The organism is Flavobacterium sp. (assembly GCF_017744675.1).
Classification (GTDB): domain Bacteria; phylum Bacteroidota; class Bacteroidia; order Flavobacteriales; family Flavobacteriaceae; genus Flavobacterium.
The window spans coordinates 57,672-115,342 of sequence record NZ_JAGIAV010000001.1 but is presented as its reverse complement, the minus strand read 5'-3'; the positions used below and the strand labels follow the sequence as shown (position 1 = coordinate 115,342).

The following is a 57,671-nucleotide window of genomic DNA, read 5'->3' as shown; positions in this document are numbered from 1 at the left end:
AAATTGCTTTAGCATGATAAGGCGCTATTTTTTAGCCACTAAGGCGCGAAGGCGCAAAGTTTTTTATTTTTTTTATTTGCCCTTAGGCTTCTCTTTGAAATTTTTTAAAATATTCTCTTCGTGTTTATAAATCTTCTAATACCGCTTTTGATTAGTGGCACATTAAAATTAATTAAATAGCCTAAATCTTTATTGAGTAATTTTAACTGACTTATAATTTGCGCTTCCCAAACTGGATTTATTTGTTCCACTGCTTTTATTTCTATTATTATAGAATCTTCAATTAATAAATCCAATCTTAATCCTTCACTAAATTCAATTCCGTCATAAAAAATCGGAATATCAACTTGGCGTTTTACCTCAAGACCTGCTTTGGTAATTTCATGGGCTAAACAAACTTCATAAACTCTTTCTAATAATCCTGGTCCAAGTTGTTTGTGAACTTTAAAAGCTGCGTTTACAATTATTTTTCCAATTTCTTCAGTCCTTTTAGAGAGCATTTTTTTTGGGTTTTGCCACGAAGGCGCAAAGACGCTAAGTTTATTTTTTTAAACTGGATAAAGACTCAAAAAAAAATCAAAATAATACCACGAAAGCAATAATTCACAAGTATTATTTTAATTATTTATTGAAACTTAAAAAAATCTTTGTGCCTTTGCGCCTTCGTGGCAATAATCTTATTTCTTAAAATTCCGCGCTACCAGGAGTTCTTGGGAAAGGAATTACGTCTCTAATGTTTGTCATTCCTGTTACAAACAATACTAAACGCTCAAATCCTAAACCGAAACCTGCGTGTGTTGCAGAACCAAATCTTCTTGTATCTAAATACCAGTATAATTCTTCTTTGTCAATTCCAAGCGCTTCCATTTTCTGAACCAAAACATCGTAACGCTCTTCTCTTTCAGAACCACCAACGATTTCACCAATTCCAGGGAAAAGGATATCCATCGCACGAACAGTTTCTCTTCCTGGTTCTGTGTTGTCGTTCAAACGCATGTAAAACGCTTTAATGTTTGCGGGGTAATCGAATAAAATTACCGGACATTTAAAGTGTTTTTCTACTAAATAACGTTCGTGCTCTGATTGTAAATCAGCTCCCCATTCGTTGATTAAGTATTGGAATTTTTTCTTTTTATTTGGAGTTGAATCTCTTAAAATGTCAATTGCCTCCGTATAAGAAACACGTTTGAAGTTGTTTTCTAAAACGAAGTTTAGTTTTTCTAACAACGCCATTTCGCTTCTTTCAGCCTGTGGTTTTGATTTTTCTTCCTCAAGAAGTCTTCCTTCTAAGAATTTCAAATCATCTTTACAGTGGTCTAAAGCATATTTAATTACGTACTGAATAAAATCCTCAGCCAAATCCATGTTGTCATCCAAGTCGTTGAAAGCAACTTCAGGCTCGATCATCCAGAATTCTGCCAAGTGACGAGAAGTGTTTGAGTTTTCTGCTCTAAACGTTGGTCCAAAAGTATAAATCTGACCCAAAGCCATTGCAAAAGTTTCTCCTTCTAATTGTCCAGAAACCGTTAAGTTGGTATGTTTTCCAAAGAAATCTTTTTTGAAATCGATGTTTCCTTCTTCATTTTTAGGAAGATTGTCAAGCGGTAAAGATGTTACTTGAAACATTTCTCCAGCACCTTCAGCATCAGCTCCTGTAATAATTGGCGTGTTTACATATACGAAACCTTTATCCTGAAAATATTTGTGAACCGCATAAGACAATACCGAACGCACACGCATAATAGCACCAAAAGCATTTGTACGCACGCGCAAGTGAGCGTTTTCACGTAAAAATTCTAAAGAGTGTTTTTTAGGCTGCATTGGGAATTTCTCCGCATCAGAATCTCCAAGGATTTCCAATTTAGAAACCTGAATTTCATATTTCTGACCAGCACCTTTACTTTCAACCAAAGTTCCAATAACAGAAACTGCAGCTCCAGTCGTGATTCTTTTTAAGGTCTCTTCTGGTGTATTTTCAAAATCAACAACACATTGAATATTATTAATTGTAGAACCGTCATTTAAAGCGATGAACTGATTATTTCTAAAAGTTCTCACCCAACCTTTTGCATTCACTTCCTGTAACGTCGTCGTACTGTTTAATAAGTCTCTAACTTTTGTGTGTTTCATTTTTATATATAATTGATATTAAATAATATTCATTTTGAACAACTGCAAATATAATCGATAATAATTAATTTGTAAAGCTGTTTTGTTTTCCTTTTGTTGTTCGCATAATTGTTCGTGTAAATTATAAGCCACGAATTCACGAATTATTTATGTTTTATTCGTGAATTCGTGGCGGATAACTTAAGAGTATAAAAATTATTTCTCTAAACTCTCCAATTCCTCTTTTCTAGTTTTCTTCTTTTCGAAAGTTAAAACCAGCGATGGTAAAACCACCAAGTTAGCAAACATCGCAAAAACCAAAGTGCAAGAAATTAATCCTCCTAAAGCAATTGTACCGCTGAAACTTGATAAAGTAAAAGTGGCAAAACCTAAAATCAAAACGATAGAAGTATAGAAAGTGCTTACTCCAGTTTCTCTTAAAGCGCTGAAAACAGATTTTTTTACTCTTCCTTTATTTTGAGTCAATTCGTCTTTGTATTTCGCCATAAACTGAATCGCATTATCAACCGAGATTCCGAAAGCGATACTAAATACCAAAATCGTTGATGGTTTTAACGGAATTCCGAAATAACCCATTAATCCAGAAGTAATGCAAAGCGGTAAAATATTTGTAATCAAAGAAGCTAATACCATTTTGAAAGAACGGAATAAATACAACATCAAAAATGCAATAGTTGCAATTGCAAAAAGCAACGATTCGATCAAGTTATGAGCCAAGTATGTTGTTCCTTTCTGGAAAACCAATGCCTTTCCAGTAATCGTAACTTCGAAACGGTCTTTCGGGAAAATTTCGTCAATTTTTTTGCGAAGTTTTTCTTCTACTTTTGCCATTTCGTCTGTTCCGATATCTTTCATGAAAGTTGTGATTCTAGCATATTGTCCAGTTGAATCAACATAAGCTTTCATTAAATTTTCTTTGCTGTTTTTAGTCGCATTTTTAGCATAACTCAAAATAAAAGTCTGCTCTTGCGAAGTAGGCAATTGGTAATATTCTGGGTTTCCGTTGTAGAAAGCCTGTTTAGAATATTTTACCAAATTCACCACAGAAACTGGTTTTGCCAATTCTGGAATTTCAGAAATGGTATTCTGCAATTCGTCCATTTTACGAATGGTCGAAGCCTTCATAACTCCTTTTTTCTTTTTGGTGTCTACCATAATTTCAAGAGGCATTACTCCGTTAAATTCTTTTTCGTAAAATAAAATATCTTTAAAGAAGGAAGCGCTTTTTGGCATTTCACCAATCAAACTTCCTGAAACTTTCATTTGTCTAACTCCATTCAAACTCACAAGAAATAGAACCGCGTAAATACAGTAAACAATTGTTTTCTTGCCTTTAACGATGATTGTAACAGTGTTTAAAAGCGTTGAAATATACGTTTTATCCAAATGATATAAATGTTTTGCTTTTGGCAAAGGCATGAAACTGTAAATGATTGGCACGATAAAAAGTGTCAATGTATAAACAGAAAGCACGTTGATTGAAGTCACCAATCCGAATTCAAAAAGAAGCTCGTTTCCTGTAATCATCAAAGTTGCAAAACCAATTGCAGCAGTTAAATTGGTCATAAAAGTCGAATGTCCAATTTTTGAAATAACGCGCTGTAATGCTTTTGCCTGATTGTTATGGATTTTAATTTCCTGCTGATATTTATTAATCAGGAAAATACAGTTTGTAATTCCGATTACGATAATCAGTGGCGGTATAATTGCTGTTAAAATCGTGATTTTATACCCAAATAATCCAAGTGTTCCAAAAGACCAAGTTACGCCGACAATTAAAATACAGATTGAAATAAACGTAGCTCTATACGAACGGAAAAAGAAAAAGAAAATCAAAGAAACGGTCAGTAAAGATGCTCCAATAAAAAGTCCGATTTCGCCTTTCATGTCATTCGCATTGATCGTTCTGATGTATGGCATTCCAGAAACTTTCAAGTCAATTCCAGTTGTTTTTTCGAATTTATTGATTTTTGGAACCAGATTTTCGAGAATAAAAGTCTTTCTGTTGGCCGTGTTTACTAGATTTTTGTTGATGTAAACCGCAGAACGAATACTTCCGCTTTCTTTATTAAACAAAAGACCTTCGTAAAATGGCAAATTATTAAACAATTCATGTTGAATACCTTTTAAATAAGCAGGATCTAGAACTTTGCTTTGATCAATAAAAGGGGTTAAAACAAATTTTTCGTTTACGGTATCTTTCTCCAGTTTTTTTAAATCGTTTAAAGAAACGACTAAATCAACTTCTTTAGATTTTTTCAAACCGGTCATCAATTCATTCCAAGCTGCATAATTTTTTGGAGTAAAGAATTTAGGGTCTTTAAAACCAATAACGATAAGATTTCCTTCCTCTCCAAACTTGTTTAAGAATTTTTCGTAGTCTTTATTGGCAATATGATCTTTCGGAAGCAAGTTGGCTTCTGTGTAAGTCATAGCAAGATTTTTCCACTGGTAACCAAAGAAAATAGTTAAAGCAGAAAGTATAACCAGAATGGTAATTCGGTTTTTAAGTATAATTCGGGCCAGTTTTTCCCAAAATCCAACTTGAGTAGCGTTTTTCATAACATCATTAAAAATGGATGCAAATGTAGTGAAAAGTGCTCGAAATCATAAATATTCCGTTCTATTTTACTTTAAGTTAACACAAAAAATAGGAACTTTAAAATAGTATAATTTACTTACTTTTTGTCGTTTGGTCATTAGCTTTTGCCATATTTTCAATTACTTTTACAGTAAAAAGGACTGTTATAGTAATTTTACAGTTTAAAAATAGATACATAACAATGCAACAAAATAACACAACAACTTTTATTTTTCTCGCCATTCTTCTGCTTCTGGTTGTTATTATTTGCTTTATGATTTATCAATTAAAGCAAACCAAGAAAGCAAAAGAAGATGCTGAGAAAAGTTTCTATGCTTTAGAATCTAAAGTAAACGATTTGCAGTTGGAAAACTTAGAATCTAAACTCAACCCGCATTTGTTTAAAAATATACTAAATTCGATTCAGTCGCATGCTTATCAAACGTATTTTGCTTTGGATAAACTGGCCAATGTTCTGGATTATATTCTATACGAAAGCAAAAAGAAGTTTGTAACGGCAAAAGAAGAAATTGATTTTGCATTGAATTTAATCGAAATCAATAAAATTAAAATCAGTCCGCTTTTTGAACTGAAAGTCAAAACAAATATTAATCAGGAAGACAAACTGTACGAACAGCCTCTATTGGCGCCTTTAATTTCGATTGATTTAATAGAAAATGCTTTTAAACATGCCGATCTTCAAAGTGCAGATGCTTTTATTTCGGTAGTTTTTGAATTTAAAAACAATGCTTTTTTTATGACGGTTTCAAACAAAATCTCAGATAAAAAAGTGCTGAAAAAAGAACGAAGCGGTATTGGCCATACAACGCTAGAACACCGTCTTCGCATTATTTACAAGAATAATTTCAAACTCGATAGGTTTGTAGAAAACGATATTTATATTGCCCATCTAAAAATTGATTTGCTTGAATACAAAACTGAAATGCTTGCTTCTGGACGATGAACTTCCAGGATTGACTTACCTAAAAATGCTTTGCGAACAGATTCCAGAATTGGAAATCGTGAAAACATGTAATGATCCAGGAAAACTTCTGTCTGATTTTTCGAACCTTGATTTTGATCTGCTGATTTCGGATATTGAAATGCCCGGAATTGATGGACTGCATCTGGCTGAAAAACTGCAGGACAAATTGGTTATTTTTTGCACGGCGTACAAAGAGTATGCTGCCGAAGCGTTTAATATCGATGCGGTCGATTATATTACAAAACCTGTAAAATTGGAGCGTTTGCAAAAAGCAATTGATAAAGCTTTGGAACGTTTCGAAAAATCAAATTCAGATAAAAAATTCATTCAGCTCAATACCGATAAAGGAAAAACGCTGCTTTATTTCAATAAAATTCAATATATAAAAACGGCAGTAAGCGATAGTCGAGACAAAACGGTTTTGCTTACAGATGGAAGCTTTTTGAACTTGAAAAATGTAAAATTCGATACACTTTTAAACGAATTGCCAGATACCGATTTCTGCCGAGTGAATAAAAAAGAAATTGTAGCAGTAAAAGCAATCAAATTTTTTAACCATAACGAAATTGCACTTCATCATTTAGAAGAAAATAATAGAAACACAACGCTGATTTTAAGTGAAACTTATCGCGCCGATTTCTTAAAAAAAGTGAACCTTTAGGAACTTATTACAATTTTTTTCGGACTTGTTACATACGATTGAAATTAACATGTGAATTACTTTTTCACTAAATTCACAGTGCTGATATTTGCGGTAATTAAATCTAACAGAACGAGTTTATGAATAATATAAAGAACTCTTTATTCTATGTAACAGTTATTGGCGGTTTCACAGCGCTAATATATTGGATAATTTCAAAAGGCGCGACATTAGAAGTCGGACGCAATATTGTAAAGAAAAGTGTAGAAAGCAATCATTGGAAAGACTTTCTTCATTCGATGGTCGAAAACCTTCAGCATCCATTGGCCATTTTATTGGCACAGATCGTGACCATCATTTTAGTTGCCCGTTTGTTCGGATGGTTTTTTAGAAAAATAGGACAGCCGTCGGTAATTGGCGAAATGATTGCCGGAATTGTTTTAGGGCCGTCTTTGGTCGGAATGTATTTTCCAGAGTTTTCAGCAGCTTTATTTCCAAAAGAATCTTTAGGTAATTTACAGTTTTTAAGCCAGATCGGTTTAATCCTTTTCATGTTTGTTATCGGAATGGAATTGGATTTGAAAGTGCTAAAAAACAAAGCCCACGATGCTGTTGTAATTAGCCACGCCAGTATTGTAATTCCGTTTGCTTTAGGGCTATCTCTTGCTTATTTTATTTATGGAACTTATGCTCCTTTGGGGGTTGAGTTTTCTTCTTTCGGATTATTTATGGGTATTGCCATGAGTATTACAGCTTTTCCTGTTTTGGCAAGAATTGTTCAAGAACGCGGCATGCAGAAAACCAAATTAGGAACCATTGCAATAACTTGTGCAGCTGCAGACGATATTACGGCTTGGTGTATTTTGGCTGTTGTTATTGCTATTGTAAAAGCGGGTTCTCTTGCTAGTTCTCTTTACGTAATCGGAATGGCAATTTTGTATGTGATCATCATGCTAAAAATCGTTCGTCCGTTCTTGAAAAGAGTTGGAGATTTAAATGCTACACGCGAAAGTTTAAATAAACCGGTTGTTGCCATTTTCTTTATTACACTTTTAATTTCGGCTTATGCATCTGAATTAATTGGAATTCACGCTTTGTTCGGAGCTTTTTTGGCTGGAGCAATTATGCCAGAAAACAATAAGTTCAGAAACATATTTATCGAAAAAGTAGAAGACGTTTCTATTATTGTTTTATTGCCTTTATTCTTTGTATTTACAGGTTTGCGTACACAAATTGGGTTGTTGAATGATCCTGAATTATGGAAAATTACAGGTTTAATCATTTTAGTTGCTGTAGTTGGTAAATTTTTCGGAAGTGCTTTAGCAGCCAAATTTATGGGACAAAACTGGAAAGACAGTTTGGCCATTGGCGCTTTGATGAACACAAGAGGTTTAATGGAGCTGGTAGTTTTAAATATTGGCTACGATCTTGGAGTATTGTCGACAGAAATTTTTACGATGATGGTAATTATGGCATTGGTTACCACTTTTATGACGGGGCCGGCTTTGGACTTTATCGGATTTATTTTTAAAGATAAGATAACAGCCATTCCGCAGGAAATTGGAAGCAAAAGCAAATATAAAATCCTGCTTTCGTTTGCGACTCCAGAAAAAGGTAAAAAGTTGCTTAAAATTGCCAATAGCCTGGTAAAAAAACAAACAGACAATTCGATTGTAACAGCAATGCATCTTTCTTTAAGTACAGAAGTGCACTCTTTTGATATAAAAGAGCATGAGAAGAAAATGTTGCTTCCGGTTATCGAAGAATCGCATACTCTTAATCAGGATATGGTGAGTTTGTTTAAAGTTTCGAACGACATTGATTCGGATATTGTTGATACAGCAAATCAGGGCGAATACGACTTACTGCTAGTTGGTTTAGGACAATCTATTTTTGACGGAACTTTACTTGGAAAAATACTTGGTTTTACAACTAGAATTGTAAATCCAGATCGTCTGATTGACAAGTTTACCGGTAAGGAAGGATTGTTTGAAAATTCTCCTTTTGACGAAAGAACCCGCCATATTATTGCAAAATCTAGAATGCCTGTCGGAATTTTTATTGATAAAGATCTCCAAGAAGTCAATCAGGTCTTGATGCCTGTTTTTAGTAAAGATGATGCTTTTCTGATTGATTATGCCAAAAAACTAATCAACAATAACGGTTCTCAGATTACAGTTTTGGATGCTGGCGGAGAAGTGAAAAACACGAGAGAAATTCAGGAAACTATTCGTTCTATCGAGCAGATTGCTCCAAACCATATCATGATTATGCATGATAAAACACTAAAGAAAGAATTTTTAGAAAGTCAGGATTTAATGATAATCAGTTTAGACAGCTGGAAAAAACTGATAGAATCACAAAGCATTTGGCTTAATAATTCGCCTTCAGTTTTGATTCTTAAACCATAAAGTTTTTAAATTCCAAAATTTTAAAATCCCAAATTCCAAACCTTATTGGAAGTTGGGATTTTTTTTGCCACGAATTCACGAATTTATCTGCTTAAACTAGGCGAAAATTTCACTGATGAATTTCATGAATTTTCACAAAGTTAATCTCCCTGAATTTGTGCAATTTATTGGACAAGAACCGCGCAAAAAAATCATTAAAATTCGTGAATTCGTGGCGGAAAAAAGAAATTTCCCAGTCTTTAAGATTGGAATTTGGAATTTTAAAAATTTGGAATTTAACTTTTATAATCCCAAATCAAGCATATAAGAAATCTTAACCGCGATATTGTCTTCAAACCTCGTTAACTGATTTGGTCCATATCTGTAAAATCCGCCTAAACCGAAACCTTTAAAAATTCGATTTAGTTCTATTCCTGATTCAAAGTAACCTTTATCTAAAGTTTTGTATGCCGGGCCAACATGCTGTTCTGGATTTTCCATGCTTCCCCAAGCCATTCTAGTTACTAAAACCAATGATGGGCGAACTTTTCTCATGATTCTAATTCGGTCAAAACCATGTTTAATTTGAAACATTACGTATTGGCTTGAGAAGAATTCATTAAAAAACATGGTTTCAAAAGCATTTCTTCCTGCAAAAGTAATACGCTGAAAGACAGTTTCCTTTGTTAAATTATTAGGCGCTGTGTTGTACAAATGTGTAATTGGGACGTCTCCCATTGCCAAACCTCCCTGTAAAAGCAAACTTGTTTTCTGGCGGTTTAGATATTGTTTTTCATATTCGGCTTTAAAATCTATTTTGCTAAAAGTAAAATCATTATCAAAAACATTCGGCAATGACTGCGTATATTGAAAAGTAAACCTCGGAAACTTTTTATCGCTTTCATTTCTTCCTGTTGGAGTTTGCATGTAATTGCTGAAAGGTGCCCAAACAATAGAAAGCATTGCCGTGGTCATGATATAATTCGAATACAATTTTCCGTCTAGATTAAAAAGATAATCAAATTTTGGCTCAATGTAATTTCGTGAAAGTTCCAAAATAGCTTCGGTTTTCGGAATTAATTTGCTCTGAACATTAGCGCGCCAACCTTTGTATTCATAAAAAGTGCTAATGTTTATCGGACGCGGATCGTAAATTTTGAAAACGCGTTTATCAACAGAAAAAACAGTACTCGCAATTTCTCGTACATCGTCAGTATAATAGCCATTAAACCAAGTATTGGTATGTTTGTCTAACAAGACGCCTCCACCAGCACTGTATTTAAAAACCCCATCTTTTGTTCCGTAAGCGGTGTAGCCTTCAAGACGGAAATTTTTAGACAGGCGGTCATTTGTAATTCCGCCAACGCCAAGACGAAAACCTTCGTAATTATTGTAACTGATTATTTTTTTTAAATCTAAGTCAATCGGGCCAATTGGGTAGAAACCATTAATGATTTTTCGGCCAATTCCTAAACGTTTTTCAATACGATTTCGAATAGAAAGGCTATCCAACAATAAATAGGTTTTTTGGCTTTTTAAATCAAGATTTTCCTTTCGATAAGCTTCCCAGAAACTTTCGGGTTTTTTCGCCGCATCGTCTTTAATTTCGATATAAAGCGAAGGGTTTTTTATAGGAGTATTGGTGTTTACCCGAATGTCAAAACTATTACTTTCGGAAAGCAGATAGGTAAAATCTGAAGCGACTTTTTTTCTGCGTTCGAAATTCTCCTCAACATCTCCGTCAAACTGAATCGTTCCGCCCAAAATTCGAATATCATCATCATTTTTTCCTTTTACGATTTTAAAAGTAGTATTGCTCTGAAACCATATTTTTTCTTTCGGAATATATTCAAATTCATGAATGCCGCTAATGTCCAGAACACCTTTAATTCGCATTACGGCTTTCGCGACAGCAAAATTTTCTTTATCGATATATAAAACTCCTTCCAACCCAGAAGCCCTGTGTTTTGATTTGTTTTTAAAATAAATCATATAAGCGTCACGACCTTTAATGCTTACGGTATCTAACAGCTTGTAATTGTAGCTTGAAGGAGCATTTTTAGAAATTGGGTTTTCGTATTTGGTTTCAAACAATTCGTATTTAGGATCGTAAATTGAAATAGATTGAAGATTAAAAGCTAAAACTTCATAAATTGGCTGTTTGAAACCCGCAATTTTTGTTCCCAAAACGGTTTCTTTTAGCTTGTTATTTCCAAACTGATATTGAGAAACTTTCTCAGTCTGAAACAAGTGTTGTTTGCTTACAATTTCTTTAAACTTATAATCGGAAGAATCGATATTAATGATTCTTTTGTTTAAATCTTTATACGCCGCCGAAGTGTCGATGCGTCCGTCAATCGAATCAGGATTGGCAGTTACAATAAGTTTGTTATAGGTTTTGTATTCAAAATTATTGAGCTTTTTCTGCGGATCGTTTGCCGATTTATTTGCGATAACTTTTTTAATTATGGTTAAGGCAGGGTTTTCATTAGAAACAACAACTTCTTTTAAATTATCAGTTTGCTGTAAAAGCGCTACAGAATAAAATGTTTTGTTATTGATTAAAGCAATTGTTTTAGCCTGGAAACCGATGTAAGAAACAGTTAATGATGTAGCAGAACTGCTAATTTTAAAAATAAATTTTCCATCAACATCTGTAATGGTATTATTGTTTTCTGAGGTGGTAATGGTGGCAAACGGAAGAGGTTTGTTGTTTGAATCGGTTACGATTCCGTTTATTTGAATTTGCGCCTGAAGGGAAAGCGTAAAAAACAAAGTCAAAAAACAAAATAGCTTCATACTGAGTGATATAGTTTCAAAAACGAAAAGGATTTAATTTTCGTATGCAAAAATAGCAATAAAAAAATCCGTCTAGTACAATAAACCAAACGGATTTTTTATTTTATTTCAATCTCAGGTTACACCTTCATGATTTCGGCTTCTTTTGCAGCCAATAACTCATCGATTTTTTTGATGTAAGAGTTGGTTAAGTTTTGAACTTCTTCTTCTGCAGATTTACAGATATCTTCTGAAGTTCCTTCTTTTTCTAATTTTTTGATGTCAGTATTAGCATCTTTACGAGAATTACGAATACCAATTTTAGCATCTTCTGCCTCAGATTTTGCTTGTTTTGCTAAATCGCGGCGACGCTCTTCTGTTAATGGCGGTACGCTAATAATTACCATATCACCATTATTCATTGGGTTAAAACCAATGTTGGCAATCAAGATTGCTTTTTCAATTGCTTGCAGCATATTTTTTTCAAATGGCTGTAATGTAATTGTTCTAGCATCTGGAACACTGATTTTAGATACTTGAGAAAGCGGTGTTGCAGATCCGTAATAATCTACAAAAACACCTCCAAGCATAGCTGGAGAAGCTTTCCCTGCACGAATGTTAAGAAATTCTTTCTCTAAGTGTGCAATAGTACCGTTCATTGATTCCTCAGTACTTTCTAAAATAAAGTCTATTTCTTCAGTCATTTTGTTTAGATTTTTAGATTCTTAGAAGATTAGATTTTTAGACTTTAAAAATGATTTCTTCTAATTTACTAACTAATATTATTTTGTTTTTAGATTGTCTTAATGGATTGTAAAGAAATTTTAAAATTCTAACAATCTAAGCTAGTCTAGATATTTACTACAGTTCCAATGTTTTCGCCTGCGCAGATTTTCAAAAGGTTTCCAATTTTATTCATATCAAAAACTACGATTGGCAATTTGTTTTCTTGGCTTAATGTAAATGCAGTGGTATCCATTACGTTTAGGCCTTTTTTGATTACATCGTCAAACGAGATAAAATCAAATTTCACTGCAGCAGCATTTTTCTCTGGATCAGAATCGTAAACACCATCAACGCGAGTTCCTTTAAGGATAACATCTGCATTGATTTCGATACCTCTTAAAACGGCTGCCGTATCAGTTGTAAAATATGGATTTCCAGTTCCGGCACCAAAAATTACAATTCTACCTTTTTCAAGGTGGCGGTCAGCTCTTCTTTTAATATAAGGTTCTGCAATAGATTCCATTTTCAAAGCCGTCTGCAGACGCGTTTTCATTCCTTTATCTTCAAGAGCGCCTTGCAAAGCCATTCCGTTAATAACAGTAGCAAGCATTCCCATATAGTCACCTTGCACTCTGTCCATTCCTGAGCTTGCTCCGGCAACGCCTCTAAAAATATTTCCTCCTCCAATAACAATAGCAATTTCTACTCCTTTGTCGTGAATCTGCTTGATTTCATCTGCATATTCGCCTAATCTTTTCGGGTCAATACCGTATTGTAAATCACCCATTAGGGCTTCGCCGCTAAGTTTTAGAAGAATTCTTTTATATTTCATGTGTGTGTTGCGTTAATTTGTGCAAATATAGACATATTCTGATTTTTAAAAATAATGTTTGCAAAAAATTAATTCTTGATGCCATTTAAGCTTTAAAACGGCTTTTTGGCTATTTAATTTTAAATCTGATAAATGTCATTTCGCAGTTTTTCTAAAATTCGTATTTTTATTGTATCCTAAAAATGAAACAAATATGAAAAGCATCGTAGCCAAAGCATTATTCAATAGCCATTCTTATGCTGAATATAGAAAATTAGTAACTGATTTATTGACTGAGGGAAAATCAACAGGAAATGAACAATCTGAAAGTCTTACCAATTATTCGAGATTGAATGAAGCGAGAATGAATAGGCTCGAGAAAACGATAACTATTTCAGAAGCTGTTGCAGATAAACTCCAAAATTTAGATAATCATTATATCTGGCTGGTACTTTCGGAAGGCTGGTGTGGAGATGCAGCACAGATTCTTCCCATTTTAAATAAAATGGCTTTGGCATCTCATAAGAAAATCGACTTAAGAATTGCGTTGCGCGACGAAAACGACGATTTAATGAGCCATTATTTGACCAACGGCGGAAGAGCAATTCCTAAAATAATCGTTATTTGTAAAGAAGCTGGAATTGTACGTGCCGATTGGGGACCAAGACCAAAAGGAGCGACCGAATTAATGGATAAACATAAAAGAGAGGTTGGCGCTATCGATGAAAAAATAAAAACCGACCTGCAGTTATGGTATTTGGCAGATAAAGGAATTTCGGTTCAGGAAGAATTGGTCGAAATTATGGAAAATATTAAGTATAATCGCCTTTAATCGGATTAATGTGTTGATAAACAGGTGATTTGTTAATAAAATTGTCTTAAAGTCTTTTCGACTTCAAAAGAATTTTGTAACTTAGTGATGTTAACCCACTTCTATTATAACTTTCTGATTTACTCTTTTTATTGGTGTTTATTTAATGTTTCACAATTAAAAAATACACTATTATGAAAAAGTTATTCGAAAGATTTTATGATTTCTTTTCTAAGTTTTTGTTTGGAGGGAAAAATGTGCCTCACTATTAAATCAAGATGAGTATGGAGTAAAATTACTTTTCTTAAGAGCTTTGGCACATTACTTTTTCAACAATGTAATGTGCTTTTTTTTATTTTGTTATTTAAAGCTTTCTTCAAACAGAGTAATATCGATTGCATTTTTTACATCGTAATCGCCAATTTTAGTTCGGCGCAAAACGGTTAAATGCGAACCAGAATTCATTGCTTTTCCAAAATCGTAAGCTAGAGAACGAATGTAAGTTCCTTTAGAACAAACCACTCTAAAATCTACTTCTGGCAATTCAATTCTTGTAATTTCAAATTCGTGAATAGTTGTTTTTCTGCTTTCAATTTCGATAGATTCTCCTGCGCGTGCATGCTCGTACAAACGAACGCCATCTTTTTTTATAGCAGAAAAAATAGGCGGTTTTTGGTCGATTTCTCCTAAAAACTGTTTTACCGTCTCATGAATCAAATCTTCATTGATGTGATCGGTTGGGAAAGTCTGATCGATTTCAGTTTCTAAATCGTATGATGGAGTAGTGGCTCCAATATAAAATGTACCCGTATATTCTTTTGCCTGACCTTGAAGTTCTGCAATTCTTTTTGTAAATTTTCCTGTGCAGATTAATAAAAGTCCAGTCGCTAAAGGATCTAAAGTTCCAGCATGGCCAATTTTGAACTTTTTAGGAAGTCCGACTTTATTAATTAAAAGGTATTTTAGTTTATTGACTGCTTGAAATGAGCTCCATTTTAAAGGTTTGTCAATCAATAAAACTTGTCCTTCTAAATATTCTTCAGGTGTCATTATATAATAGTAAGCGGATGAATGAAAAAGTGAATCAATAATAAAATGATTCCTGCGATAATTCGGTAGTAGCCAAAAACTTTAAATCCATTTTTAGTCAAAAATCCGATGAATGTTTTGATGGCCAAAAGTGCGACCGCAAAAGCAACAATATTTCCGATAACCAGCATGTTTACTTGGTCATGAGACAATTCGAATCCAGCTTTGTAATAGTCGTAGCATTTTTTTGCCGTTGCGCCCAACATCGTTGGAACCGCTAAGAAAAATGAAAATTCTGCAGCAGAAGTTCTAGTCAGCTTTTGAGCCATACCTCCAACGATACTTGCACCGCTTCGAGAAACTCCAGGAATCATAGCCAAACATTGAAATAATCCAATTTTTAGCGCTTTTGCATAAGTGATTTCAGTTGAAACTTCTGGATCGTTTGGTTTGTTGAACCATTCGTCTACTTTCAATAAAATGATTCCTCCAATTAAAAGAGAAATGGCAACAGTGACTGGATTCTCCAACAAATCGTCGATAAAATCACTTAATAATAATCCGAAAACAACAGCAGGAATAAAAGCAACTAGAAGTTTAAAGTAAAAATCAAAAGTTTGAAAGAAACGTTTGAAGTATAAAATTACAACAGAAAGTATCGCGCCAAGCTGAATTACGATGGTAAAAAGTTTAGTGAAATCGTCGTGAGCGATTCCGAAAAATGAAGAGGCGATAATCATGTGACCTGTTGAAGAAACAGGCAAAAACTCTGTAATACCTTCAATAATGGCAAGAACAATAGCTTGTAATGTGTTCATTTAGAATTTTAGATTTCAGATTTTAGATTTCAGATTGCCCTTCGACTTCGCTCAGGGTGACAAATGATCTTAAATCTATTTATTTTGATTTTTTAAATATAGAATAAATCGTGATTCCGAAGCCGATTAAAACAGTTGTTGGAGCTAAACGAATGCGTCTAAAGCTGAAAATATCTTCGTTAAAAACATTCGGATCTTTACTTCCTCCACCAGACATTAAGATAAATCCAAGTGCTATTACCGCAATTCCGATTAAAAGAATTTTATAATTGATGCCGTCAAAAAGGAATTCCTGTTTTTGAACTTGTTGTTCTTCTTTGTTGTTTTTCATTTTTATCTTTTGTTAAACCAGCAAAGCTGAGTTTGTTTATTTGTAACCTGGGCAAAAGCGAAGGCTTTATAATCTAAAATCTAAAGTCTGCAATCTAAAATCAAAAATTAATAAAGATCGTCAGTTCTTAAATTCAAGAAACGTTGTGTTGCAAAGTGCGTACTTACCCAAGTAATTAAAACGCCTAATCCGAAAACGGCAACCAAAACCAAACCGGTTAAGAGTTTGTCTTCTAAGATTCCTAAACCAGGGAAATTAGTATCTACATATAGTAAAAGTGCTATTAACGCAATAATTGCCAAACCAGCACCAAGCATTCCAAGTTTTACGCTTCGCATTACAAACGGTTTGCGGATAAATGCTTTTGTAGCGCCAACCATCTGCATGGTTTTGATAATAAAACGATTAGAATGTATAGATAAACGCAGCGAGCTATTGATTAATAAGACCGCAATTACAGTTAAGAAACCGCTGATAATTAAAATCCACATACTCACTTTTCTGATATTGTCATTTACTAGATTTACCAATTGTTTGTCGTAAACAATATCTGAAATCATAGCATTTTTGCGGAAACGGCTTTCGATTTTTACGATACTGTCTCTTTCTACATAATCTGCTTTTAAGTGAATGTCGTACGAATTCAATAACGGATTTTCTCCCAAAAAGGTCAAGAAATCCTCTCCGATAATATCAGTATGTTCTTTTGCCGCTTTTTCTTTGCTTACATAAACGAAAGATTTAGCAAAAGGCGCTCTTTTAAGTTCGGTGTTAAATGCTTTGATAATACTATCGTTTGCTTCATTTTTAAAGAAAACCGTCATTGCGATTTTTTCTTTAAAGTCGTCAGCCAACTGTTTAGAATTAATAATGAATAAACCTAGTACTCCCAAAAGGAATAAAACCAAGAATACACTTAATACTACCGAAAAATAAGAGGAAATTAACCTGCGCTTTTGAAATTTATCAAAGTTAGAACTCATAGTCTGCTTAAATTATGTGGTAAAAATAATAAAGAATTTCTTTATTTAAAGTTAATAACAAACTTTTATACTATAAATGTACGATTCGTTATCGAATAAAAGTTTTTATTTAACCGTAAAGTGTGCAAGGTTTTTTAGATCTGTAACTTTAGAATAGCGTAAAGTTCGCAAAGATTTTAATGTTTGCTTTTTTACTTTCGTAATGTCAAATGCTGCTAGAGTTTAAATTCCATAGGAATGTTTGATATTGTAGCAACGGATTTTAATCCGTTGAATTAAGATCGGCATATTTATATGCGCCGAACCTATGGTTCTTTAGATTGTATGGTTAATATGTGGTCGGATTAAAATCCGACGCTACAATATTTTGCGAGCCCATGGCTCTTTTTTAAATGAATAAAAACGCGAAGTTCGCAAAGCTTTATCAAAAAAAGTTTTGCGAACTTCGCATTTGTCAGCATTTTTGTTTAGAAAAACCTGCGTGCTTTGCGGTTAAAGGTTAAAATTCAAATTTTGTGTTTCCTTTTTAGCAAAATCTTTAATTCGCTTTTCTACTTCATAAAAAACTTCAATGGCTCTTTCTCCAGCTTCGGTTAATTTGGCCCCGCCTCCGCCTTTTCCGCCAAGCAATTTTTCTACTAATGGTTTTTCTGCGTGTTGATTCATTTCTTCAACCAATTGCCAAGCTTGTCTGTATGCCATTTTCATTTCTTTGGCAGCATTGGTAATCGATCCCGTTTTCTTGATGTTTTCAAGAAGCCAGATTTTTCCAATGCCAAGAAATGCTCCTTCAGCTTCTTCAATCCAAACTCGGACTTCGACATTATATTTCTTGTTTTCTGCCATTTATATTTCAATAAATAAGTATTAGATCCTTACAATAATACGTATTTTTACGTAATCGTGAATACGTAATTAGTTATTTTATTTGTTTGTCAGTGAAATAGCTTTGGTACAATGCGCAATAAATGTAAATTTGCGGCTTAAAACTTAGAACCTTAGTTACTCAGTAACTTAGCAACTCAAAAATAAAAATGAAATACAATCCAAACGAAATAGACGCCAAATGGCAGAAGTATTGGGCAGAAAATGAAACTTTTGCTGCTAAAAACAATTCTGAAAAACCGAAGCATTATGTTTTAGACATGTTTCCTTATCCGTCGGGAGCAGGACTGCACGTTGGGCATCCGCTGGGGTATATTGCTTCAGATGTTTATTCTCGTTTCAAAAGACATCAAGGATTCAATGTTTTGCATCCGATGGGATACGATAGTTTCGGATTGCCAGCAGAGCAATATGCAATTCAAACAGGTCAGCGTCCAGAAGATACAACTCGCGTAAACATTGACGGTGGAGTAGATAAAGAAGGAAAACAAATTGCTGGTTACAGAAAACAATTGGATAAAATTGGTTTTTCTTTTGACTGGGGGCGTGAAGTTCGTACTTCAAATCCAGATTATTACAAACATACACAATGGATTTTTATTCAATTGTTCAATTCTTGGTACAATAAAAATTCAGATAAAGCCGAAGATATTGCAACATTAATTTCTGTTTTTGAAAAAGAAGGAAATGCGAATGTGAAAGCAGTTTCTGATGATAATATTGCCGTTTTCTCTGCAGACGAGTGGAACGCACTTTCAGCAGACGAACAAGAAAAAATCCTTTTGCAATATAGATTGACTTATTTAGCAGAAACAGAAGTTAACTGGTGTCCTGGTTTAGGAACTGTTTTGGCAAATGACGAAATTGTAAACGGAGTTTCTGAGCGTGGAGGATTTCCTGTTATCCGTAAAAAAATGACACAATGGAGCATGCGTATTTCTGCTTATGCTGAGCGTTTGCTTGACGGTTTAAATACGATTGACTGGAGCGAATCTATTAAAGAATCGCAAAGAAACTGGATCGGAAAATCGGTTGGTGCGATGGTTACTTTCAATGTGAAAAATCACGATGAAGTAATTGACGTTTTTACTACTCGTCCTGATACTATTTTTGGAGTTACTTTTATGACTTTAGCACCAGAGCATGATTTGGTGGCTAAAATTACAACTCCAGAACAAAAAGCCGAAGTTGAAGCGTATATTGAAAAAACGTCTAAACGTTCTGAGCGCGAGCGTATGGCTGATGTAAAAACGATTTCAGGTGCATTTACAGGAGCTTATGCGGAACATCCGTTCACAAAAGAACCAATTCCGGTTTGGATTGGCGATTATGTTTTGGCAGGTTACGGAACAGGAGCGGTTATGGCGGTTCCTTGTGGCGATGAGAGAGATTATGCTTTTGCTAATTTCTTTAAAGGTCAAAACGGAATGCAGGAAATTAAAAACATTTTCGCCAATGTTGATATTTCTGAAGCGGCTTACGGATCTAAAGATAACGTTGAAATAGCAAATTCTGATTTCTTAAACGGATTAAATTATAAAGAGGGAACTAAAAAAGCGATCGAAAAATTGGAAGAAATTGGTCAGGGAACTGGAAAAACCAATTACCGTTTGCGTGATGCTGTTTTCTCTCGTCAGCGTTATTGGGGTGAGCCATTCCCGGTTTATTATGTGAATGGACTTCCAAAAATGATCGATTCTCAACACTTGCCAATTATTTTGCCAGAAGTAGAGAAATATTTACCAACTGAAGACGGATTGCCACCATTAGGGAATGCTGCAGTTTGGGCTTGGGACAGTGTTCAGAATTCAGTGGTTAGTACTCAGTTGATTGACAATGTCACTATTTTTCCTTTAGAGTTAAACACTATGCCAGGTTGGGCGGGAAGTTCATGGTATTGGATGCGTTACATGGATGCACACAATGAAAATGAGTTTGCAAGTAAAGAAGCTTTAGCTTATTGGGAAAGTGTAGATTTATACATTGGAGGAAGCGAACACGCAACAGGTCACTTATTGTATTCTCGTTTCTGGAACAAATTCTTAAAAGATAAAGGTTTGGCTCCAACCGAAGAACCATTCAAAAAGCTGATCAATCAGGGAATGATTTTAGGAACGACTGCTTATGTTTACAGATTAGAAGGAACCAATACTTTTGTGTCTAAAAATAAGATCGCAGATCAAAAAGTACAGCCAATTCGTGTTGATGTTAATTTCGTAAATTCTTCGGATGAATTAAATATCGAAAAGTTCAAAGCTTGGAGAGAAGATTTCAATACAGCTGAATTTATTTTTGATGAAAACGGAAAATACATTGTAGGACGTGAGGTTGAAAAAATGTCGAAATCATACTATAATGTTGTAACTCCAGATGATATTTGCGCAGAATATGGTGCTGATACATTACGTTTGTACGAAATGTTCTTAGGGCCATTAGAGCAGGCAAAACCTTGGAATACTGCTGGAATTTCTGGGGTATTTGGTTTCCTTAAAAAATTATGGAGATTGTATTTTGATGACAATGGTTTAATCGTAAACAACGACGAACCAACAAAAGACAACTTGAAATCGTTGCATAAAACCATCAAAAAAGTAGCTGATGATATTGAGAATTTCTCTTTCAATACTTCGGTTTCTCAGTTTATGATTTGTGTTAACGAATTGTCTTCTCAAAATTGTCATTCAAGAGCGATTTTAGAACCATTAGCCATTTTGGTTTCGCCTTACGCACCGCATATTGCTGAAGAATTATGGTCGCAATTAGGACATACAACTTCAATTTCTGATGTTGCGTTCCCAATTTTTGAAGAAAAACATTTGGTTGAAACCAACAAAGAATATCCAGTTTCTTTCAACGGAAAAATGCGTTTCACAATCGAATTGCCTTTGGATTTAACCGCAGCGCAAATCGAAGAAATCGTAATGAAAGACGAAAGAACACAAAAACACTTAGACGGAAGAACTCCAAATAAAGTGATTATTGTTCCTGGGAAAATCATTAATTTGGTAGGATAACCAAATTAATTTTCAATATAAAAATTCCAAATTCCAATTTTACGATTGGGATTTGGGATTTTTTTTATGTTTTTTTTTGCCACGAATTCATGAATTTTTATTCTCAAAGATTGTCAAAAATAATTCGTGAATTCGTGGCGGAAAATTACCCGAATCAGTTTGGAATTTGGAATTTTAATATTGGAATTTCCCTTTCAATCATTGGGATTTAGAATTTTTTTATTGAAATTTTAAAAAAAGTTGTAACATTTTAATAGTTGCCGTATCAAAAGCATGGATCCGATTTAATTAACAACTTAAAAACTATTAAAAATGAAAAAGTATATCATCTTAATTATCGCATTCTTATTTTCAGCTTTATGCTTAAATGTTTTTGGACAAACAAAACAATTTCCGTTTGAAATTTTAAAAACCGGAAACGGAGATCAATCTATTATATTTATTCCTGGCTTTGCTTCTTCTGGCGATGTTTGGAACGAAACCAGAGCCACATTCGAAAATCAATTTACTTGTTATACACTTACAATGGCTGGTTTTGCCGGTAGAAAACCACAGCCAAATGCTTCTTTTGAAAACTGGAAAAACGGAATTGCTAATTATATTAAAGACAATCAAATTGAAAAACCAATTTTAATTGGCCACAGTATGGGTGGTGCGCTGGCACTTGCCATTGCAGCAGATTATCCAGATTTGGTTAGCAAGATTGTGGTTGTAGATGCGCTTCCTTGTTTGGCGGCTTTAAACGATCCTGCTTTTAAATCTAAAATGAATAACGATTGTTCTTCGACTGTAAATCAAATGACAGGAATGAGCAACGATGAGTTTTACGATATGCAGAAAAAGACCATGCCAAGACTTTTGGCCGATACATCAAAACTAGATATGGTAGTAGATTGGAGCGTAAAATCGGATCGAAATACTTTTGGGCAAATGTATTGTGATTTTTTCAATATTGATTTAAGAGAAAAAATCGCACAGATTAAATGTCCGTCATTAATTTTATTAGAATCTTATTTTATAAATTTAAAACCAGCTATCGAGGGTCAGTATAAAAATTTAAAAACGGCTAATTTTCAATATGCTACAAGCGGTCTGCATTTTATTATGTATGATGACACTGCTTGGTATTTAGGTCAATTAAGCACTTTTTTAAAATCGTAAGAATGGAATTTGAACAAATCTACAAAACGTATTGGGATCGAATTTTCAGGCTTTGCATGGGTTTCGTGAACGATTACGATGCAGCGCAAGATTTAGCTCAGGAAACTTTTATAATTGTTTGGCAAAAACTGGAAACCTTTAGAAACGAATCGTCTATTGGAACGTGGATTTTTAGAATTGCTTCTAATAATTGTCTGAGACAGATTGAAAAACAAAAGCGTTTCCCGAAATCAGAACTTCCCATTCATCTTTCAGAAGAAAAACAAAATTCTATAGAACCTCAGATTCAATTCTTGTATAAGTGTATTGCTGAGCTTCCGGAAACCGATCGTATCATTATTTCATTAGAATTAGAAGATATCAAGCAAAATGAAATTGCTAAAATCGTCGGACTTTCGGAAGCCAATGTTAGAGTGAAAATTCACAGAATTAAAGAAAAACTGACTCAAAAATTTAAAGACAATGATCAACGATAATAATATAGATTTTAAAGATTTATGGAAAAAACAATCCGTAAGTCAGCCAGATATGAGTGATTTGCTGGTGCGATTAAGTAAGTTTAAAAAAACAGCTTTGCGCTGTTTATGGTTGACCAATATTATGCTTCTAGCCACAAGTGCTATTATAATTTTTATCTGGATACATTTTCAGCCTCAGTTTATTTCGACTAAAATCGGAATTATTCTAATAATCTTGGCTATGGCGGTTTATATGTTTGTCTATAATAAATTACTGAACGATTATAAAAACATCGATGCTACGCAAACCAATCAGGAATATTTGCAGAAACTGATTCTGATAAAAAAGAAACAGCAATTTTTGCAAACCAAAATGATGACTTTTTACTTTATTGCACTTACGCTTGGCGTTTGTTTGTATATGTATGAATATGCCGGCAGAATGAGTGTTTTAGGAGCAAGTTTAACCTACGGAATAACCTTGTTTTGGATGTTGTTCAATTGGTTTTACATTCGTCCAAAACAAGCTAAAAAGCAGCAGGATAAAATAAATGGACTTATCGAAAAGTTTGAAGAAGTTAATCATCAATTAGAGGAATAAAAAAAAGCTTCGTGCAATACGAAGCTTTTTTTACCAAAAACCCAAAATTTAAATTCTAAATTTTATCAATTATTGTCCAAAAACAAAAGGCGTAAGTGATAATACAATTATTCCGTCATTATTTGCTTTTGCAGTTAATTCATTTTCTAATTTTCCTCCGATATACATTTTACCAGTTAATGTTTGTCCAGCAACACCGCCATATCCACTTGCGCTTAAAGATGCACCTATAGATTTTGCTTCTGCTGTAAATTCTTTAGTCCAAGGAAGTTTAGTAATGTCTTCATTCAGTACATTGCCTCCTTTTTCAAAGAAAGTAGTAGAAAGAGTTCCTGTGTAATTTCCAGTTATTTCATATTTAACTTCTCTTGAGTTGTTTCCTGAGCCTTTATCATCATCACTGCTGCAAGAAACCGCTGTAAAAGCAAGAGTCAATACAATTGCTAAAGTTTTCAATATTGATTTCATAATATATTTTTTTAATTAATATTCAGATTATAACAAAATTAGACCCTTAGCTTCGGGCGGTCAATACCTGATAAAATGTATTTTTTATTACCTGATATCAGGTAAAAGCAAGCTGTTTCTTTTTGAAAGTCGTTAAGCTTTAATAACTTTGAGTAAATGCCACACTTATGAAGAAACTTTACGCCTTTTTATTTTTTTTATTTTTTACCGCAATTTCCAATTCACAAGTAATTCTTTCATTAGATGACGATAGCGTTTATATCGATAGTATTGTTAAAATCACAAAAAACACAAAATCCGATAGTGTCAAATGTTTGAATAGTTTTAGGCTTTCAAAACTGTTTTTGATGGCACAGGATGCTAAAAAATCTAAAGAATATCTGGAACAGGCCAATCGGTTGAAAGTAAACTATCCTTTTTTAAAAGATGCTTCTGTTTTTTATAATGCTTACAGTTTTATAGAAAAAGGCGATATAGAAGGTTTTGAAAAGACGTTACTTGAGGCAAACGACAAACTCAAAAAATATCATAATAAAGAAGCTTATAAACTTCGTGCCGTTATACTTCAGAACTATGGCATTATGCAGCAGCGCAAGAATAACGAAAATGCTTATATGAAGTTGCTGGTTAATGAAGCAATTCCGATTGCTAAAAAAAGTGGCGATTATGAATTAATAAGTGCTCTCAATAAGGCAGTTGCCATTATTTTTATGAATAATGACGAACGCAAAAAAGCCGCCGAATATCTAGATCAAGCTCAGAAATATATTGAAAGCGCCACGAAAAAATCGGCAACTTTAGCAGAGTCTAAGATGGAAACGTATATCATAAATGCAGAGAATCTAGTTGAGCTTAAGCATTTTTATGATGCCAAAGAAATTCTGGATAAAGCCTATTCGACTTTAGAAAAATATCCGTCATCAAATTTAAACGATTCCTATTTTTATTCGGAAGGGATTTATTATGCCAAACAAAATAGGCATACTGAAGCCTTAGCGAGTTTTGAAAAAGGAATTAAATCGGCAGAAAGCCATCAGAACGCTATTGCGGTAAATCGTTTAAAATTTGCTGAATATGAAGTGCTTTTTAAACTTAAAAATTACGCTAAAGCCAAAAGTAATTTAGAGTATTTGGTAGAAAATACTCCCTTTATTGTAGATAAGAAAAACTATTATAAGGAATTGTCAAAAGTATATGATGCTACTAAAGAATATCCGAAAGCTTATTTTTATTCAAACAAATACAATGTTATTAATGATAGTTTGAACGATGCCAAGCTGAAAAACGAAATTGTAGAGCTTGAAGCAAAATATAAAAAAGTGGAAAGCGAAAAGAAAATTGGTTTGCTGCAGTCTGAAAATGAAAAAGCAGTATTGCAGGTAAATAACAATCGTTTGAATATGATGCTTTTTGCGGTGCTTTCTTTTGTTTTGTTTCTGACGGTTTTGTTTTTATGGAGTTGGAATAATTATCAGAAAAAGATAAGTTTTCAAAAAGAAGTCAATCATAAGCAAGAACTTGAAGCATTAGAAAATCAGCAGAAATTATCGATTTCCAATGCTTTGATTGAAGGTGAAGAAATTGAACGCAAAAGAATTGCAAGAGATCTGCACGACGGACTTGGAAGTATGCTGTCTGGGCTTAAAATGCATTTGAATCTCGCTGAACGCGAAAACAAGGAAAACGAACCGAATATAAATGCAATGCTCAACGATTCTATAAAAGAGCTGCGCAATATCTCTCAGAATTTAATGCCTGAAAGCTTAGTGAAATTGGGACTTGAGCACGCTCTTCGAGATTTATGCGCTTCGCATTCTACACCAGAAACGGCAATCGAATTTCAGTATCTGAATAAAAAAACAACTTTGCCACAGCATTTTAAAATCATGATTTTCAGAATTATTCAGGAACTTTTAAATAATGCGTTAAAATATGCCAAAGCCTCTCAAATTCTAGTTTCCTGTTCGCTAAATAAAGATGTATTTTTTATTACGGTAGAGGACAATGGAATTGGTTTTAATGTTGAAGATGCAGAAAAGAAAGACGGAATGGGCTTGCGTAATATTAAAAATCGCGTGGCTTTTTTAAACGGAAAAATAGAAATAGATTCTGTTCTTGATAAAGGAACTTCAACTTATATAGAATTAAAACTATAACCCAATCGTGATTATGAAGTATAAAACGGTAATAGTAGACGACCATCCTATTGTGATTTCTGGAATTGCAGGTTTGCTTTCAGATTTAGAAAATATAGAAATTGTGGAAAAATTCGGGTCGGGAGTGGCACTTTTGGATTATATCGAAGATCATAATGTCGATCTAATTTTAATGGATATTTTTCTTCCGATTATAAATGGAGTTGATTTGTGTAAAATAATCAAGCAAAAATACCCGAAAATAGTGATTTTGGGTATGAGCAGCCAATCTGAGAGAAGTTTGGTGATGCAGTTTATTCAGAACGGCGGAAACGGTTATATTCTTAAAAATGCCTCTTTTGATGAGTTTAAAGAATGTATCTATAAAGCCATTGATGGCGAAATTGTTTTTAGTGAAGAAGTAAAAACCATAATCAGCCAGCCTTTGTCTGAAGATTTAGAAAGAATTCCAGGTTTAAGCCGAAGAGAACGCGATATTGCCTTGTTGCTTTCTCAAGGAAAATCGACTCAGGAAATAGCCGACGATTTATTTTTAAGCTTTTTAACCGTTCAAACGCACCGACGCAACATTCTTCAGAAATACAAAATGAAAAATGTGGCAGAGCTAATTGCGTTCCTGCTCAAAAACAACATGCTGAATTAAGTCAAAAATGGTATAAAAATGTCAAAATGGCATTTTGTTAAAATGGTTCGCATTTTGCAGTTTGTTTTGTAAATTTAAAAATCAATCTTAAAACAGAAAGAAATGGGATCAGGATATTTAATTATTGCTGGAGCTATAATGTTGTTCAGCTGGCTGGTAAGTTCGCAGCTGAAGAGTAAATTTGAATTGTATTCGAAATTGCAGTTGAGAAACGGAATGAGCGGCCGTGAAATCGCCGAAAAAATGCTTGCCGATAACGGAATCACAGATGTTCGCGTTATCTCAACTCCAGGTCAGTTAACAGATCATTATAATCCATCAGATAAAACAGTAAATTTAAGTGAGGCGGTTTACAACCATCGCAATGCAGCCGCGGCGGCTGTTGCGGCGCACGAGTGCGGTCACGCTGTACAGCATGCAATTGGTTACGAATGGCTTACAATGCGTTCTAAACTAGTGCCAATTGTAAGTGTTGCTTCCAATTATGTACAATGGATATTGCTTGCAGGAATTTTAATGATTAGAGTTTTTCCTGGATTATTATTAGTCGGAATTGTGATTTTTGCAGCAACGACTTTATTTTCGATTATTACGCTTCCAGTAGAATACGATGCGAGTAACCGCGCTTTGGCTTGGTTAGAAAACAAACATATGCTTACGCAAGAAGAACAAGCAGGAGCAAAAGATGCTTTAAAATGGGCAGCAAGAACTTATGTAGTAGCAGCAATTGGTTCTATTGCAACGTTGCTGTACTATATATCAATTTATTCTGGAAGCAGGAGGAATTAATTAGTTAATTGAGATAATTAGGCAATTAGATAATTTATAGCAAACCCGACAGATTTTTAAAATCTGTCGGGTTTTTTGTTTCTTAGGAATTATCTAATTATCAAATTGCCGGATTTTCTAATTGAATAAATTATCTAATTACCAAATTGGCACATTATCTAATTCTAAAGCTGAATCTGTCTATCAATCTGCTGATCTAACGAAATAAAAGTTTCTGTTCTAGAAACTCCTTCAATAGCTTGAATTTTGGTATTCAGAAGTTGCATTAAGTGTTCGTTATCGCGGCAGATGATTTTAATTAGAACCGACCAGTTTCCTGTTGTATAATGACATTCTAAAACTTCGGGTATTTTTCTGAGTTCTTTTACGGCTTCTGAGTTTCTCGAAGCTTTGTCTAGATAAACCCCAACAAAAGCCATGGTGTTGTAACCCAAAACTTTTGGATTTACCGTAAATTTAGATCCGGAAATAACTCCAGACTGTTCGAGTTTTTTTAGTCTCTGGTGAATTGCGGCTCCAGAAATTCCGATTTTATTAGCGATTTGCAGGATTGGTTTTCGGGCATCGTCCATTAAATAGCGAAGTATTTCCTTGTCGATTCCGTCAATTTCAATTAAAAGGGAGTTGATTTTCATAACTTATAATTTGAAACTATTTTTGAGATTTGGGTTATCAATAGAAATCAAATGTAGTTAAATTGCTGTAGAAAAGAAAATTCCAATTTTTTAAATTCCAAATTCAAAAAAAAAATACAAATCTCAAATTCCAAATTCCAAACTCGAAGCGATTAATTTTAAACCCAAAAATAATTCTCGTAAAAAAGAAAAATTCCAAACTCCAAGTGATTAGTTTGGAATTTGGAATTTTAAAAATTTTATATTTTATAAATAAGGTTATTTTCCTTTGTTGGCTTCTGCTACGTATTTTTCTAAAGCCATTGTCATAGAAGGAGTTTCAGGAGTTGGAGCAAGAATATCAATTCTTAAACCATGATCTAAAGCTTCTTTTTGAGTTGTGCTTCCGAATACGGCAATTCTGGTGTTGTTTTGTTTAAAATCTGGGAAATTCTTAAACAATGATTTAATTCCTGTTGGGCTGAAAAAAGCTAAAACGTCATAATAAACATCTGCTAAATCAGATAAATCACTCATTACAGTTCTGTAAAAAATAGCTTGTGCCCAATCTACTTTTAGACTGTTTAATGTAACAGGAGCATCTGCGTTTAATTGGTCAGATGCAGGAAGCAAGAACTTCTCATCTTTATACTTCTTAATTAGCGGAGATAAATCTGCAAAATCCTTTGCTCCAACGTAAATTTTACGTTTTCTGTACACAACATACTTTTGAAGGTAAAATGCAACAGCCTCAGATTGACAAAAATACTTCAATCCTTCAGGAACTTTGTAACGCATTTCATCGGCAACTCTAAAAAAATGATCTACAGCATTTCGACTTGTTAAAATGATCGCAGTGTAATGATTAAGATCGATTTTTTGTAATCGAATCTCTTTTGCGCTAACCCCTTCTACATGAATAAATGGTCTGAAATCAATTTTTATTTTGTGTTTTTGTTGGAGCTCAAAGTAAGGAGAATTCTCCACTTTAGGTTCAGGCTGTGACACCAAAATTGTTTTCACTTTCATATTATAAATATTTTCTAAGCACTCCCTTTTGTAATCCAATAATAAAGAAAATAATAAGGGGCTATTTCAAGAGCGCAAAGATACAAAATAAAATAAAATAACTTGCCGATAATTACGTTTTGATACGTTTTAATTGAAATAAAGTAAGAGTATACGCTAATACACAGTGAAATACCTATGATTGCTAGTGGTACAATTTTTGGAATATTGCTGTAATAAAACAAAACAGCATTGATTGGAAGGATTAAAACGCCAATATACGTTCTATAAGTTACTTTTTGTAGGTTAAAAAGTTCTACAAAATCGTCGATATTGAATGAAGTAGCTACAATTTTTTCGATTAAATACTTTCCTAAAATGAAATAAAGTAGAAAAGTTGCGATTTGAATAAACAAAACCCAGTCGGTTTTTGAGGCATAACCAAAAATATTCATGGTAAGCAGAATAAAAAAAGCAAACGATACAATCTGCACAAAAAATAACCCAACCGTAAAGCTGTTTTTCATGTGGCTGTTATCGCGATAAATTTTAGCGTATTTATCAGAAAAAATAAGTTTACTAAATTCACTAAATCTTGTTTCGTACGCAGATTTTGTCATGGCAACAACGGCAAAGGTCAATACAAACAAAAGTGTTGCCCAGTCTTTGTTTTCAATTATTCGAGGATGAAGTTGTTCAATCATAGCGATACAAAATTAGTAATTTTTTGATGCAATACTTTTATTATATATTTATTATGAATCAAATGCTATAAAAAGTTTACTTTTGCGGTGAAATTACCGAGAAAAAATGAATGATAGCATTGTCATAATTCCCACATATAACGAAATCGAAAATATAGAAAGTATAGTAAGAGCTGTGCTTTCGCAGCATAAACCTTTTCATCTGCTCATTATTGATGATAATTCTCCAGACCATACTGCTAAAAAAGTGATCGCTTTACAGGAAGAATTTCCTGGAAAATTATTTTTAGAGCAAAGAACAAAAAAATCAGGATTGGGAACTGCATATGTTCATGGCTTTAAGTGGGCTTTGGAGCGCGACTATCAATTTATCTTTGAAATGGATGCCGACTTTTCGCATAATCCGAATGACTTAGAAAAATTATATGATGCTTGCCATTTTGGTGGAGCAGATTTAGCTATCGGATCTCGTTATGTGACTGGAGTAAATGTGGTAAACTGGCCTTTAAGCCGAGTTCTGATGTCTTATTTCGCTTCTGTTTACGTAAAATTTATTACCGGGATGAAAATTCATGACGCGACTGCAGGTTTTGTTTGTTATAAAAGAGAGGTTTTAGAAAAAATCAATCTCAACAAAATAAAATTTGTTGGATACGCGTTTCAAATCGAGATGAAGTACAGAACTTATTGTGCCAAATTTCAAATTACCGAAGTCCCAATTATTTTTACAGACCGAACAAAAGGAGTTTCTAAAATGAGCAACGCTATTATTAAAGAAGCTATACTTGGAGTGATTTCGCTTAGATTAAGAAAATTAGTCAATTCATTATAAACCAACCGAAATGAACAGGATTCTAATAAAAAATGCCAAAATTGTAAACGAAGGGACAATTTTTGAAGGGGATGTTTTAATTGAAAACGATCTGATTGTTGAAATTGCCGACAGCATTTCATTAAAAACTTCAGATTGTATCGTAATTGATGCTGAAGGAAATTATTTAATGCCGGGCGCGATAGACGACCAAGTGCATTTTAGAGAACCGGGTTTAACACATAAAGGCGATATCGAATCGGAATCTCGTGCTGCCGTTGCGGGCGGAATTACTTCTTTTATCGAACAGCCAAATACAGTTCCAAATGCGGTTACTCAGGAAATATTAGAAGATAAATATCAAATTGCGTCTCAAAAATCATTTGCGAATTATTCGTTTATGATGGGAGCAACCAACGATAATTTGGAGGAAGTTTTAAAAACAAATCCAAAAAACGTTGCTGGAATCAAGATTTTCTTAGGTTCATCAACTGGAAATATGTTGGTTGATAATGAAGCTGTTTTAGAAAAGATTTTCTCTAGCACGCCAATGTTAATCGCAGTTCACTGTGAAGACGAAACTACGATTAAAAATAATCTTGCTGCTTTTAAAGAGCAATATGGAGACGATGTTCCAGTAACCGCACATAATTTAATTAGAAGTGCTGAAGCTTGTTATATTTCTTCGTCAAAAGCAGTGGCCTTAGCAAAACGTACTGGAGCTAGATTGCATATTTTCCATCTTTCTACTGCGAAAGAAATGGAATTGTTTACGAACAAAATTCCGTTGGAAGATAAAAAAATCACAGCTGAGGTTTGTGTGCACCACCTTTGGTTTACTGATGAAGATTATAAAACAAAAGGAAATTTCATTAAATGGAATCCTGCCGTTAAAACTGCCGAAGATCGTGCAGAACTTTGGAAAGCATTAAATGATGGAAGAATTGATGTAATTGCAACAGATCACGCACCTCATACGAAAGAAGAAAAAATGCAATCTTATTTGAATGCGCCTTCTGGAGGTCCGCTAGTACAGCATGCAGTTGTAGCAATGTTTGAAGCGCATCATCAAGGAAAAATTACGGTGGAGAAAATCGTGGAGAAAATGTGCCACAATCCCGCTAAGATTTTCAAAATCGAAAAAAGAGGTTTTATTAGAGAAGGTTATCATGCCGATTTAGTAATCGTAAATCCAAGCTTGCCTTGGAGTGTGAAACCAGAAAATATATTGTACAAATGCGGATGGTCTCCTTTTGAAGGATATACTTTCAAATCGAGAATTACACATACTTTTGTAAACGGAGAATTGGTTTACAACAACTTCAAAGTAAAAGATACTAGAGCAGGTAAAAGATTATTGTTTGACAGATAAAAAGCAGCTATGAAGAATTTTATAGTAATAATATTGGTTTTGTTTCTTTCTATAAGCTGTAAAAACAATGTCGTAAAACAGCCAGCTAAACTTATCGAGAAAGATAAAATGGTTGATATTATGTATGATTTGTCTCTTTTGGAGGCAATGAGATATCAAAAACCATTGTCTTTAGATTCGATAGAAAATGATCCGACGAAGTTTATAATGAAGAAATACAAAGTAGACAGTCTTCAATTTGCTCAAAATAACATGTATTATGCTTCTGATTATGATGGCTACAAAGAAATGTTTGATGAGGTAAATAAAAGAATTGCTGTAAATCAGAGAGCAGCAGATTCTTTGGCTAAAATTGATGAGAAAAAAGCGGCGAAGGAAAATAAAAACAAGCCTAAAGAAGCTCTAAAAGATTCGGTTAAAAAAACAATTCCAAAGATCAATATCGATTCTCTAAGAATGGCACAGAGAAAACATAGAAGAGAGTTATAATTTTGAACTTTCTTTAATATATTGATGAATATCAGTAAAAACCGTTCCTAGAGCGGTTTTTATTTTTTCATTACTATACAAATTCTTTGAATAGGAAGCTTTTGCTGTTGCTTTTGTAATGCTTCTTTTTCTAAAAAATAAAGTAGAAAATACTCCATCTGCAATCCACAATATGTTCATCAGGAAAGGCTTGGCGTGAAGGTGTGGTCTTTTTACTTTTAAGGTATCGGCAACCGTGTCTAGAAGATCTTTAAAAACAATATTATCTGCGATAAGGGCGAAACGTTCGTTTTTTATTTCACTTTTCATCAATTCGTAACTTGTTTTTACCACATCATCAACAGAGATGAAACCAGTACTTCCGAGTGTGTAGAACGATAGACCTTTAGAAACTTTTCGATAGATTTCGCTGCTGCCTTCGCTAAAAATATCCATCATTTTCGGCGGACCTAAAATAACTCCAGGATTTACAATAATAACATCTAAACCTTCTTGATGTCCGCGCCAAACTTCCATTTCGGCACCATATTTAGAAATGGCGTAATCGCTATGCGGTTTCTCAGGATTCCAATCTGTTTCTTCGGTAATTTGCGTTTCGTGAGGAGCAATATCTCCTAAAGCAGCGATCGAACTGATATAGCAAAACTTTTCAATTTTTTTATCGATGGAGAAATTGACCATATTGGCAGTTCCTTCGATATTGGTTTTTCTAAGGATTTCTTCGTTTTTTGGTTCAAACGAAATAAAAGCAGCACAGTGATATACTTGTTTGATGTCGATAAAAGCAGTTTCAAGTGAAGGTATATCTAGAATATCGGCTTCAAGCCAATTAATCTTTTCAAACAAATGGGGTTTTTTATATAAATCAAAAACCGATTTTGTTTTCTGTATATTGTTTTGGGTTCTGTAAATTGCCCGAACATTTTCTCCATTTTCGATTAAATGAAGCAATAAATGTGCGCCTACTAAACCTGTTCCTCCAGTTACTAATATCATGTTGTAAAGATAAGTTTTTGCTTTAAAGGTGCAAAGGTGCAGAGAGACAAAGTTGCAAAGGTTTTTTTGTTTTTTTGCCACTAAGGCGCGAAGGCGCAAAGTTTTTGTTTTTTTAATCTTTGTGTCTTTGCGCCTTAGTGGCAGAAGTTTTTTGCCATTGCCATTCACATTGATTACATTTGCGCAAATTATTTAAAAAAATGAAGAATCTAGTTGAAGAATTAAAATGGCGCGGGTTATATCATGATAGTATGCCTGGAACGGAAGAACAATTGCTAAAAGAAGCAACCACTGCCTATATCGGTTTTGATCCAACGGCAGATTCACTGCACATCGGAAGTATGGTTCAGATTATTTTATTGGTTCACTTAAAGAATTTCGGACATAGACCGATAGCTTTAGTTGGTGGAGCAACAGGAATGATTGGTGACCCTTCTGGTAAATCTGATGAAAGAAACTTGCTTGACGAAGAAGCTTTGGCTAAAAACGTAGCTGGAATCAAAAGCGTTTTGTCTCGTTTCTTAGATTTTAATTCAACCGAAGCAAATGCACCTGTAATGGTGAATAACTACGATTGGATGAAAGAATTCTCTTTTATCGATTTTGCACGTGAAGTTGGAAAAAGAATCACTGTAAATTATATGATGGCTAAAGATTCTGTAAAAAAGAGATTTAGCGGAGAAGGTGAAGGAATGTCTTTTACAGAGTTTACATATCAATTAATTCAAGGTTACGATTTTTATCATTTATATAAAAACAATAATTGCATTCTGCAAATGGGTGGTTCTGACCAATGGGGTAATATTACCACAGGAACGGAATTAGTGCGCAGAATGGGAGGTGAAAATGCTAAAGCTTACGCCTTAACAACGCCTTTGATCACAAAAGCAGACGGATCTAAATTCGGAAAATCTGAAGGTGGAAATGTTTGGTTAGATGCTGATAAAACTTCTGTTTACAAATTCTACCAATTTTGGGTAAACACTACAGATGTAGATGCTGAGAAATATATTAAAATCTTTACTTTCTTAGATAAAGATACTATAGATGCCTTAATTGAAGAGCACAAAACGGCTCCGCATTTAAGAGTTTTACAAAAGAAATTAGCAGAAGAAATTACTGTTTTTGTTCACAATAGAGAAGAGTTAGAGAAAGCAATTCAAGCTTCAAATATTTTATTTGGAAATTCAACAGCAGAAGACTTGAAAAAATTGGATGAAGCGACTTTCTTAGAAGTTTTTGACGGAGTTCCGCAAGCTGAAATCGCAAAAGCAGATTTAGAAAGCGGATTGGATATTATTACGGTTCTAAACGAAAAAACGGGTTTTTTTAAATCAAACGGAGAGGCGAGAAGAGCTTTAACAGCAAACTCAATTTCTGTAAACAGAGAAAAGATAAAAGAAGATTTCGTTTTAACGGCAAATGATTTAATCAATAATCAATTTGTTTTATTGCAAAGCGGAAGGAGAAATTACTTTGTGATAAGAGTTGTTTAACTGTTTAATCGATTTTACAAATCTTTTGCAATAAATATATAAATCCCAATGTTCGAAAGAATATTGGGATTTTTTTATTGAAAAAAACATTCCGTAGGAATGTCTCGTCGGTAGTAGAATTAAAATTTGTTTTGCAGTTATACGTTCCGTAGGAACGTTTGAACAATGCAGTGAATTTAAGATTCGATATGATCGATTAAACGATTAACCAAATCAACGATTAACCGAATTAACGGTTAAACAAAAATGCGATTAAACGATTAACCAAATCAACGGTTAAACAATTTTAAAGAACCATCAAATTGCAGCCACGAATATCAGAATTGTCAAAACGTCCCAACACTTCAAAAGAATTGTTGGAATATTTTTTACCTAAATCTTGTGTGGCGATAAAAGAGCAGGAATTAATATTAGCTAAATCAATTACGTTAATTCCGCCAGTTTTTCCATCATTTACGTATGTTAAGGCATCTTCTGGGTCGCGAATTAAAATATGCATCCAAGAAGGACATTCGAAAATACCTTCGCCAAGAGAATAGGCTTGCGCCAAAAGCTCGGTCATTCCGTATTCTGAATGAATCGATGAAACACCAAAACCTTTACATAAAATGTCGTGCAATTCTTCGCGAATCATTTCTTTGCGTTTTCCTTTCATTCCTCCCGTTTCCATAATGATGGTATTTTGAAGATTGAATTGGTGTTTTTCGATCAAATCTAATAAAGCGTACGTAACTCCAATTAAGATTACATTTTGACCTGCTTCATCCAATTCCAGAAGTTTTTTGATTAGGTCATCATGATTGTGCAAATAAAACCCACTTTCAGGCTGATTGGACAGTTTTATCAAATCTTCTACCATGTATATTAACGAAGAACCTTCGCGTTCTAAATAAGACGGTAAAAGGGCTAAAACAACGTAATCTTCGATGTTGCCATAAAATTGAGAAAAGCCTTTGCGGTAACTTTCCTCATATAGGGAAATATCGGTCACTAAATGCCTGCTTGTAATCATTCCAGTTGTACCGCTGCTGGTAAAAGTTACTTGCGCCGGATCGGTATTAGAAACGACATCATGACTTTTGAAAAATTGTATGGGTAGAAAAGGAATTTGCTTCAGTGATTTTACCTGCTGAGGATTAACCTTTAAAAAATCACAAAAATCGCGATAGACTTTGTTGTTCTCGTGCTGAAAACGAAACACTTTTAGTGCTATTTTTTCAAATTGTTTCTGACTTGAAATGGTAAAGATATCGCTGGCTGTGATCAAAATGTTTTTTTTGCAAAGATATTTATTTTTTAGTTTTCTGTCGTAGTTTTCAGTGGCAGTTTCTAAACTGAGAACTGCGACAGAGTACTGTAAACTAAAAAAAGCTCCAAAGGAGCTTTTTTTATCTTATAATGAGTTTTCGGGTTGCTGATGCATTTTGTTCGCTTATTTTGATGATATAAACACCTGGAGGTAGTTCTGAAACGCTTAGTTCTCGTGAAACCAAATGCGCTTGCAAAACTTTTTTTCCTAAAATGTCAAACACAATAATTTCTTTCTCTAAATCGTTTTTAGAAGAGATATAGACTTTTCCATTTGTCACTGGATTAGGATACAAGCTTAGCCCCTCAATAGAAGTAGATTCCTGAGGTTTTGGTAATTGCTTGCTGTCTTGCGCTGAAACGCTTACAGTGAAGAAAAATGCCAATAAGAAAGTAATATAAAAGTAGTTTTTTGCCATCGCATGTATTTGATTACCGTAAATATACAAAAAAAAATACAAAAAGTAGGCCAAAAAAAAACATCCTAAATATTTAGGATGTTTTTAACAATTTATGTTCGAAGTAAATTATTTGATTAAGCTAGCGCCATCAACTGAAGCCCAAGCTCCCGCTGCTAATGAAGCTCCAGTAGCTGTAGTGCTTGTTGTGAAAGTTCCAGCTGGGAAAGCTACTGTAAAACCAGCAGCACCTGCAACAGGGATTACATTTGTTGTGTTAGAAATTTTTACATTTAAAATTTTGATTTTAGATGTATTTACTTGGTGAGTGTTAGTTGCTGCATCTAAGATGCTAACTACAGAACCTTGGTAAGTTGTAGATCCAGTTGTGAAGTTTCCATAACCATCAACAATGATGTTGCTGAATTCTCCGTTTCCTTCTCTTTTGAATTGGAAAGCATCAACTTGGTTGTCTCCAACTTCAGGAACGTTTCCAGCTTCTCTTTTTAAAGTAATGTTAGAAACTTTTGGTCCAAAAGCATTGTCATTTGCAGATGCTTCGATTTCCATTCCGTAGTTTCCTTTTCCAGTTTGGTAAGCATACCAGTTTGTATTAGCAGTACCTTGCCATCCATCTTGCCAGTCAAAAGCATCATCATAATTACCATAAGAAATTGCATTTGTCATACTTACAGTTCCTCCGAAGAATTCGAATCCATCATCAGCACCTTTGTAAGCTACTAAGTGGTCTAAAGTTGTTCCTGAACCTACAGAGTAGAATGTGAAAGCGTTGTTTTCTTTTTGTCCGTCAGCTAATTTAGATCCAGCGTATTCAACTCTAACGTAGTTTAATGAACCTCCATTGTGAGTTGGATTTGTTCCTCCATAAGAGATATTATTTCCATCTTCAGAAGTAGAAGAAGTTCCTCCTCCAGCAACTTTTGCAGGTGCATCACCGTACATGATGATACCTCCCCAAGAACCAGGAATTTTAGATTTCTCTGTAAATACAACTGGTTTATCAGCAGTTCCGTTGATGATTAGTTTTCCTCCGTTTAAAACAACTAAAGCGTTGTCTCCGGTAGCTTTATCTATAGTGATTGTAGATCCTGCATCAAAAGTTACAGTTACACCAGAATTAATTTTCACAATTCCTTTTAAAGTGTAGTTACCGTAAGCATAAGTTTTGTTTGCAGTGATAGGACCTGTAATTTCGCCTGTAGCAGGTGGTGTAACAGGAGTTGTGTCGTCGCTGCTTGAGCAAGAATTAAAAAATAAACCTGTAGCAAGTGCTAGAGCAAGAATTTTAGTTTTCATAGTTTTTGTGTTGTATTATTCATTTTTATTTTTGTCAAAATTATGAGGTTAATCTTTTTAGGGTGTTATCTGAGTATTACATTACAGTTATTAAAAATTGACTAAAACGTGAAGAAAATGTTAAGGGAATCTATGCAAATTGCAGCTAAAAAAAAGCCCCAGAATTTCTGGGGCTATTGATTGTATATATTGTTGGTATTAGAAAGTGTAACCAAGTTTTACTGAGAATCCCACTCCTTTTTTATAGCTGTTTGCTAATAATGATGGTTCATCAACTTTTACGGTTCCGTTGTTTCCAAATTCTAATTGTCTTGCTGGATTTAATAAATTGTCTGCTGTAAATTTCACGTCAAAATGCTCTGAGAGTTTGCTTCCCCAAACAAAGTCTAACTGAGATACAGGCAATTCATAAGTGTTGTCCTGACCGTTTGTTCCTACTGCATAGATTCTTTTTCCAAATACTCCATAAACAAGTGACATAGTATTTGTCCAATCTTTGCCTAAATTAAATTCATATTTCAAATCAGAATTTACTAACCAGTCTGATGCACCTTGCAATGATCTTGTTTGATGTGTTTCGATAGAGTTTTTGATAGTAACAACTCCATCCTCATCCTGAGATTCGTAAGTTTTAGCAACGTTTACTTTTGTCGACATTAAAGAAGCGTTCAATCCGAAAGAGAAATGCTCTAGTTTGTCACTAATTCTGTTTAGTCCTAAAAGGAATTCAACTTCTGCCCCAAATAAGGTAGCATTGTCTGAATTTAAGAAAGTAGTTACAGTTCCAGAAGTTGCGTTTGCGATAAATGTTCTTTCAATTGGATTATCAATATATTTTCCAAAAATCCCAAAAGTTACCATTTCTTTTGCAGTTGGAAATAATTCGTATTTTAAATCAACATTATAATTATCACTATTTTTTAATAATGAGTTACCTTGTGTAGAAGTATTATCAGCATTGATGTATGAAATTGGGAAAGATTCCATTACAACTGGCTTTGTATATGTTTTACTTGCCGCGAAACGAATATTAGATGTTTCTGTCATTAAGTATTTCAAGTTTACAGAAGGCAAAACGTAAAGGTTGTTGTATGTTTTCTTTTTGAATGGATCATCAAAAGAACCTAAAGTTCTGAAATAAGTTTCTTTGATAGTGTTTTCGACTCTCACACCTCCATTAAGCTCGAACTTATCGGCAAATTTCCAGAATAAGTTTGCATATCCTGCATTTGCACTTTCGTTAAGCTTCACTTTGTAAGTTGTGTTTGAGCTTTCGGCAAAAGAAACTGCATTATTATTGATGTCGGTAGTAATTTTAGAATCTATATTGTTGATATCATCTGATGAAAAAGTGCCACCGTAACTTGCTACAAAACGATAAGAAGATTCCATTTTAGAAGCATTTCCGTTATAGCCAACGGTCAATTTATTTTGTTTGTCTTTTCCAAATTTCAAATTATATTCTAATAACCCAGAAACATATACATTTCCGTCTACAGACAAATACTGACGTAAGAAGTTATTACCACCGTATGAAGTGTTGATTTGGTTATCTGCTTCTTGAGTACCAGTGTAGAATTTTCTATCTGGCTGACCATATTTTGTATTTGCATAAGATACACCTCCTTTTAAAGTTTGGTTTTTATCTTCTGTCAAATTGTATTCGCCTAATAATTGGGCATTCAAATAGTCCGTTTTGTCCAATTGATTGGTACGGATAAAGTTGTTGTTAACACCATTATTGCTTAAAACTCCATATTGATCTAAGATCGAGTTTAATGTTGTTTTTAGGTATAAAGTGTTAAATGACAGTTTGTATCGTTCAGCTGAATAATTTACACCAACTAAAGCAGAAGTGCTGGTTTTGAAACGGTATTCAGTATTGATGAAGTCGTTGTTATATTTATCACCAAGTGTTTGTAGTGTTCTGTTAACACCTTCTCTAACAGCAAAGCTATTATCAAAATTAAGAGATAATAAATAGGAAACGTTGCGATTGTTGCTCAAGTCAAATTTTTCTGCGTGTAGAAAATTAAAACTTGAGTTAAGAGGGCTTTTGCTTTTGCTTACATTAAAACCTTTATCTCCGCTTACAGAATTCAATGCCTGATCTTTTGAGAAAGTTGTTCTTCCAGCAGTTTCACCTAAGAAACTTGGTAGTTCTCTTTCTTTTCCATTAAATCCGAAGAAACCTGCAGCTGTATCTGCATCTCCAGAAAGCAAGAAATCCTTAAAGCTGTTTCCAGTTGTATATCCTGCCCCAATATTTATTTTAGTAACGTTTTTTGTAGGTTTCGAAGTCTGAATATTAAAAGTTCCTCCAGCAAAATCTCCATAAATATTTGGATTAAACGTTTTGTAAACATCAATTACGCCCACAATATTTGTTGGGAACAAGTCTAAGGGAACGATTTTTGAATATGGGCTATTAGAAGGAGCAGCCAGATCATTGATCAATAAGTTGTTGTAACGATCTTCAAGACCGCGTACAAATATTCCTCTTGAACCTACTTTTGTGATTCCGGTTACTTTTGTCAAACCTTCTTCAACATCACTTACACCTTTTCTTGACATTTCCTGTGCACCAATACTTTGTTTGATTACCACAGCATTTTTTTGATCTAAAAGCAAAGCGGTTTCTTTTTCCTTATTTGCTGTAGATTTTACCACTACATCTTTAAGAGTATAACTTCCTGATGAAAGTCCTTTATTAATGGTTAGAGTTTCGCCTGCTTTTACAGCAACTGGAGCTTCTATAGATTCATATCCTAGGAAACTAAAGATTAAAGTATAACTTCCAGGATTTACGCTTAAGGAATATTTCCCGTCTACGTCGGTATTTACGCTAATATTTGTACCTTTAACTAAAACATTAGCAAATGGCAGCGCTTCGTTGTTCATATCTTTGTCAGTTAGAACTCCAGAAATCGTACCTTTGTTTTGTGCGATCGAGATCGTACAGATAAATAATGCAATAAAGAGAAATCTTAAATTGAATTTCATTTTTTCAGTGTTGTGTTTGTGTCTTAATTATTTTTGTGCAAAGAAAGAACCGCTCTGTGAAGTCCATGTTACCGACTTGTTATGTTTTTGTGTTGTTAAGATTATCAAATTGTTATGAGATTAAATTACGGTTAACACCATTTTTTAAAGGTTCTTTTGTTAGTATATTTACCCTGTGAAATAAGAAATATCGAATGTTTAATGAAGAAGTTTCGATATAAAAATCTCAATTTTTGCTATTTATGAAAAAAACACAAACTAAGATTTTATTAGTTGACGACGAACCAGATATCTTAGAAATCGTTGGCTATAACCTTGCTCAGGAAGGCTATCAGATTGTTACAGCTTCAAATGGAAAAGATGCTATAGCAAAAGCACAGAAAGAGCTGCCAGAATTGATCATTATGGACGTGATGATGGCAGAAATGGACGGAATGGAGGCTTGCGAGCATATTAGAAAAATTCCAGAATTAAATAATGTTATCATAACATTCCTTACAGCAAGAAGTGAAGATTATTCTCAAGTGGCTGGTTTTGACGCCGGTGCTGACGATTATATTACTAAACCAATAAAACCAAAATTATTGGTCTCTAAAGTAAAGGCGCTGTTAAGAAGATTAAAAGAACAAGAAGTTGTTACAGATACTTTGAATGTAGGCGGAATCGAGATTAACCGTGAGGAATATAAAATCATAAAAGGCAATGTAGAAATTGCTTTGCCAAGAAAAGAATTCGAATTATTTTATCTATTGGCTTCAAAACCAGGAAAAGTTTTTAAAAGAGACGAAATCTTGGATAAAGTTTGGGGTAACGAAGTAGTTGTTGGAGGAAGAACCATCGATGTTCATATCAGAAAACTGCGCGAGAAAATAGGAGAAGATCTTTTTAAAACCATAAAAGGAGTCGGTTATAAATTTGAAGTTTAATAACTCACTATAAAGTTGAACCATATAAGTGATATAAGTTCATTTAATTATGGTTTGCTTTCAAAATAAAAAAGCTCATTTTTGTTAAAGTATTAACTTTGATAAAGATGGGCTTTTCAAAATTATTAGTTGTTCCAAAAAAAAAGCTATTTTTAAATGAACTTATATCACTTATATGGTGGGAAAAGAGTTTTAATGGTTTATTATTTTAAATATTTCAATGAAAATCAATTTTAAAAAAACATACAAATTTGCTATTAAATCAGCATTGTATATCAGTCTATTCGCGGCAGGTTTTGTGCTTATACTGATGTCTTTGTTTTATAAAAACCAGCTAAAACATCAAGTAGCATTTGGAATAATTTTCATTATTGCCATCTATATCTTCTCTTTTTTGGTTTTGCAATATCGTGTAGAGCGTTTTATTTATAGAAGAGTAAAGAAAATTTACGATGAGGTTTCGTTATTAGAATCGACTACATTAATTAATCAGCCGATTAATACCGATATGGAAACGCTTTCGCGTGAAGTAAAGAAGTTTGCGACTGATAAAAAGCTCGAAATCGAAATGCTCGAAATTCGAGAACAATATAGAAGAGAGTTTTTAGGAAACGTTTCGCACGAACTAAAAACACCCTTATTTACCGTTCAAGGTTACGTTTCTACTTTATTAGATGGGGCAATGGATGATAAAAATATTAGAAAAAAATATTTAAAACGTGCCGAAAAAGGAGTAGAGCGATTAATCTACATTGTAGAAGACCTCGATATGATTACCAAATTAGAATCGGGAGATTTAGATTTGAATATGACTGATTTTGATATTGTTGAATTGATCGAGAATGTTTTTGAATTGTTGGAAATGAAAGCCGACAAAAAGAAAATCAAATTGGCGTTTGAAAGCAAAAACGTGAAGTCGGTTATGATTAGAGGAGACCAAGATCGAATTCAGCAAGTGCTAGAAAATTTGATTGTAAACTCTATCAAATACGGAAAAGAAGGCGGTCTAACAGAAGTTGGCGTTGTTAACCTTACCAAGAAAAAAGTCTTAATTCGAATTAGCGATAATGGAGAAGGGGTTGAAAAACAAAATATTCCAAGGCTTTTTGAACGTTTTTACCGAGTGGATAAAAGTGGAACAAGATCTGAAGGAGGTTCTGGTTTAGGATTGGCGATTGTAAAGCATATTATTGAAGCTCATAAAGAGAAAGTTTATGTAGAAAGTGAGTTCGGAATTGGCTCTGAGTTCTCTTTTACGCTTGAAAAAGCAAATAAATCGGTAAAAGCTGAGGTTAAATAAATGTAATCTCAAATGAGCTAAAAGCCCTAGAATAAGGGTGTTTAACGATAAATCAACATACGGATTTGCGCCGTAACATTAAATTTTTATTATAGTAACATCTGGTTAATGATTTCTTAACATAGGTGCTCCATCTTTGCATCCTGAAATTAAGGGAATTACAGAACTAATGATAAAAAGAAAACTATTAGCCGTTTTATTACTGCTAACCTGTGCAGCCAATGCGCAAGAAACAAATAAACAAGAACTGAATAAACAGGATGTAAAAAACGAAGTAATGCGTATTTTAGATTCTATAAACAAAGCAAAACTTCCAGAAACAAAATCTGGTGGAGGTGTTGAAGAACATTGGTATGACAGAATCTCTTTGAGAGGTTATGCACAAATCAGATATAATGGTTTGCTTTCTACAAATGATAAAGTTTCTTGCGAGCAATGCGATAGATCTTGGGGAACAACTTCTACAGCTCCAGATGCAAAATCAAACAACGGACTTTTTATTCGTCGTGCCCGTTTAGTGTTTTCGGGGCAAGTACATCCAAATGTATTTTTCTATTTTCAACCCGATTTTGCGAGTTCGCCAATAAGCGGAGTTAATAACTTTGTACAGATTCGTGACTTATATTTTGATCTTTCTTTCGATAAGAAAAAAGAATATCGCGTGCGTGTCGGACAGAGTAAAATTCCGTACGGATTTGAAAACATGCAATCAAGTTCGCAGCGTTTAACTTTAGATCGTGCAGACGCCATCAACTCTTCAATCTTAAACGAACGTGATTTAGGAATCTTCTTTTACTGGGCTCCAGCTGAAATCAGAAAACGTTTTGAAATGTTGGTTAAAGACGGTTACAAAGGTTCTGGAGATTTTGGGGTATTTGCTTTTGGGGTTTACAATGGTCAGATCGCAAACAAGCTAGACGGAAACAGAGATTTAAATGTTGTTGCCAGAGTTACGTATCCTTTTGTTATTGGAAGCCAAATTATAGAACCGGGAATTCAAGCTTACACAGGTAAGTGGGCATTTACAGGAGAAGTTTCTCCTGGAGTTATTGTCAACGATCCGCAATATGTAAAAGATCAGAGAGTTGGAGCGACTTTCGTTTTGTATCCAAAACCATTCGGAATCCAAACAGAATACAACATCGGAACAGGACCTCGATACAATCCAGCTACTAATAGAATTGATCAAACCGATTTGAATGGAGGTTACGTTTTGTTAAACTATAAATGGGATTTAAAAAAGCAGCGTATTTATCCTTTCGCCAAATTCCAATATTATGACGGAGGAAAAAAATACGAAAAAGACGCTAGAAGTTATGTCGTGAGAGACTACGAATTTGGTATCGAATGGCAGCCAATCAAAGCATTCGAATTTACAGCTGAATATGTTGTAGCAGATAGAACCTTTGAAGATAGTGCGCTTCCTGTAAATAGACAGCAAGGAAATGTACTTAGAATGCAAGTCCAATTTAACTTCTAAAAATCAGGACGCAGATTAGACAGATTCGCTTTCGCGAAGACGCGGAAAAAAACTGATTTTTATATAAAATTTTGAATTGCCTCCAGCTTTAGCTGGAGGTTTTTTAATTTTATCAAAAAGGCTTTAGCCGAACTGGTTTAGGTCTTTCTTATTTTTATAATGACCCGCTTCATCCGCGTTTTTGCGAAAGCAAATCAGTTTCATCCGCGTTCAATCACGCAGTTTTGTCTTCAAAAACCTTAAATAACAAATCCCAGTCGATGTTGTTTTCAAAATGGGATAATCCTTTAAATGTCTCTACTTTGGATAAATCTTCAATGGTAAAGTCATCTTGCATGGCATACGGTACAAGATTTTCTTCTTGAAGTTTAATCGCCAGATATTCCTGCTCATACTGGCCAGGAGTCGGAATAAAAAAAGCTTTTTTACCCAGTTTTGCCAAGTCCATCACAGTCGTATAACCCGAACGGCAAAGAACAAATTCACTTTCGTTAAAAGTCTGTTCCAGCTGTTTAGAATTCATGAAATTATAATACGTCACATTTCCAGCCTGCCACTTTTCTTGCGATTTTTCTACTTTCCCCTGTACAAAAACCACCTTTCCAGGAAAATTTGCTGCTTCTTTCTGCAGTTTTTCATCCAAGAAAGTACGCTGAGGTTCTGGTCCAGACAATATAATCATCAAATCATATATTTTCGGAGTATCCTTTTTCTTCATGCGGCTCAACGGACCAATATATTTTAGATTTAGTTCATTCGATTTTAAATGGCCTAAATCTCCTGTTAGATTTATTGTTCCATTTGTATCAGGAACCCAGCACTCATTATATTTTTTAATAAAATATTGATGGCACTTGCTCGTAAACCAAGTCGTGTTTCCTGTCATGACATTCAATTGGTGCGTAATGAAAACAGAAGGCACTTTTTTGCTGATTACGCCCAATCTGTTGTCTGAGATAATACCGTCAATGCCATGTTTTTTAATCCAATGATTGACCATTTTTTTCTCATCCAAAATAGCAGTGATCATTTTAGGAAGATTTTTAATCAGCTTCCATTTAAAGTTTTTGCCATTCTTTGCATATTCAATATGATAAGAAGGCAATTCTAGAGTCTGTATATAAGGAAATTCTTTTCGTAATAAAGCCAATGCAACTCCATCAGATGCAATGATCGGAATATAATTATTCTCCTGAAGAGCCTTGATAATAGGAATGCATCGAGTGGCATGTCCAAGTCCCCAATTTAATGGAGCGATTAAAATAGTTTTATTCGCAGAATAATCTATGCTCATTTTTAACACGTTTTAAAAACGAAGATAGAAAAATATGTTTTTTATGTTATTTCGAAGGTATTACTAAATTATTAACTATAATTTAAGCTTCTAAGTTTCTGAGATTCTAAGATGCTAAGTTCACAGATTTTCTGTTTAGAAAACAAGAAAGCCGAACTATAAGTTCGGCTTAATTTGTTAATCTTAGAAACTTAGCACCTCAGTAGCTTAGCATCTCAGAATCTTAATCTTGAATATACGTTTTATTACCATTTTTGTTAATATAGTATTTACCGCCTCTTGGTCCAGTATATACTTTTTTGCCATTGTATTCGCCAGTAACTTTATCTGGTACAGAAGGCGCTTTTTCGTTTGTTTCTTTTAAAGTTTTAGTTGCTGATTTCTTAGCTGCTGTGGCATCTTTCTTAGTAGCGTCAGCTTTTGCTGTTGTGGTTTTGGCATCGGCTTTGGCTTTGTCGGCAGAACTCTTTGCTTTGTCAGCAGTTTTTTTTGTTTTGTCAGCAGTGCTTTTTGCTTTATCAGACTCTACAGTAGCTTTTTTTGCATCAGCTTTAGCTTTTGTAGCCTCTTTGTCGGCAGTCTTTTTTGCTGCGTCAGCAGTTTCTTTCTTTGCTTTAGACGAGGCAGCTTTTGCGTCATCTGCCGCTTTTTTAGATTTTGTAGCTTCTTTTTTGGCATCAGCCGAAGCTTTGTCTGCAGTCGTTTTTGCTTTTTTTGCTGAAGCTTCTGTTTTACTTTTCGTCGTTTTTGCAGTTGTTTCTTGTGCATAAAAATTAGAAGAGAAAACAACCATCAAACAGAACAATACTAATTTTTTCATAAGGTTATACGTTTAAATTTTAATTAAAATTACGCAATTTATTGTCATCTTTTTCGCAACCCATTAAAAATATGCGCGAAGCTGGACATTTCCCGTATGAACGGTCGATCCAGTCTCGCTTTTGCGTCCTTGGTAATTTAAATTAACATCCAAAAACGACGTAATGTTCTTCTGTAGAAGCAGTTTCCAAACCAAATTTGAACCTGCTTGAAGTCCTTCCAACATCTGAAAACCTACCGATGAAAATTCATTTCCGTCAAATTTATTCTGATAAAAAGAAAATTCTCCATTTACCGTTACCTTCTTTTCGCCAGCATAAGAAAAAGAAGTTCCGATTCTGTTTTGGTCTAAAGTTTCGAAATTTCCAATTTGGTTTTTCTTGTTTTGAAGTTCATAGAAGAAATCCAACTTGGTGTTTTTAGAAAACAAATAACTCACTTTTGGCGCCAATTGCCAGCCTTCAATATCATAATTTTTCTCTGTAAAATCTTTAGAAACCAAATCCGTTTTTATGGTTTTGGTAAAGAAATTAAACAGCCAGCTTTTTTGATACAAATGGGTATACTGAATTTGATGCGAATAATTCTGCACATTTTGCGACCCAATAGAAAGCAGACTTTTTCCTTTATTTATCAAATAAGAATAGGTAACCGAATGTTTTTGCTTTCCTCGATTGTAAAACAAACTATTTCTAAAACTCGAATTCAACCCTAAAATATTCTCTTCTGATGAATTAAACGGATTAAGTTCTAGTTTTTCGCCCTCGCTTTTCACCTTTCGATCCATTATAAAAGAAGTCTGATTGTAGAAATAAGATAGCAGTTTTTTGAAACCTTTTTCATTCTGCCATTGCAGCGGATTCAAGGTCAAAGATTGCGAAAACTTGTTTTGATTGGTTTTAATGTAAACCTGATTCGGCAGAAAAACTCTCACGTATCGCGCCTGATCTTGGTAAACGGCAACTTCAAATTCTTCTAGTTCCTGAATACCATTTCCGTTATAATCGTTCCAAGTGTACACTCCTTGTCCAGTTGGCACTTCTACGTATGTAAATTCTTGTTGGGCAATAGTTCCAGAACTGGTTTCGTAAGCGGTTCCAATCTGCATTAATTGATTAAAAAAACGGTCGTTGTATAAAACTCTCGAATTTAAAGAAGGTTCATTTTGTCTCGAATTATCCGTAAAATCCAAATTTCGATAACTTGCATAAACGGCCAAATCGGTTTTTTTGGTCTGAATTAATTTTGATCTTAAATAATAGGTTTGTGAATTGTTTACGTGTTGCAACAATCCGTTTTGCAAACTATCGTTGCGCCTTTGCAGAAAACCAACTTCCACAAAAACTTTGGTGCTGTCGCCTCGCCCGGTAAAGACCCCATATTCTGAAAATCTTTGGCTTAAGGCCGAAAACTGATTGGTAACTTTATCTTTTTGTTGATTGTCTTCTAACTGCATGCTGCCGCCAATCCAGTTTTTGCCAAAATGATATTTGGTTCTGGTTTGATTTCTAATGAATTTTGAAGTCGATGTTGTTGCATCAGAATTAAGGAAACTTCCGTTGTTTTCAATTGTCCAATTCTTTAGTTTAAATAATGCATTGGTCGTATGTCTGGCGCCAGAATAGCTTTCGCTAAAATCTAATTTTTCGAATTGATATGTTAGCAAACCAATATTGGAAGTTTTATTTTTCGAAAATAAATCAAAGTTTAAGCCTGTAACTAAAAGGCTCTGATTGCCGAAAAGTGTTCCCGTTAAATTCCAATCGCGATTAAACTCAATATTATACAAACGCTCAACCGATTTAAAATTCTGTTGCACGTATTGATAGTTTGCGAAAGCATCTAAACTCCAACTTCTAGAAAAAAGACGTTTTTTAAGATTGGTTTTAAAAGCTATGCCTTCATTATTAGAATCATCAATAGTAGAAAATAAATTCTGGTCATTATTGCTGACCGCCAATTCAAAGTCAACCAATGTTTTCTCATTCGGATTGTATTTTCCTAAAAATGTAGCGACCTGAAGTTTTATTGGCGCAACCAACTGAACAATCGGTTCGTAGTTTCCTTGCAGAACGCCATTTATTGGTTCAACATATTGATAAATACGCTCAACTGAATTGTTGTTCTGAATAATGTAATTTCCAGAATTTGCTCCAACTTGACTAAATCTGACATTATATAAAACATCAGACGGATTATTGGAGTATTCGTAAGCTTCAACCGAATTGACGAGTATTTTTTTATACAAAATTTTATTCGCGGCATAAGTATCTTCATAAGCAGAAGGCGCTTTCATCAAATTGACATCATCGCCTGCTTGGCTTAAAATCTGAACTTGTTCTGGAGAAAGATTCTGCTGCAAGGGCTGATTTTTCATATCATTTTCAGAATATAAATAACCGCCAAAACTCCAATTTTTGTTCTCGTGCGTCGCGCCTGCGTAAGTCACTAATCGGTTGTAATTTCTTTCGGAATATTGGTACTCGACATTGATACGCATTTCTGAAGTGATGGTGAAAAGCGAAGTAAAAACAATTTCTCCTGCATTATAGTCAATTACATAATCGTTGTTTTCCCCACGTTTCAGCAAAACGCCATTTACGTAAACACGTTCTGAACCTGAAATTACGAGAACATACAATTCGCCATTTTGACCTTTCAGTTTGTACGGACCTTGATTTCCTTCTTGACCTGTAAAAGTACTTTTGGCGTATTGGCCTTTTACAAAAGCAACCGAAGCGAAAACATTGGTTTTGCTAGTTTCTGTATCAAAATCGAAGTTTGCTGAAAGTCCTTGAACTTTTTTATTGAAGCTTAAAAATTGTGTTTTCCTGTTTTCTAAAAAGACATCGCCGGCGCGAATGTTCCAATCGTTGCTAAAAAGTTCGATGAAAATATTATCAAACTGATCGAGTTTCTGCGAATAACCGCCATCTTGCAGCGGAATATTATTATCCTGCAGCGAAGCTCTCAAACTTACTTTGTCTGAAAGTTTTCCTGTAATCTGCAAATCTAAATTGGAGTTCAAAACCGTACTCTGATTATTACCAACTGTAACGCCTCGAGTAATGCTTCCAGAAGTTTCGAGACCGTCAAAAGGAGTTACTTTTTTAGCATTGGAGCTGTTGTCGATTCGATAGAGTTTGTCTGTCCCGACATCGCCGCTTACAATTTGATCCGATTTGTAAAGACTGTATTCTTTGGTTAAAAAATCAGGATAATTAAGATAATTGACAATTAAGGTATCTGAAACCGATGGGTATTTTTCATTAAAAAGCAAATATCCTTTTTGAAAATCTACCTTGTAAAAAGTCGAATCGATGGGCTCGTTTTTAGTATTCAGAATTTGGAAAAATCCAGAATTGATGCACATTTTTTCAAGCCGAATAGTATCTTTTGAAACGATTACTTTTTTGGTTTTGTACAGCGATTCGGTTTCCTGAGCCTGAAGCGCAGAAAACCAGAAGAAAACCGTCAAAAACAGTAATTTTTTCAACATAAATACTTTAACTCTAAAAAGTCAAAAGTAGTATTTATAATCAAGAAATTACGACGCTTTTCTTTATTGAAAAACGAAGCTGTTTTCTCTTGATTTTCTGCGTTTTAAAACTTTAAATTAAAAATAATTGAATAAAAATTCTCTTAATAAGCCAATCTTTTTTTTAGCTTTGTTTAGGATATAACGAACTTACATTATGGATACTAGCAAAGAACTTTTATTCTTTTTTAGTGCTTTAGGAGCTTTCAACGGAATTATTCTCGGGGTTTATTTCTTCTTTTTTACTAAGAAAAAACATCTGACGAATTATTTTCTGGGTGCGCTTTTGTTTGCGCTAAGTATCCGAATTGCAAAATCTGTTTTTGTTTATTTTCATCCAGAACTGCCAAAAATGTATCTCCAGTTTGGACTAACAGCTTGTTTCTTTATTGGACCTTGTTTGTATTATTTCGTCAAATCGGCAGTTGATGAAGTTCAGATTATGCCAAGATCATGGAAGTTTATGTTGGCATTTTGGGGAACTTTAATTGTGGTGGTCGGGGCTTTATATCCGTACGAAATATATCCAAAACTTTGGGGAGGCATTTTTATAAGAATCATCTATTTGCAATGGTTTGTTTATATTGTGTTTGCGGGTTATAAACTTCGTACAGTTCTCCAGAAAGTCCTCGGCAGAAAAGAAAAAACGACTCCAGCCGAAATATGGTTCTCGATGCTCTACTTTGGAAATTTTCTGTTGTTTCTATTTTATTTCTTGGCGATTATGGGAGCGTCGGCAGCAACTTATATAAGTGGCGCAGTGGTTTTTTCGTTCATTTTATACTTAGGAATTTCCATTCTTTTGTATCGAAAAAAAACAGACGATTTGTTTTTATTGAACGGAAAGATTTCGAATAAAAAAATAGATTCGGCAGAAGCTGTAATATGGTCTGAAAAATTAGAAAATGCGATGTATGAAAAGAGTCTGTATAAAAATCCGAACTTGACACTTCAAGATTTGTCTCAAGAAATTAATATTTCGAGCCACCAACTGTCGCAGTTTTTGAATAATAACTTAGGAAAGAATTTTACCAGTTTTGTAAACGAATTTAGAATCAACGAAGCTTGCAAAATTATTGCTTCTACCGATAAATTAACGCTAGAATCTATTGGCTACGATGTGGGATTTAATTCCAAATCGACCTTCTTTGCGGCATTCAAAAAACATACGGGAACAACGCCACTAAACTATCAAATCCAAGCTTTGCAGTCTTAACATGAATATTGGAAAAGAAATATTGTTCTTTTTCGGTGCTTTAGGCGCTTTCAACGGATTTCTTTTAAGTCTGTATTTTTTCTTTTTTACTAAGAAAAAATTCTGGACCAATTATTTTTTGGGTGCCATACTGTTGGCATTAAGTACCCGAATTGTGGTCACTGTTTTTGTATATTTTAATCGAGATTTGGCTAAAATTTATCTTCAAATTGGTCTTTCAGCGTGTTTGCTAATTGGGCCATTTCTCTATTATACTTTAAAATCAGGAATGGAGAAATTTAATGTTAATGCTATAAAATGGAAATTGCATCTGGTAAGTTGGTTTATAGCAATTGTACTAATCGGTCTTTTATTTCCTTATGAAAAATACCCTGTTTTATGGAATGATTATTTTGTAGTTGCTATTTTCTTTCAATGGTTTACTTATAGTTTTGTTTCTGGTTTTGAAAGCAGATTTCTACTTCAGAAAATAACTAGTGATTATCAAAATTCAAGTGCGTCAGAAAAATGGTTTGGCGCAATTTTTCTAGGTAATGCTTTGATTTTTCTGTCTTATTTTCTTGGTTTTTCGCGAGTGCCTTTTGTTTCCTGCATAATTGGGGCAATAGCTTTTACTTTTATTTTATACCTGATCATTTTAATTTTGCTGCACAGAAAACAAGCGAATGATTTATTTGTAATTGATATTCAAAAAGAGAATAAATTAAACAAAAAAGAAGTCGAAATTTTATCTCAAAATCTGAAAAAAATAATGTATGAAAAAGCATTGTATAAAAATCCGAATTTAAGTTTAAGAGATTTATCTCAAGAAATTAATATTTCAAGTCATAAATTATCACAGTTTCTTAATAATAATCTAGGAAAGAATTTTACCAGTTTTGTAAATGAATTTCGAATTGAAGAAGCCTGTGAAATAATTACTTCAAACGATAAGCTAACTCTAGAATCTGTTGGCTACGATGTGGGATTTAATTCCAAATCGACCTTCTTTGTGGCATTCAAAAAACATACAGGAACAACGCCACTAAACTATCAAATCCAAGCTTTGCAATCTTAAAACAGAGTGTGAATTTATAAATCCGTACTCCTGATTTCGCTTTCGACGACCTTATAATCTGATTAAGAACTGACATTTGTTTCATCAAAGTCAAACTTAATCGTTAAAATTTATGAGGTTTTTAATTTTCATTTTTATTTATTGTCTGATTTTTTCATCAATCGAAATAAAAGCGCAATCTGTCAAAAATCGGGATAAATCCCATGTTGAAGAGGATAAACTATTAGAAAAAACAACATTCTCAGAGTCTGCTACAGATTCCATAATCAAGAAGCAAGATCATAATCAGTTAAATGAAGTCGTTATTAAAAGTCAGCCTTCATTAGTAAAATATGGCACAAACGGAAATATCGATGTCAATGTAAATGGAACGGTTCTGGCAACGAGCAGTTCGGTAAGCGAATTATTGTCGAGAGTGCCCAATGTTGTGGTTGCCGACGGAGAAATTAGTGTTCTCGGAAAAGGTGAGGCGATTATTTATCTCAACGGAATTTTGATTAATTACGAAAGATTTGCAGCAATTCCAGTTTCGCAGATTCAGAAAATTGAAGTCATTTCTAATCCTTCTTCCAGATATGACGCCGAGGGAAAAGCCGTTATTAATATTATTACCAAACAAAATCTAGAAGGCGGTATGACGGGAACGGCCAATCAGCATGTGTCGGTTTCCAAATTTGGCGGAACGAGTTACAATACGCTTTTAGATTTTAGCTATTCTAAAGGTAAATTTTCTTTTATAACCAATTACGGTTTGCAGTTAGGAAGAAACCGCGAGTTATTGTACACGACAAGAACGCGCCCAAATCCTGATGAGTACATGAAATCAGAACTGACAACCGACTGGAAAAGAAGATTTAATAATTATTCTAATTTTGGAATTGGACTTCAATATAGTTTTTCTCCAGATAATTATATTTCGTTGGCGTACAGTGGTAATGTAAATGATTTAGGAGGAACGGTGGAAAGCCGAAATTCAATTGATGATAATTCTGGAAGCAGTTTTTATGCAACCGATATTGATAAAAATGATGTTTTGCTGAATCAGTTTGTCAATTTAAATTACAATATGATAACCGATACAAAAGGTTCGACACTATTTATTGGTTCGCAATATTCCAATTACAATCAGACTATTAGAGATTTTATTGAAGAAAATAGCGTAGTCGAAGAAATAAATGAGGAGAGGTATTTAAAAAATAATGTCGGAAGCCGAATTAACATCATCGCTGTGCAAGCTGATTATTCGAAGAAAATAGATGAAAAGACAAAAGTGGAAATAGGAGCCAAGTTCAGCCACGCCACCATAAAATCGGAGACAGATTTCTTGATTGCCAATGTCGATGATACGGATTATGAATTGGATGACGACCTTTCTAGCGATTTTGAATACAATGAAAAAATTGCTGCAGCTTATTTAAATTACGTAGGATCGTTAAATGAAAAAGTCAATTTCTCGCTTGGAGCAAGAGCTGAAAATACAAGTTACAATCTGTTTACAAATGCCAACGGAATTCAGAAATTTGAAAAATCGTATGGCAATTTTTTCCCTAACCTACTTGTAAATTTTAATTTTTCGGAAGATTGGAAAGGGCATTTCTCGTATGTTTCTAGAATATCGAGGCCAAGATACCAGGCTTTAAATCCGTATGTGATTTATCAGGATTCCTTCACCACAATAGAAGGAAATCCAAATCTGCTTCCAGAAAAAACACATGCTTTCGAAATAGGTGCGATGTACAAAAAGTTTGATTTTAAGATTGGATATACCTATAAGATTGATCCAATTTCTGCGGCTGCTTTACGTGGAGACACGCCAAATAGTTATGTTTTGAGAGCTTTAAATCTGGAAAAAGGACACGCTTTTTTTACCTCACTTTCGCGATCTTTTAATCTCAAATGGTGGAATTCGACTAACACTATCAGTATGAGTTTAACCAAATCGGTAGACAATTTTTATGCCTATGAATTTAGTCCAGTAACGCCACAGGTTTATCTATATTCCAATAATACCTTTACGATTCCGAAACTTTTTAAATTGCAGCTTTTGGCTTGGTATTTAGGAGAAAGAGGCTATGGTTTAGGAAGCGATAACAGCCGTTCGACTGTAACGTTAGGAATAGAAAGAAACTTTTTTAAAGATGCTTTAAAACTCAATTTTTCAGCCAATGATATTTTTCACAAGTTTATGGTTTCTGGAGATTACAATGTGGGGCAAACCCAAATTTATTACCACAGAACCTATACGAGCAATTATTTTAAACTCACAGCGACTTACAGCTTTGGAGATTCAAAAAAGACCACTTATAAAAAATCTGAAATTGAACAGTCGGAGAATAATAGGGCGAGATGATATTTATCTGCCGAGTTTCATTAAAAGCAACAATAAATAATTGAGGATCTGTATTTTTTATAGTTGATATAATTTAATGCATGTTTAAATAGATGTATTATTATGTTTTTCTTTTTTTATTTCTGCTCTATAGCTTAAAAAGACGGTAATAAAGGTTAAGGCAGGACCAATCGAAGACCTGAAATCTGAAAATGATATATCTTTTGGACTTTCTCTTTGAAAAAGTGAGTATAAATTAAAACCAATAAATACTATAATTAGAATTAAAAGAAGCAAGATTAAGTTTTTGCGAGCCATCGTGTAATTATTTATCAATAAATTATCTTTTTATACTTTCACCTAGAATCATTAAAACAAGAATAAGAACAACACAAAGAAAAACAGAATTTGGGTTGGCAAAATTAATTGTCCAGCCCAATTCTTTTATTTTTTTGGGAGGAAACATTCTTTTGTCCTCTGCGTTATAATAGAAAATTCCCCAAATCCAGTTTTTGGGGTCTTGGTTCCAATTGTCTTTTTCTTCTTCGGATGGTTCTTGATTGTAAGACATTTTTTAAAGATATAAATTTTAGAATATATAATAAAAGAAGGGGATCTATTTTGCGTTTTTGTATTGCATCAAAGAAGTATAAATTATAAAGTCAAATTATATTCTCCTTTGTTGTAACTGCCAGTTTAATGTATGAATATTGCTATAGGAAAAAATGAATTAGGGTCTTGGATAATCTCAAATTTAGTAGATGAATTTACTTTAAAATCTTGAAAATATGTCTCCACTGAATAAAACTCCCAATAGCTAATAATAGCATAGCTAAAGTGTTAAATAAAAAATAGAAGTCATTAGTTTCTAGATATCTATAAATATGGTAGCCCGTTAGCCCACACGCTGTAAATAAAATAACAAAGTATAGCCATTTTTTTAATTGTAAATTCATTTTTTTAAGTTTTATATTATTCTTCTAACATCATTAAATGTTCAATCATTTTGATCTATTTTCAATTGCTTAAGCTATTAAAATCTTTGTAGTAATTCTGGTTTTTTCATGTCATCTAATAATTTAATATCTTTTCAAATTTATACTATTTAGGGAAAAACTCTTAGTCTAAAATCGGTTATTAAAAACCTAAATTCGAATAATTGTAAAATAATTCTTATGTTTATATTTGTTTCTAAAATGTTAATTATGAATAAAATTGTAGGAGATAATCTAAAAGCTTTGAGGAAATCAAAAAATATGTCACAAGAAGAGGCAGCAGATCATTTACAAATTTCACAATCGGCATATGCTCGGATGGAACGCGGGGAGAGTACATCTTGGGCTATCCATTTTAATAAAATATGTCAGATTTTTGAAATAACTCCAGAAGAATTGGTGAGAAAGGGATTAGGAGATTCTGTATATGACAGTTTGATGAATACAGAAAGGCAAACAGAAATTGCAATGCTTGGTGTGTATAGAAAAATTATACAAAAATACGAGTTGCAAATTCAAGATTTGAAAACAATTATAAGGCACATTAATAAAGGTAAAAACTAAAATAATAGTGGAGTTAGTTTTTCCTTCTTTTCAATTGTGTATAGGTTATAAGTATTCCAACGGTAGATAAAAACGGGCCAATTACTAATCTAAAATCCGAATAAGAAATGTCTTGCTTGTCTTTGGTAAGCAACGGACTTAAAGATATACCGATGTATAATATGCCAAGAATAATAAAAACGAGTAAAAAAGTCTTTTTGGTCATTTTAAATATATTTTGAATATAGCTTTTCAAAAAATGGAGAAGTAAATATAAGCAAAAAAGAAATAAGTAAAGAAAATTCTCTCGAAATAAAAAAGGCTCCACTTAACTAAGTGAAGCCTTTTCAATAATTTTTGAATTAGATAATTACCTTTTATAAAGCAATATTAGTTTAATTCTTTAGTCACAATCTGCATCGTTTCACGGCTAACTTGTTTCAATAAAACTTCTTTATTAGCTTCGACTGTTTGAGCTGCTTCTTCAGTAAAGTGACGGATCGTATATAAGGTTACATTTTCGCTGTATTCTACTTTGAATTTTTTAGAAAGAATGGCATTCAATTCTGGGAAATTTCCAAATTTATCTTCTACGCAAACAGAGAAACTAATCGCAGAATTCTGAATTAAGTTTACTTTGATTTTAAATTCATGGAATAATCCGAAAATCTCGCTGATGTTTTCTTCCATAATGAAAGAGAAATCAATAGAAGAAAGCGAAATTAAAAGCTGTTCTCTTTTTACAATAAAACAAGGATATTGTGGTTCTAAATCAACACCTTTAGAAACGCAAGTTCCTTTTAATAAAGGATTCACAAATGATTTTACGTACAAAGGAATTTCTTTTTTCTGTAAAGGCTGTAATGTTTTTGGGTGAATAACGGTTGCACCGTAAAATGCCAATTCGATTGCTTCACGATATGAAATTTGGTTTAATAAACTTGCATTTTCAAAATAACGCGGATCGGCATTCATAACTCCAGGAACGTCTTTCCAGATTGTTACGCTTTCCGCATTTAAGCAATAAGCAAAAATACCAGCAGTATAATCAGAACCTTCGCGGCCAAGCGTTGTCGTAAAGTTGTTTTCGTCTGCACCTAAGAAACCTTGCGTAATGTTTAATTGTTTTCTTGGTACATTTTTGCTGATGTTTTGCTGAGTTGTTTCCCAATCAACTTCTGCATCTCTGTAGTTTGCATTGGTTTTAATGAAATTACGAACATCAAGCCATTGCGTCTGAATTCCCATGAAATTCATGAAGTGGCTTAAGATATTAGTCGAAATCAACTCTCCAAAACTTACAACCTGATCGTAAACAAAGTTATAATTAGGAGATTTGTTATGCGCTAAGAAATATTCTAATTCATCAAATTGCGCATTTACAGCAGCGAAAACTGCATGATTTTCATCTTCAAACAAATCCAATAAGATTTGATTGTGGTATTTTTTGATTTCCTGAACAGAAGAATT

The 57,671-nt window shown here is 33.8% G+C and carries 49 protein-coding genes (2 of these 49 cut by a window edge); 22 read left to right on the top strand and 27 right to left on the bottom strand.

The window, feature by feature from the left end; genetic code table 11:
* From rpoN to J7574_RS00490, 4 genes are all read right to left on the bottom strand, one after another.
* Positions 1 to 15: the start of an RNA polymerase factor sigma-54 gene (gene rpoN, locus J7574_RS00505; RefSeq protein ID WP_290962826.1), read on the bottom strand. Its footprint begins 1,446 nt before the window's first position; the window shows 15 of its 1,461 coding nt (coding positions 1-15); its start codon is at positions 13 to 15; its stop codon lies off the left edge, out of view.
* Positions 16 to 104: 89 nt separating this feature from the next.
* Positions 105 to 500, bottom strand: coding sequence for a GxxExxY protein (locus J7574_RS00500; RefSeq protein ID WP_290962824.1), 396 nt, complete (start codon positions 498 to 500; stop codon positions 105 to 107).
* 184 nt (positions 501 to 684) lie between these two features.
* Positions 685 to 2,130 (bottom strand): asparagine--tRNA ligase, encoded by a 1,446-nt coding sequence (asnS, locus tag J7574_RS00495; RefSeq protein WP_290962822.1) that lies wholly within the window; start codon positions 2,128 to 2,130, stop codon positions 685 to 687.
* A gap of 195 nt (positions 2,131 to 2,325) precedes the next feature.
* The gene (locus tag J7574_RS00490) at positions 2,326 to 4,692 is read right to left on the bottom strand and encodes an MMPL family transporter (RefSeq protein WP_290962820.1); all 2,367 of its coding nucleotides are present in this window, start codon (positions 4,690 to 4,692) and stop codon (positions 2,326 to 2,328) included.
* A 221-nt stretch (positions 4,693 to 4,913) separates the two neighbouring features.
* Between J7574_RS00490 and J7574_RS00485 the strand changes: the two genes are divergently transcribed.
* The 3 genes from J7574_RS00485 to J7574_RS00475 all read left to right on the top strand — a co-directional run bounded on the left by J7574_RS00485 (position 4,914) and on the right by J7574_RS00475 (position 8,747).
* Positions 4,914 to 5,675, top strand: coding sequence for a sensor histidine kinase (locus tag J7574_RS00485; protein WP_290962818.1), 762 nt, complete (start codon positions 4,914 to 4,916; stop codon positions 5,673 to 5,675).
* Positions 5,638 to 6,357 (top strand): LytTR family DNA-binding domain-containing protein, encoded by a 720-nt coding sequence (locus J7574_RS00480; RefSeq protein WP_290962816.1) that lies wholly within the window; start codon positions 5,638 to 5,640, stop codon positions 6,355 to 6,357. Before J7574_RS00485 ends, J7574_RS00480 begins: the two co-directional genes overlap by 38 nt.
* A gap of 119 nt (positions 6,358 to 6,476) precedes the next feature.
* Positions 6,477 to 8,747 carry a cation:proton antiporter gene (locus tag J7574_RS00475; RefSeq protein ID WP_290962814.1) on the top strand — a complete coding sequence of 757 codons (2,271 nt, stop codon included), beginning with the start codon at positions 6,477 to 6,479 and terminating at the stop codon, positions 8,745 to 8,747.
* 282 nt (positions 8,748 to 9,029) lie between these two features.
* Here the strand turns inward: J7574_RS00475 and J7574_RS00470 are convergent, their stop codons facing one another.
* From J7574_RS00470 to pyrH, 3 genes are all read right to left on the bottom strand, one after another.
* Positions 9,030 to 11,525, bottom strand: coding sequence for a DUF5686 family protein (locus J7574_RS00470; protein ID WP_290962812.1), 2,496 nt, complete (start codon positions 11,523 to 11,525; stop codon positions 9,030 to 9,032).
* 119 nt (positions 11,526 to 11,644) lie between these two features.
* Positions 11,645 to 12,208: a ribosome recycling factor gene (frr, locus tag J7574_RS00465; protein ID WP_263524612.1), complete on the bottom strand. Its 564-nt coding sequence runs from the start codon at positions 12,206 to 12,208 to the stop codon at positions 11,645 to 11,647.
* Between the two features lie 146 nt (positions 12,209 to 12,354).
* The gene (gene pyrH, locus J7574_RS00460; RefSeq protein WP_290962808.1) at positions 12,355 to 13,062 is read right to left on the bottom strand and encodes a UMP kinase; all 708 of its coding nucleotides are present in this window, start codon (positions 13,060 to 13,062) and stop codon (positions 12,355 to 12,357) included.
* A 193-nt stretch (positions 13,063 to 13,255) separates the two neighbouring features.
* Here pyrH and J7574_RS00455 point away from each other — a divergent pair, with 193 nt between their 5' ends.
* Positions 13,256 to 13,873 carry a thioredoxin family protein gene (locus J7574_RS00455; RefSeq protein WP_290962807.1) on the top strand — a complete coding sequence of 206 codons (618 nt, stop codon included), beginning with the start codon at positions 13,256 to 13,258 and terminating at the stop codon, positions 13,871 to 13,873.
* Positions 13,874 to 14,212: 339 nt separating this feature from the next.
* Here the strand turns inward: J7574_RS00455 and truB are convergent, their stop codons facing one another.
* The 5 genes from truB to J7574_RS00430 all read right to left on the bottom strand — a co-directional run bounded on the left by truB (position 14,213) and on the right by J7574_RS00430 (position 17,859).
* Positions 14,213 to 14,902 carry a tRNA pseudouridine(55) synthase TruB gene (gene truB / locus J7574_RS00450; RefSeq protein WP_290962805.1) on the bottom strand — a complete coding sequence of 230 codons (690 nt, stop codon included), beginning with the start codon at positions 14,900 to 14,902 and terminating at the stop codon, positions 14,213 to 14,215.
* Positions 14,902 to 15,699, bottom strand: a complete 798-nt coding sequence (locus tag J7574_RS00445; RefSeq protein WP_290962803.1) for an undecaprenyl-diphosphate phosphatase — start codon at positions 15,697 to 15,699, stop codon at positions 14,902 to 14,904. The genes truB and J7574_RS00445 overlap by 1 nt, the downstream gene beginning before the upstream one ends.
* Before the next feature lie 79 nt (positions 15,700 to 15,778).
* On the bottom strand, positions 15,779 to 16,030 hold the full coding sequence (locus J7574_RS00440) for a DUF3098 domain-containing protein (protein ID WP_290962802.1): 252 nt from the start codon (positions 16,028 to 16,030) through the stop codon (positions 15,779 to 15,781).
* A gap of 107 nt (positions 16,031 to 16,137) precedes the next feature.
* Complete coding sequence (locus J7574_RS00435) at positions 16,138 to 17,013, bottom strand: ABC transporter permease (RefSeq protein WP_290962799.1); 876 nt, start codon at positions 17,011 to 17,013, stop codon at positions 16,138 to 16,140.
* Positions 17,014 to 17,505: 492 nt separating this feature from the next.
* The gene (locus tag J7574_RS00430) at positions 17,506 to 17,859 is read right to left on the bottom strand and encodes a winged helix-turn-helix domain-containing protein (RefSeq protein WP_290962797.1); all 354 of its coding nucleotides are present in this window, start codon (positions 17,857 to 17,859) and stop codon (positions 17,506 to 17,508) included.
* 188 nt (positions 17,860 to 18,047) lie between these two features.
* Between J7574_RS00430 and leuS the strand changes: the two genes are divergently transcribed.
* From leuS to J7574_RS00410, 4 genes are all read left to right on the top strand, one after another.
* Complete coding sequence (gene leuS, locus J7574_RS00425) at positions 18,048 to 20,912, top strand: leucine--tRNA ligase (RefSeq protein WP_290962795.1); 2,865 nt, start codon at positions 18,048 to 18,050, stop codon at positions 20,910 to 20,912.
* Between the two features lie 312 nt (positions 20,913 to 21,224).
* Positions 21,225 to 22,073 (top strand): alpha/beta hydrolase, encoded by an 849-nt coding sequence (locus J7574_RS00420; protein ID WP_290962793.1) that lies wholly within the window; start codon positions 21,225 to 21,227, stop codon positions 22,071 to 22,073.
* 2 nt (positions 22,074 to 22,075) lie between these two features.
* On the top strand, positions 22,076 to 22,549 hold the full coding sequence (locus tag J7574_RS00415; protein WP_290962791.1) for a sigma-70 family RNA polymerase sigma factor: 474 nt from the start codon (positions 22,076 to 22,078) through the stop codon (positions 22,547 to 22,549).
* Positions 22,536 to 23,132: a hypothetical protein gene (locus J7574_RS00410; protein WP_290962788.1), complete on the top strand. Its 597-nt coding sequence runs from the start codon at positions 22,536 to 22,538 to the stop codon at positions 23,130 to 23,132. Before J7574_RS00415 ends, J7574_RS00410 begins: the two co-directional genes overlap by 14 nt.
* 69 nt (positions 23,133 to 23,201) lie before the next feature.
* Here the strand turns inward: J7574_RS00410 and J7574_RS00405 are convergent, their stop codons facing one another.
* Positions 23,202 to 23,600, bottom strand: coding sequence for an MmpS family transport accessory protein (locus J7574_RS00405; RefSeq protein ID WP_290962786.1), 399 nt, complete (start codon positions 23,598 to 23,600; stop codon positions 23,202 to 23,204).
* Positions 23,601 to 23,767: 167 nt separating this feature from the next.
* On the opposite strand from J7574_RS00405, the gene J7574_RS00400 reads away from it, so the two are divergent.
* The 3 genes from J7574_RS00400 to J7574_RS00390 all read left to right on the top strand — a co-directional run bounded on the left by J7574_RS00400 (position 23,768) and on the right by J7574_RS00390 (position 27,188).
* Positions 23,768 to 25,756, top strand: a complete 1,989-nt coding sequence (locus J7574_RS00400; RefSeq protein WP_290962784.1) for a sensor histidine kinase — start codon at positions 23,768 to 23,770, stop codon at positions 25,754 to 25,756.
* 13 nt (positions 25,757 to 25,769) lie between these two features.
* On the top strand, positions 25,770 to 26,399 hold the full coding sequence (locus J7574_RS00395) for a response regulator (RefSeq protein ID WP_290962782.1): 630 nt from the start codon (positions 25,770 to 25,772) through the stop codon (positions 26,397 to 26,399).
* Positions 26,400 to 26,501: 102 nt separating this feature from the next.
* Positions 26,502 to 27,188 carry a zinc metallopeptidase gene (locus J7574_RS00390; protein ID WP_290962780.1) on the top strand — a complete coding sequence of 229 codons (687 nt, stop codon included), beginning with the start codon at positions 26,502 to 26,504 and terminating at the stop codon, positions 27,186 to 27,188.
* 164 nt (positions 27,189 to 27,352) lie between these two features.
* Here the strand turns inward: J7574_RS00390 and J7574_RS00385 are convergent, their stop codons facing one another.
* The 3 genes from J7574_RS00385 to J7574_RS00375 form a co-directional block, all read right to left on the bottom strand.
* Positions 27,353 to 27,823: an Lrp/AsnC ligand binding domain-containing protein gene (locus tag J7574_RS00385; RefSeq protein WP_008465121.1), complete on the bottom strand. Its 471-nt coding sequence runs from the start codon at positions 27,821 to 27,823 to the stop codon at positions 27,353 to 27,355.
* A gap of 258 nt (positions 27,824 to 28,081) precedes the next feature.
* Positions 28,082 to 28,831 (bottom strand): uroporphyrinogen-III synthase, encoded by a 750-nt coding sequence (locus J7574_RS00380; RefSeq protein ID WP_008465120.1) that lies wholly within the window; start codon positions 28,829 to 28,831, stop codon positions 28,082 to 28,084.
* Between the two features lie 14 nt (positions 28,832 to 28,845).
* Positions 28,846 to 29,514, bottom strand: coding sequence for a DUF4271 domain-containing protein (locus J7574_RS00375; RefSeq protein WP_290962777.1), 669 nt, complete (start codon positions 29,512 to 29,514; stop codon positions 28,846 to 28,848).
* Positions 29,515 to 29,620: 106 nt separating this feature from the next.
* Between J7574_RS00375 and J7574_RS00370 the strand changes: the two genes are divergently transcribed.
* Genes J7574_RS00370 through J7574_RS00360 form a run of 3 tightly spaced genes read left to right on the top strand, consistent with a single transcriptional unit; the run spans position 29,621 to position 32,186 of the window.
* Positions 29,621 to 30,346, top strand: a complete 726-nt coding sequence (locus tag J7574_RS00370; protein WP_290962775.1) for a polyprenol monophosphomannose synthase — start codon at positions 29,621 to 29,623, stop codon at positions 30,344 to 30,346.
* Between the two features lie 10 nt (positions 30,347 to 30,356).
* Positions 30,357 to 31,697 carry a dihydroorotase gene (locus J7574_RS00365; protein WP_198855441.1) on the top strand — a complete coding sequence of 447 codons (1,341 nt, stop codon included), beginning with the start codon at positions 30,357 to 30,359 and terminating at the stop codon, positions 31,695 to 31,697.
* 9 nt (positions 31,698 to 31,706) lie between these two features.
* Positions 31,707 to 32,186: a DUF4296 domain-containing protein gene (locus J7574_RS00360; protein ID WP_290962772.1), complete on the top strand. Its 480-nt coding sequence runs from the start codon at positions 31,707 to 31,709 to the stop codon at positions 32,184 to 32,186.
* Here J7574_RS00360 and J7574_RS00355 read toward each other — a convergent pair.
* Positions 32,181 to 33,182, bottom strand: coding sequence for an NAD-dependent epimerase/dehydratase family protein (locus J7574_RS00355; protein WP_290962770.1), 1,002 nt, complete (start codon positions 33,180 to 33,182; stop codon positions 32,181 to 32,183). The genes J7574_RS00360 and J7574_RS00355 overlap by 6 nt on opposite strands.
* A 200-nt stretch (positions 33,183 to 33,382) precedes the next feature.
* Here J7574_RS00355 and tyrS point away from each other — a divergent pair, with 200 nt between their 5' ends.
* Positions 33,383 to 34,678, top strand: a complete 1,296-nt coding sequence (gene tyrS / locus J7574_RS00350) for a tyrosine--tRNA ligase (protein WP_290962768.1) — start codon at positions 33,383 to 33,385, stop codon at positions 34,676 to 34,678.
* Between the two features lie 286 nt (positions 34,679 to 34,964).
* On the opposite strand, the gene J7574_RS00345 is transcribed toward tyrS, so the two are convergent.
* The 4 genes from J7574_RS00345 to J7574_RS00330 all read right to left on the bottom strand — a co-directional run bounded on the left by J7574_RS00345 (position 34,965) and on the right by J7574_RS00330 (position 40,704).
* Positions 34,965 to 35,945 carry an acyl transferase gene (locus J7574_RS00345; RefSeq protein ID WP_290962766.1) on the bottom strand — a complete coding sequence of 327 codons (981 nt, stop codon included), beginning with the start codon at positions 35,943 to 35,945 and terminating at the stop codon, positions 34,965 to 34,967.
* 121 nt (positions 35,946 to 36,066) lie between these two features.
* Positions 36,067 to 36,405, bottom strand: a complete 339-nt coding sequence (locus tag J7574_RS00340) for a T9SS type A sorting domain-containing protein (protein WP_290962764.1) — start codon at positions 36,403 to 36,405, stop codon at positions 36,067 to 36,069.
* Positions 36,406 to 36,513: 108 nt separating this feature from the next.
* Entirely contained in the window at positions 36,514 to 37,701 is a 1,188-nt protein-coding gene (locus J7574_RS00335; RefSeq protein ID WP_290962762.1) for a hypothetical protein, read from the bottom strand.
* A gap of 198 nt (positions 37,702 to 37,899) precedes the next feature.
* Positions 37,900 to 40,704 (bottom strand): TonB-dependent receptor, encoded by a 2,805-nt coding sequence (locus J7574_RS00330; protein WP_290962761.1) that lies wholly within the window; start codon positions 40,702 to 40,704, stop codon positions 37,900 to 37,902.
* A 242-nt stretch (positions 40,705 to 40,946) separates the two neighbouring features.
* On the opposite strand from J7574_RS00330, the gene J7574_RS00325 reads away from it, so the two are divergent.
* The 3 genes from J7574_RS00325 (at position 40,947) to J7574_RS00315 (ending at position 44,410) form a co-directional block, all read left to right on the top strand.
* A complete protein-coding gene (locus tag J7574_RS00325) occupies positions 40,947 to 41,630 on the top strand; it encodes a response regulator transcription factor (RefSeq protein ID WP_008465097.1) in 684 nt (227 codons plus the stop codon).
* Between the two features lie 220 nt (positions 41,631 to 41,850).
* Positions 41,851 to 42,930 (top strand): ATP-binding protein, encoded by a 1,080-nt coding sequence (locus J7574_RS00320; protein ID WP_290962757.1) that lies wholly within the window; start codon positions 41,851 to 41,853, stop codon positions 42,928 to 42,930.
* 169 nt (positions 42,931 to 43,099) lie between these two features.
* Complete coding sequence (locus J7574_RS00315; protein WP_290962755.1) at positions 43,100 to 44,410, top strand: porin; 1,311 nt, start codon at positions 43,100 to 43,102, stop codon at positions 44,408 to 44,410.
* Positions 44,411 to 44,624: 214 nt separating this feature from the next.
* Here the strand turns inward: J7574_RS00315 and J7574_RS00310 are convergent, their stop codons facing one another.
* The 3 genes from J7574_RS00310 to J7574_RS00300 form a co-directional block, all read right to left on the bottom strand.
* Positions 44,625 to 45,704 (bottom strand): glycosyltransferase, encoded by a 1,080-nt coding sequence (locus J7574_RS00310; RefSeq protein ID WP_290962753.1) that lies wholly within the window; start codon positions 45,702 to 45,704, stop codon positions 44,625 to 44,627.
* A 223-nt stretch (positions 45,705 to 45,927) separates the two neighbouring features.
* Positions 45,928 to 46,524 carry a hypothetical protein gene (locus tag J7574_RS00305; RefSeq protein WP_290962752.1) on the bottom strand — a complete coding sequence of 199 codons (597 nt, stop codon included), beginning with the start codon at positions 46,522 to 46,524 and terminating at the stop codon, positions 45,928 to 45,930.
* Positions 46,525 to 46,587: 63 nt separating this feature from the next.
* Positions 46,588 to 50,022, bottom strand: a complete 3,435-nt coding sequence (locus J7574_RS00300; RefSeq protein ID WP_290962749.1) for a hypothetical protein — start codon at positions 50,020 to 50,022, stop codon at positions 46,588 to 46,590.
* 196 nt (positions 50,023 to 50,218) lie between these two features.
* On the opposite strand from J7574_RS00300, the gene J7574_RS00295 reads away from it, so the two are divergent.
* From J7574_RS00295 to J7574_RS00285, 3 genes are all read left to right on the top strand, one after another.
* Entirely contained in the window at positions 50,219 to 51,277 is a 1,059-nt protein-coding gene (locus J7574_RS00295) for an AraC family transcriptional regulator (protein ID WP_290962747.1), read from the top strand.
* 1 nt (position 51,278) lies between these two features.
* Positions 51,279 to 52,334 carry an AraC family transcriptional regulator gene (locus J7574_RS00290; protein WP_290962746.1) on the top strand — a complete coding sequence of 352 codons (1,056 nt, stop codon included), beginning with the start codon at positions 51,279 to 51,281 and terminating at the stop codon, positions 52,332 to 52,334.
* 112 nt (positions 52,335 to 52,446) lie between these two features.
* On the top strand, positions 52,447 to 54,684 hold the full coding sequence (locus tag J7574_RS00285; RefSeq protein ID WP_290962744.1) for a TonB-dependent receptor: 2,238 nt from the start codon (positions 52,447 to 52,449) through the stop codon (positions 54,682 to 54,684).
* Between the two features lie 319 nt (positions 54,685 to 55,003).
* Here J7574_RS00285 and J7574_RS00280 read toward each other — a convergent pair whose 3' ends face one another.
* Positions 55,004 to 55,234, bottom strand: coding sequence for a DUF5808 domain-containing protein (locus tag J7574_RS00280; protein WP_290962742.1), 231 nt, complete (start codon positions 55,232 to 55,234; stop codon positions 55,004 to 55,006).
* 634 nt (positions 55,235 to 55,868) lie between these two features.
* Between J7574_RS00280 and J7574_RS00275 the strand changes: the two genes are divergently transcribed.
* On the top strand, positions 55,869 to 56,222 hold the full coding sequence (locus tag J7574_RS00275; RefSeq protein WP_290962740.1) for a helix-turn-helix transcriptional regulator: 354 nt from the start codon (positions 55,869 to 55,871) through the stop codon (positions 56,220 to 56,222).
* 13 nt (positions 56,223 to 56,235) lie between these two features.
* Here the strand turns inward: J7574_RS00275 and J7574_RS00270 are convergent, their stop codons facing one another.
* Positions 56,236 to 56,427 carry a hypothetical protein gene (locus tag J7574_RS00270; protein WP_290962738.1) on the bottom strand — a complete coding sequence of 64 codons (192 nt, stop codon included), beginning with the start codon at positions 56,425 to 56,427 and terminating at the stop codon, positions 56,236 to 56,238.
* A 164-nt stretch (positions 56,428 to 56,591) separates the two neighbouring features.
* Positions 56,592 to 57,671, bottom strand: partial view of an aspartate kinase gene (locus J7574_RS00265; protein WP_290962736.1) — the 3' portion only. The gene runs 180 nt beyond the window's last position; the window shows 1,080 of its 1,260 coding nt (coding positions 181-1,260); the start codon falls outside the window, past its right edge — the gene reads right to left on this strand; its stop codon occupies positions 56,592 to 56,594.

Coding starts and splice junctions, on each gene's coding strand:
- J7574_RS00500 (WP_290962824.1), bottom strand. CDS start 500: ATGCTCTCTAAAAGGACTGAAGAAATTGGAAAAATAATTGTAAACGCA.
- asnS (WP_290962822.1), bottom strand. CDS start 2,130: ATGAAACACACAAAAGTTAGAGACTTATTAAACAGTACGACGACGTTA.
- J7574_RS00490 (WP_290962820.1), bottom strand. CDS start 4,692: ATGAAAAACGCTACTCAAGTTGGATTTTGGGAAAAACTGGCCCGAATT.
- J7574_RS00485 (WP_290962818.1), top strand. CDS start 4,914: ATGCAACAAAATAACACAACAACTTTTATTTTTCTCGCCATTCTTCTG.
- J7574_RS00475 (WP_290962814.1), top strand. CDS start 6,477: ATGAATAATATAAAGAACTCTTTATTCTATGTAACAGTTATTGGCGGT.
- J7574_RS00470 (WP_290962812.1), bottom strand. CDS start 11,525: ATGAAGCTATTTTGTTTTTTGACTTTGTTTTTTACGCTTTCCCTTCAG.
- frr (WP_263524612.1), bottom strand. CDS start 12,208: ATGACTGAAGAAATAGACTTTATTTTAGAAAGTACTGAGGAATCAATG.
- pyrH (WP_290962808.1), bottom strand. CDS start 13,062: ATGAAATATAAAAGAATTCTTCTAAAACTTAGCGGCGAAGCCCTAATG.
- J7574_RS00455 (WP_290962807.1), top strand. CDS start 13,256: ATGAAAAGCATCGTAGCCAAAGCATTATTCAATAGCCATTCTTATGCT.
- truB (WP_290962805.1), bottom strand. CDS start 14,902: ATGACACCTGAAGAATATTTAGAAGGACAAGTTTTATTGATTGACAAA.
- J7574_RS00445 (WP_290962803.1), bottom strand. CDS start 15,699: ATGAACACATTACAAGCTATTGTTCTTGCCATTATTGAAGGTATTACA.
- J7574_RS00440 (WP_290962802.1), bottom strand. CDS start 16,030: ATGAAAAACAACAAAGAAGAACAACAAGTTCAAAAACAGGAATTCCTT.
- J7574_RS00435 (WP_290962799.1), bottom strand. CDS start 17,013: ATGAGTTCTAACTTTGATAAATTTCAAAAGCGCAGGTTAATTTCCTCT.
- J7574_RS00430 (WP_290962797.1), bottom strand. CDS start 17,859: ATGGCAGAAAACAAGAAATATAATGTCGAAGTCCGAGTTTGGATTGAA.
- leuS (WP_290962795.1), top strand. CDS start 18,048: ATGAAATACAATCCAAACGAAATAGACGCCAAATGGCAGAAGTATTGG.
- J7574_RS00420 (WP_290962793.1), top strand. CDS start 21,225: ATGAAAAAGTATATCATCTTAATTATCGCATTCTTATTTTCAGCTTTA.
- J7574_RS00415 (WP_290962791.1), top strand. CDS start 22,076: ATGGAATTTGAACAAATCTACAAAACGTATTGGGATCGAATTTTCAGG.
- J7574_RS00410 (WP_290962788.1), top strand. CDS start 22,536: ATGATCAACGATAATAATATAGATTTTAAAGATTTATGGAAAAAACAA.
- J7574_RS00405 (WP_290962786.1), bottom strand. CDS start 23,600: ATGAAATCAATATTGAAAACTTTAGCAATTGTATTGACTCTTGCTTTT.
- J7574_RS00400 (WP_290962784.1), top strand. CDS start 23,768: ATGAAGAAACTTTACGCCTTTTTATTTTTTTTATTTTTTACCGCAATT.
- J7574_RS00395 (WP_290962782.1), top strand. CDS start 25,770: ATGAAGTATAAAACGGTAATAGTAGACGACCATCCTATTGTGATTTCT.
- J7574_RS00390 (WP_290962780.1), top strand. CDS start 26,502: ATGGGATCAGGATATTTAATTATTGCTGGAGCTATAATGTTGTTCAGC.
- J7574_RS00385 (WP_008465121.1), bottom strand. CDS start 27,823: ATGAAAATCAACTCCCTTTTAATTGAAATTGACGGAATCGACAAGGAA.
- J7574_RS00380 (WP_008465120.1), bottom strand. CDS start 28,831: ATGAAAGTGAAAACAATTTTGGTGTCACAGCCTGAACCTAAAGTGGAG.
- J7574_RS00375 (WP_290962777.1), bottom strand. CDS start 29,514: ATGATTGAACAACTTCATCCTCGAATAATTGAAAACAAAGACTGGGCA.
- J7574_RS00370 (WP_290962775.1), top strand. CDS start 29,621: ATGAATGATAGCATTGTCATAATTCCCACATATAACGAAATCGAAAAT.
- J7574_RS00365 (WP_198855441.1), top strand. CDS start 30,357: ATGAACAGGATTCTAATAAAAAATGCCAAAATTGTAAACGAAGGGACA.
- J7574_RS00360 (WP_290962772.1), top strand. CDS start 31,707: ATGAAGAATTTTATAGTAATAATATTGGTTTTGTTTCTTTCTATAAGC.
- J7574_RS00355 (WP_290962770.1), bottom strand. CDS start 33,182: ATGATATTAGTAACTGGAGGAACAGGTTTAGTAGGCGCACATTTATTG.
- tyrS (WP_290962768.1), top strand. CDS start 33,383: ATGAAGAATCTAGTTGAAGAATTAAAATGGCGCGGGTTATATCATGAT.
- J7574_RS00340 (WP_290962764.1), bottom strand. CDS start 36,405: ATGGCAAAAAACTACTTTTATATTACTTTCTTATTGGCATTTTTCTTC.
- J7574_RS00335 (WP_290962762.1), bottom strand. CDS start 37,701: ATGAAAACTAAAATTCTTGCTCTAGCACTTGCTACAGGTTTATTTTTT.
- J7574_RS00330 (WP_290962761.1), bottom strand. CDS start 40,704: ATGAAATTCAATTTAAGATTTCTCTTTATTGCATTATTTATCTGTACG.
- J7574_RS00325 (WP_008465097.1), top strand. CDS start 40,947: ATGAAAAAAACACAAACTAAGATTTTATTAGTTGACGACGAACCAGAT.
- J7574_RS00320 (WP_290962757.1), top strand. CDS start 41,851: ATGAAAATCAATTTTAAAAAAACATACAAATTTGCTATTAAATCAGCA.
- J7574_RS00315 (WP_290962755.1), top strand. CDS start 43,100: ATGATAAAAAGAAAACTATTAGCCGTTTTATTACTGCTAACCTGTGCA.
- J7574_RS00310 (WP_290962753.1), bottom strand. CDS start 45,704: ATGAGCATAGATTATTCTGCGAATAAAACTATTTTAATCGCTCCATTA.
- J7574_RS00305 (WP_290962752.1), bottom strand. CDS start 46,524: ATGAAAAAATTAGTATTGTTCTGTTTGATGGTTGTTTTCTCTTCTAAT.
- J7574_RS00300 (WP_290962749.1), bottom strand. CDS start 50,022: ATGTTGAAAAAATTACTGTTTTTGACGGTTTTCTTCTGGTTTTCTGCG.
- J7574_RS00295 (WP_290962747.1), top strand. CDS start 50,219: ATGGATACTAGCAAAGAACTTTTATTCTTTTTTAGTGCTTTAGGAGCT.
- J7574_RS00290 (WP_290962746.1), top strand. CDS start 51,279: ATGAATATTGGAAAAGAAATATTGTTCTTTTTCGGTGCTTTAGGCGCT.
- J7574_RS00285 (WP_290962744.1), top strand. CDS start 52,447: ATGAGGTTTTTAATTTTCATTTTTATTTATTGTCTGATTTTTTCATCA.
- J7574_RS00280 (WP_290962742.1), bottom strand. CDS start 55,234: ATGTCTTACAATCAAGAACCATCCGAAGAAGAAAAAGACAATTGGAAC.
- J7574_RS00275 (WP_290962740.1), top strand. CDS start 55,869: ATGAATAAAATTGTAGGAGATAATCTAAAAGCTTTGAGGAAATCAAAA.
- J7574_RS00270 (WP_290962738.1), bottom strand. CDS start 56,427: ATGACCAAAAAGACTTTTTTACTCGTTTTTATTATTCTTGGCATATTA.